The organism is Methylobacterium marchantiae, assembly GCF_042679825.1.
Classification (GTDB): domain Bacteria; phylum Pseudomonadota; class Alphaproteobacteria; order Rhizobiales; family Beijerinckiaceae; genus Methylobacterium; species Methylobacterium marchantiae.
In genome coordinates this window covers 1-57,671 of the sequence record NZ_JBHTND010000009.1, presented here as the reverse complement: position 1 = coordinate 57,671, position 57,671 = coordinate 1, and the positions used below count along the sequence as shown (strand labels likewise).

Here is a 57,671-nt window from a genome sequence, read left to right as displayed (position 1 = left end):
CTGGCCGACGCCCCACTCGCTCCGCAGGGCGGCGTCCCCCTCTCCCGGCTCGGGGCCGAAGGCGCCGGTATCGACGCCGTTGCCGACATTGAGGGCGGCGAGCCCGTAATCCCGTGTGAGGGCGCCCTGCCACAGGCTGCTGACGCAGAGGAGCGCGGTGGCATCGAAGATCGCCCTATCGTGCCAATAGGCGAGCTGCGGATCGGAGAAGAGGTCGACATGATGGACCGTGCGCACGAAGCCGGGGATCAGGCGTCGGCGCGTCAGGGTGGCGAGGGCGTTGCCGCTGATCGCGTCCTGGGCATGGAAGACGTCGTAATCGCAGGCCGCCGGCGACGCGAAATGGCGCAGGTAATCCTCGATCCGGGTGCGGACAAGGTCCACCGTCGACCCGGAGACCGGTCGCGCGGCCACCGAGATCACCGGGCAGGATGCCTTGCGGAAGAAGCCGGTTCCCGAAGGGTCCGGCGCATGGATCACGGCCCTGTGGCCGAGGGCGGCGAGCGCCTCGCCCAAGGCCAGGGCATGGACCACGCCGCCGCGCGGATTGGTGGAATGCGCGAGGATCGCGATGCGGAGAGACCCGGCCATGTCCGTCATTCCCCTTGCCCGCAGCCGATGAGGGGGCTCGCGGCGAAGTCCCAGATCACGGCCTCCTCCGACCCGTCGGACAGAGTGGCGACGCGGCTCGCATCGATGCCGCCGATGACGGCAGCGGCGATTCCGCGATCCGTGAAGCGCCGCAAGACCGGCTGGACATGCTCTGGAGAGACGCTGAGGAGGTAGCCGAAGCTCGGGAAGGCGGTGAGCCAGCGGGCGACCTCGATCCCCTCGGGGCGCGGAATCCGGTCGAGCCGGATCGCCGCGCCGACGCGGGAGCATTCGAGCAGCATCAGGGCGGTGCCGACGAGGCCGGCCATGCTGATGTCCTTGGCGGCCTTGGCGAGACCGTCCTCGGCGATGCCGGCGAGAATCGCGATGTCGCCACGCAGGCGCGCCGCCGGAGCGCCCGTGGCGGCGTCCCAATAGGGGTGCGGATCGCGGAAGCGCCCGCGCAGGTCGATCGCCGCCACGAGGCTGTCGCCCGGCATCGCGTCGAAGCTGGTGAGCAGGCGTTTCGCCCGGCCGAGGATGGCGACGGCCAGATGCTCGCCCTCGCTGCGGGTATTGGTATGTCCCCCGACCACCGGCACGCCGAAGGTCTCGGCCCCGGCTCTCAGGCCGGTCAGGACCGGATCGGCATGGGACTGGTCCCGGCTCCACAGGGCGTCGACCACCGCGATCGACCGTCCGCCCATGGCGGCGATGTCGCTGACATTGACCATCACCCCGCAGAAGCCGGCGAAATACGGATCGGCGGCGACGAATCCGTCCATGAACCCTTCGATGGCGAAGAGAAGGTAGCCGTCGCCGTCGGGGATGGCGGCGCAATCGTCGCCGAGCGGAACGGCGTCCGCGCGCCCGCCGAGGCCGAGCCGGCCGATCACCGCGTCGATGTCGCGCTTGTGGGCGAGGCCGCGCCCGTTGCGGATGCCATGCGCCATCTCGGCGAGGGAGGGCAGCAGGGTCATGGTCAGGCCGCCCGCCGCAGGAGGGTGACGAGGCCGCGCTCGGGATCGGCCAGGGGCGGGTAATGCGCGAGATCGGCCTGCATCAGGTGATGGGGACGGCCGTGCAGGTCGATCTCGGCGAGGCTGGTCCAGTGCAGCGATTGGAACAGGGCCGCATTGGCGCTCTGCACATGGGCGAGGAATCGGGTGCAGCCCCGCGCATGGGCCGAGGCCACCGCCACGTGGATCAGGCCGGCGCCCAAAGCCCCGACCCGGCGGTAGTCGCGGGCCACCGCGAGGCGCGAGCCCCACCATTCGCCGGGCTGATCGGCACTCTCGTGGATGCGCACGGTGCCGACCACGGCATCCGGTGCGCCGCCCAGCGTCGACAGGGCGCAGATCGGGATCGCCGCCGCGTCGATCGGATCACGGTCGTCGCCCTCGAAGATCGCCTGTTCGGCGCAGAACACCTGCCGGCGCAGGGCTGCGGTCCCGGCCCGCTCCCAGGACGCGGTGGCGAACTTGATGCGGAAATGGCTCGATCGATAGGCGGGGACGGGCTCGAACATCGCGTCGCCTCAGCGCTCGTAGGTGGAGAGCGCCGAGCAGGCGCCGCAGCGGCCGCATCCGGCCTTGATGTCGGTGGAACGCAGCCCCGCCCCCGCCAGCATCGCCGCGAGCGGTGCCAGCACGGAATGCATGAAATCCGGCGAGGGGGCGGGATGGTCCTCCAGCGGCGTGCCGGAGATCGGCACGAACGGCACCACGAAGGGATAGACGCCCATGGCGATGAGGCGCTCGGCCATCGTCAGGATGGCCCCCGCCGTGTCGCCGAGGCCGGCGAGGATGTAGGTCGAGACCTGGCCCTTGCCGAAGACAGGCACGGCGGCCGCGAAGGCGTCATAGTAGCGCTCCAGCGGCACGCTCGCTTTGCCGGGCATGATTGCGGCGCGCACCTCCGGGGTCACCGCCTCGAGATGCATGCCCAGTGCGTCGACGCCCGAGGCTTTCAGCCGGGCGAACCAGCGGTCGTCGTCCGGCGGTTCGCACTGGGCCTGGATCGGCAGGTCCACGGCCGCCTTCACCGCGAAGGCGCTCTCGCAGAGCACGGCCGCCCCCCGGTCGGTGGCGTTGGGCGTGCCCGTGGTCATCACCATATGCTTGACGCCGTCGAGGAGGACGGCGGCGCGCGCCACCTCGGCCAGTTGCTGCGGCGTCTTGTGGGCGACGGTGCGTCCCGCCGCGAGGGACTGCCCGATGGAGCAGAACCGGCAGGTCCTGGTGCGGCTCTGGTAGCGGATGCAGGTCTGGAGCACCGTGGTGGCGAGCACGTCGCGGCCGTGCAGCACGGCGATCTTCGAATAGGGCACCCCGTCGAGGGTCTGCAGCCCGTAGAAGCGTGGCTTGCCCGGAAACGTCACCCGGCCGATCACCGTGCCCTCGTGCTCGATCAGGCTCGACCCGTCGGCATCCGGTCGGCGCACGAGATAGGGCGAGTCGAAGGCGCTCGCGGTATGGACCGGCACCATGACCGTGCGGCCGGCGATGGTCATCGCCTTGTGGTCGGACGGGCCGGCCCCGCCCCGGCGGCTGGCGACCCCGGCGCGGGTGTCAGCCAGCCTGACTCCGTAGGATTGGAGCGCGTTGATCAGGTGCTCGGTCGGCATCCCCTGGTAGACCGGGGACGGCACCGGCAGCGAGGCGGCCGGGGAGGTCAGCAGCGGAGAGTCGCTCATGGTCGGTGCTCCGGGGATGCGGGGTGTCCGATGCGTGCGTGGTGACCACGGTGCGGGCGGGACGCGCGTCGTGATTGAGGCTGAGGAGTTCGGGACGGGCGTAATGGCCGACGGAATCCATCATCCGCTTGCGCTTGGTGACGAGGGCCATGTCCATGTCGGCGACGATGATGCCCTCGCCTTCGGTCATCGGCGGGACGAGGTGCTTGCCTTCCGGCGAGACGATGGCGGTGCAATTGCCGCCGCGCAGCGCGCCGCGCATCCGCTCGTCGGGGGAGATCGTGGCGATCTGCGCCTCGGTGAGCCAGCCGGTGGCGTTGACCACGAAACAGGCGGCCTCCAGCGCGTGATGCCGGATCGTGACTTCCATCTGGTCGGCGAAGATCTGGCCGACCATCGAGCCGGGGAACTGGGCCGCGTGGATCTCCTCGTGCTGCGCCATCAGGGCGTAGCGGGCGAGCGGGTTGTAATGCTCCCAGCAGGCCAGCGCCCCGACCCGGCCGACGGCGGTCTCCACCACCTTGAGCCCGGCGCCGTCGCCCTGCCCCCAGATCATGCGCTCGTGATAGGTCGGCGTGATCTTGCGGCGCTTGAGCAGGAGCGTCCCGTCCGCGTCGAAGATCAGCTGCGCGTTGTAGAGCGAGCCGTGGTCGCGCTCGTTGATGCCGAGCACGATCACCGCGTCGTGCTGGCGCGCGGCGGCCGAGACCGCCTGCGTCACCGGCCCCGGCACCGTCACCGCGCCCTCGTAGAGTCGCAGATGCTCCGGCCCCTGCGCCGCGGGCGGGGCGATGAAGGAGAAGTACGGGTAATACGGCACGAAGGTCTCGGGGAACACGATGAACCGTGCGCCCTTGCCCGCCGCTTCGTCGGTCGCGGCGAGCACTCTTTCCAGCGTCCCGCCCGGCCGCTCCAGATCGGGTGAAATCTGAACGGCGGCGGCGCGCACGATGCGTGACTCGGACAAGCGTGACTCGGACATGGGTCCGTTCCCTGTTCGCTGGGTGCCACGACGGCACCGGTCTCGTCTCGCACAGGCCCTTTCCCGGACGCCCGCAGCGTCAGCGGAGGGTGATCCGGGATCCAGCCGGCAGAACGAGACGCGTCGGCGTCGCCGCCTCAATCGGGCGCCGATCCCGACGCTACGCGGCTCGCCTTGCTGGCCCCCGGATCGGGTTCCGCTGCGCTCCACCCGTCCGGGGAAGGGACGCTCAGCGGAAGCCTCGCGCCTCACACCGTCCAGGTGTCGATCACCACGGCGTTGTCGCGCTTGTGCAGGAGGACGAGATCGAGGACGTCGGTGGGGGCGATGGGGCGGATGCCCTCGATCAGCGAGGGCTCGCCATGGCCGTAGAGGGCCTGGAGCGCGAACCGGCAGGCATAGACCTTGCCGCCCTCGGAGAGGAACTTCACGATCTGGTTGTTCATGTTCATGTGGCCGGGAAAGGCCTCGTCGCCCAGCGTCGGGAAGCCGCGCTGGACGCCGAGCGTCACACCCGGCCCGTAGAGCAGCACTGAGGTCTCGAAGCCCTTGCGCAGCAGGCGCGTCGCCTGGAGCAGGTTCACGAAACCGATCGAGCCCTCGAAGGCCACGGTGTGGAAGGTGACGAGCGCCTTCTGGCCCGGCTCGGCCTTCACGTCCTCGAAGACCTTCTCTTCGTAATCGACGAAGTAATCGCCCTTCTTATGGTGCTCGGCACTGACGGCTGGCATCGGAAACACTCCCTGATATCTCGATGTCCGCCGCGATCATTGCCGGCGACGGCCGATCGGGAAATGGCAATCCGCGTGCCAGCTTCGACGCTATTGCGATGCAGCCAATTTCACGCTGGTGAATACATACAATCCTGCGGTCAATCCGCGTCGTGGTATGCCTTCCCGCCCACCCGCCATCACGCCTAAAAACCGAGCATGCGATGCATAGATGCTCGACATATGCACCGTTATACTGGCAACTTATTTGACTGTATTGACCGGAAATTTCCCGGCATCCTCGGGCGACGATCACCGGCACGACGATTGCTATCCATACAATTCGAGATGGATTGGCAATTGACTGGGTCTGCGATGATCACCGGACAACGATCGAGGAAGCTCGGCTCTCGCGCCGCGTCGTCGACGCTCCCATCTCCTCTGCCGGACGGGTGGACACCGGATCTCGGGCGCTGGGGCAAGCCGCATTACCTCGCCCTCGCCGAGGCCATCGCCGACGATATCCGCACCGGGCGACTCTCCGTCGCCGAGCGCCTGCCGCCCCAGCGCGTCCTCGCCGAGCGGCTGGACCTCAACTTCACCACGGTGGCGCGCGGCTACGTGGAGGCGCAGCGCCGCGGCCTGGTGGAGGCGCGGGTCGGCCAGGGCACCTTCGTGGCAGGGCCTGCGACGCCCACGCCCCATCCGAGGACCATGGCGCCGCGCCGTCACGGCCCCGTCGATTTCACCATGAACCTGCCGCCGGAACCCGACGATCCCGTCCTGCTCGGACGGATGCAGGCCGGCCTCGCGGCAGTCTCGGAGGATCTGCCGAACCTGCTGCGCTACCAGGGCTTCGGCGGGACGCACGAGGACAAGGAGGCGGCGATCGAATGGCTTCGCCGCCGCGGCCTCGAAGCATCGCGCGACCGCCTGCTGATCTGCCCCGGCGCCCATGCCGCCCTCGGCGCCGTCATGAGCCTGGTGGCGCAGCCCGGCGACACGATCTGCTGCGAGGCGCTGACCTATCCCGGCGCGCGGGCCCTCGCGGCTCATCTCGGCCTGCGCCTCGTCGGGTTGCCCATGGATGCGGAAGGGATCGACGCCGCCGGCTTTGCGGCGATCTGCACCCGGCACGCTCCGAAGGCGCTCTATCTCAACCCGACCCTGCAGAACCCGACCACGGTCACCATCTCGGCGGCGCGCCGCGCGGCCATCGTCACGGTGGCGCGGCGCTACAACGTGGCGATCATCGAGGACGATGCCTACGGTTTCGTGCCGGTGACGCCACCGGTGCCGTTCTACCAGCTAGCGCCGGAGATCACCTATCACGTCGCGGGTCTGGCCAAATGCCTCGGCGCGGGCCTGCGGCTCGCCTACATGCTGGCGCCCAGCGCGCGGGCGGCGCTCCAGCTGACGGCGGCCCTGCGCGCCTCAACGGTGATGGCCTCGCCGATCACCACGGCGCTCGCCACGCGCTGGATCGGCGACGGCACCGCCGAAGCGATCGTCGCCTTCGTCCGTTCGGAATCGCGGGCGCGACAGGCCATCGCCGCCGAACTTCTGGGGCAGAAGGGCGTGACCGCCGACCCGGCCGGCTTCCATCTCTGGCTATCACTGCCCCAGGGCTGGACCCGCTCGGCCTTCGCCAGCCAAGCCCGCGCGGCGGGGATCGGCGCGGTGGCGAGCGACGCCTTCCTCGCGGCAGGAGAAGCACCGGAAGCCGTGCGAATCTGCCTCGGCGGCCTCGCCAGCCGCGCGGAGATCGCGCAATCGCTGGAAATCCTGGCCCATGTCCTGTCGCACTCACCCGCGCTGGCTTCGGCCTATATCTGACGGATCACATCCGGCGCTTCCTGCCCGCAGGGATTGTGGATCATCGGTCAAATGCGGCGGGGCAACATCGGGAATCGTGCTGCATCGGCCGACGAGCCACTCGGGACATCGCCAATACCAAGCCTCGATGAGTATGACCCATCAAGGCTTACCCGCGCGACCGCGCGGCGGCGGTCGTCCGCCGGGCTTCGGTGACCACGACCTATGGGTCGGTGTCACTGACACTTGGTACAAGCCGTGACTTGCCTCAAGCTCAAGGAATGGCGGGTTCCGCATCCCTCGGGATCGCAAAGAGCCGTATGGCATCCGAATGCCCGCGGATCGTGTGAAGACCCCGGTCGGTGAACCGTCTCACCGTCCTGTCGCTTCCCTCGCGCTCCATTCGTTCGACCACGGCGTCCGTGATCAGGATCGAGGCATTCGCGGCCCGGCAATGGTTCTCGACGCGGCTCGCGACATTGACGGTATCGCCCAGAACCGTCAGTTCGAGCCGGCTTTCACATCCGACATCGCCGAGCACGACATCGCCGTAATGAATGCCGACGGCGACGGCGACGGCGTCCTGCCCCATCGCCGCACGTGTCTCGTTCCACGCTTGAAGCCTCTCCTGCATCGTCAGTGCACACCGAACGGCATTCGTCGCATTCAACGGGCTGGAGACGGGAGTGCCGAAGACGGCGATCAGACCGTCGCCCGTGAACTTGTCGACGGTGCCGTGGTGATCGAAGACGCTGTCACTCAACATGCAGAGCAATTCGCGCAGCATGGCGATCACGTCCTGCGGCCGGAGAACGCTGCAGAACTTCGTGAACCCGATCATGTCGACGAAGAGGACTGCGGCAGGCTCGTACCGTGTCGTCGAAAACGCGATGTCGTTCTTCGCGATCTGCTCGACGATGGCCGGCGAGAAGAACCGGGCGAGATTGTCCTTTTCCTTCCCCAGCGCGATCAGCCGTTCACGGGTCGCGATGTTCAACACGGCCAGTTTCGTGGTGATGGCGATGGCGGCGAGGCTGATCAGCGTACGGGCCAGGGCGCTGCCGTCCAGATCCGAGCCATGCGTGATGACGAAGCTCAGGCAGGTCAGCGACGCGCAGAGCGCCGCGGTCCTGACAGTGCCGAGTCGCTTGAACCACAGCGTCGCGAGAACGATGACGACGCTATAGAGCACAGCGACGGCGAAATGCAGCGGGCTCCATGTGTCGAATAAAAATATCGCAGTCGCGGAAAGCACCACATAGCCGAGAGAGGCGCGGCCCTTGAAAAGATCGATGATCCTCACCTGTACGCCTGCGATCGCGACCGGCAGCGAAGACACATCATATCCCACCGAAAACCCTCCCCCGAGCCGATCGAATGGTCTATTCCAAATTCCGGGATTTGCCTTTACTTGATTTTTTTAAGTCACGGGCCTCGGCGAAGCAAGCGCCTGCCCTTGCCTCGGCCGGTCGAGGCCGCGCACCATCGGCCTGCAGGGAACGGGAGGCCGGCCCTGCCGTCGCGGCCGGTCTCGGCTTTCAGGAAATACGCATCCGTAGGAGAAGCCGCGCATTCCGGACGGAAAGCGACAGAGGGCTCGCCTAGACCGTCCCGGCTTCCCGGCGTCGCCACCGGCGACGACCTCGCGCCCGAGAGGAGGCGGCTCGTCCAGACCGATTGCGGCACGGCGGCGTAGAAGACGCGCGAAGCCACAGAGATCGGCCAGGCCATTCCGCACCATCCGGTGCTGCTCTCGTTCACGGCATTCGCGAACCGCCGCCGCAGAGTCTTGGCGAACCCGCTGCAAGTCGAACCCAAGATGTTTCAGCAAAGCAGCCCGACACTACCGGCGGAATGTACGAAACAAGACCAATTCATCTCGGCGAAGGCCCGTGGCGAATCCGCCCTCGTCTTGGCTGATCTCGGGCAATCCTGTGGATAGCGACGTCCTGTCCCTGCGCGGCGCGGAACATCCCCGGCAGCGATCGGTTGGCCATGTCCCTCGCGGGGTGGCCGCCTCCTGGCGCCGCTCCGCACCCGACCGACGATATTCCGGAGCCCCATGCTGTTTCCCACCGACGATGCCGCCCATCCGCTCGCGCAGGAGTTCCACGCCTTCATCAAGGACCAACCTTTCCCCTGCGTCGGCGCGAAATCGGCCCTCGCCAAGGGGCAGCTGAAGGTCCTGGTCGCGCGCGACGTCGCCTCGGGCTGGGACGATACGCGGATCTATCCGGCGCTCCTCGCCTTCATCTGCCGTTACCGGGCGAATCCGAAGCTGTTCCAGAGCTTCGCCGTCGTGTTCGAGAAGGCGTCCCTCCTGTCCGAGGAGCGGTTCGAGCGGCACCTGTGGGACCGGGTGCAGTCCCTGTCGGACAAGGACGCCTTCCTCGGCCAGCGTTACGACAAGCGGGTGCAGGCGGACCCGAACGACCCGCATTTCGCCCTCTCCTTCGGCGGCGAGGCGTTCTTCATGGTAGGAATGCATCCCGGCGCGAGCCGGCCGGCCCGGCGCTTCTCGCATCCCGTCCTCGTCTTCAACCTGCGCGCCCAGTTCGAGCAGCTGCGCGAGGAAGGCCGCTACGAGGGGCTGCGCTCGGCGATCCTCGCCCGCGACGAGGCGCTGGCCGGCTCGATCAACCCCATGCTGGCCCGGCACGGCGATGCGTCGGAGGCTCGCCAGTACAGCGGTCGCGCCGTCGGCGGCGACTGGGTCTGTCCGTTCCGGGGGCGGGCGACGAGCGCGAACGATCGCGTCAGGGAGGATGGCCGCGATGCAGCCTGAGACCGCCCTGCCCCCGATCCGACGCCACGAGATCGCGCCCCGCAGCGGCGTCGCCTTCGAGCTCGCCAAGGGCGATCGCCTCACGGTCATCGACCCGAAGGGCGAGCAGGTGGCCGATCTCCTCGCCTTCTCGCGGGCGGACCGCGACGAAGTGATCTCGTCCGGCCGGACCCTCGATTACGCCAGCCGCATCTACCTGACGACGGGCGACCCGATCTATTCCAATCGCTCCAACATCCTCCTGCGCATCGTCGAGGACACGGTGGGCCGGCACGATTTCCTCCTCACGCCCTGCTCCGCCGACACGTTCCGGATCATCTACGGCGACGCGCATCCGCACAGGGGCTGCTTCGGCAACCTCGCGGCGGCCCTCGCGCCCTATGGCATCGGGCCGGACCGCATCCCGGTCGCCTTCAACGTGTTCATGAACGTCGTGGTGAATGGCGAGACCGGGGAACTGAAGGTCGAGCCGCCCCTGAGCCGGGCCGGCGACCACGTGACCTTCGAGGCCGAGATCGATCTCATCGTCGGGCTCACCGCCTGTTCGGCCCTGCAATCGAACAACAATGCCTTCAAGCCGATCCAGTACGAAATCCGGCCCGCCGATGCGCCGCTGCGATCGCCCTGACCGTGCGGCTCGTGCTAGGGGCCCCGCTGCCCTGCACACGAGACCAGCGTCATGACGACCACGAAGCCCGCCCTCGCCCGAGCCGTCGTCTATGCCGATGGCGGCTGCGATCCCAATCCCGGCCCGGGCGGCTGGGGCGTGGTGATCGAGGGACCGGAGGGCAAGGTCGAGCTCTGCGGCGGAGACCGCGCCACCACCAACAACCGCATGGAACTGACCGCCGCGATCAAGGCCCTGTCCCACTTCCCCGCCGGCTCCGCCATCGAGATGCGCTGCGACAGCCAGTACGTCATCAAGTCGGTGACCGAATGGATGCGCGGCTGGAAGGCCAAGGGCTGGCGCACCAGCACCGGGCCGGTGAAGAACGTCGAGCTGATGCAGGAACTCGACGCCCTCAACGCCGCCCGCGACGTGAAATGGACCTGGGTGCGGGGCCATACCGGCAATGTCGGCAACGAGCGCGCCGACCGGCTGGCCGCACAGGGACGACGCGAAGCGCTCGGCCTGGCACCGAAGCAGGAGCCGGTCCAGGCTCCCGCCGTCCCGGCCGTCGTGCCGACGCCGGACGCGGTGGCGGCGCCCGTCGCTCCGTCTCCGCGCACGACGCAGGTGGCCATCGATCTCGGGCTCGGCCTCGACGTGTCGCGGGCGGCCAAGCTCGCGGGGCTGACGCCTCAGGCCTATGTCGAGCGGGCGATCCGGGTGGCGCTGAAGCTCGGCCCGGCGGGCATCGCTCGGACGCTCGAGGGCGGTCCCGGCGGCCAGTGACCCTCGATCAGTGACCCTCGATGCGGAATTCTATGCGCGGCCGGCATCGATCGTCGCCGCCGACCTGATCGGCTGCCGCCTGCTGGTCTCCGGCATCGGCGGCATGATCGTCGAGACCGAGGCCTATGATCGGACCGACCCGGCCTCCCATAGTTTCGGCGGCCCGACGCGGCGCAATGCCAGCATGTTCGGGCCGGCGGGCCATGCCTATGTCTATCGCTCCTACGGCATCCACTGGTGCCTGAACGTGGTCTGCGAGCCGGGCAGCGCGGTCCTGATCCGGGCGATCGAACCGGAGATCGGGATCGACGCCATGCGCGACCGCCGCGGCCTCGACGCGCCCCGCCTCCTCTGCGCCGGGCCGGGCCGGCTGTGCCAGGCGCTCGCCGTCACCGTGCTCCACGATGGTCTACCCCTCGACCAGCCCCCCTTCGCCGTCACGCCCCGAACGAGCGTACCGGCGATCCTGGCGGACCGCCGCATCGGGATCACCAAGGGCGCGGAGATTCCGTGGCGGTTCCTGCTGGCCGGGTCGCGGTCCGTGAGCCGGCCGGGATCGCGCCATGCCGTGCCTTTCAGCGCGGCGGGTTAGGCCCCCCGGTCGAATGCGCCCACGCCCGTCAGGGATCGAGCGCCGATGGTCGGATCACGGTCTTCGAAGCGGCGTCGAAGGAGGGGCGAAGCGAGCGACCGGCGTCGGGTGCCGGGTCGATTGTCTCGCTGCGGAGACGGCGGCCAAGTAAAGCGTAGTCAGGATGTGACGCGCGACCGGCTCACACCAAATCGGCGATCCTATCCGCATCGGAGGACCATGCGGATGTCGCAGGGTTCATGGGATGCAGCACCACGGTGTGACGATGCCCATACACGCGCGACAGCGATGAGAAGCACACGCGCGCGTTCATATGAAGGAACTGGTTCATTGTCGCGGGCATCATTTCCACGACACGGAGTCCGGGTTTCGCAAAGACGAGATGCGATAAACCGGCACCGTGAGCCCCGATCACGACCTCTGCGTTCTGGAACAGATTGATCTTCTCGAGCAATCCCAATTGGCTCAGCACCACAGGCGTGAACCCGCGTTCCGCGATCCTGGCCTCGAACTCGGCTTCGTTCGTCATGGAACGCCGAAGGGAGTCGCGTCTCGAAATATAGAGGCGCTTGGGCGTATCCCCACGATTCTGGAGCGCCGCACAGTGCTTCAGTCTACCATAGGAATCCGCGTAGGCGTTCGTCCGCCCGAGCGCCGACATGGCGGGCGTTCCGACATAGAGCCGCTCGCAGAATACCGTTCCGGTCATTGCGACGATCTCATCCTCGCCAATCCCCAAGGGAGCCAGGGTGCTGGCGGTAAGATCGTGGAGTTCCTTCCGCATCAGAATGGTGCATTTTGGAGTTTCTGGACTGAGGCACCAGCTCAAGGCCGGGATATAATTGATCAGCCACGTGAAATAGCCCTTGCTTCCACGAACACAGCTGAATGCCGATTTTACATGCGGGACGTCGTCGGAACTGATCGGCTTCGGCATGGGCCGATCTGCAGAACTGACAAAGTATCCTGCCGGCGACCAGATTTGCCCGAATTTGTTGACAAAGACGTCGTTATATTCTCGGATATAAGGGATAGGGTCGCCCAAAAGCGTTTCGTCGAAAGTCGCCCATAAAGCGTGAACTTTCTTCTCGATGCCCGCTGAAACACCCGGCAAGCGCACGATGTTCAAGTTTCCCGTCGAGGGACCCGGCGGACCGACGTCGCCGGGGAAGCGATGCTCGACTGGCGTGGGAGCGCCTGCCACGACCCTGATATCGGAGCCGATGACACCGTACACGGCTTTATGGAGCGCCTCGTCTTCCGTCGAATTCACGATCCGTCGCGCGACTTTTAAAAACCTGCCATCGATATCGACCGCGGATACCGATTCCAATAACGTCCATGCATGAAGAGGTTCGTTGCCGCTCGCCAATAAAGAGGCGAACTTGATACGGATCTTCGGATTTTCGATCGATAAGGACGCGTTCGTGAAAATCGCGATCTGGCTTTTATCGCCGAGCTCGATCGCGGCGCGAACGCGTTCGATCAACAGGTCGGGATGATCGCCGCCTGCCTCGATGTCCGGCAGCGTCAGCAACAGTTTGCGCCACCGACCTGCAGCGGCAAGTTTCCGGGCCAACCGGAGAGCATGTTTGACCTGTGGCGTCCGGTGAGGATCGGCCGCCTCGACGGTCGCGGTCTCTTCTTCAACCGGCTGCATCCAGTTACCTTTCAAGTCCAAAAGCTCGCCGCGTCGGAGCCTGTTTGATCGAATTCATCCGCAGGTTCTCATGCAAGAGTCGATCATCCCATCAGACCACCTCAGAATGAGGTCATGCCTTGGAAAAACAACTCGAACAGGCTCCGAGGCGTCGACAGCAAAGACGGCCCTATCACCAGTCCTCCGCCGGCGCCGCATCTTACCACGTGAAGGGCGAGCAAAAACCCGTTTGACCGAAGCCGCATGGGCTTGGCCCGAATAACCTCGCTGAAATTCAAAGCTGATATCCGAAGTTTTCGGCATAGATATAAAAATTTGGTATGACGATCAATGTAAAGATGAACGTCTATAATTTATCATAATTCAATATAAAATTTATCTTTCTATGTTTATTACGATATATCGAATATTTATTTTAGCAATCTAATTTCACTAATATTCTAATATCGCGATCCGATGCATAATGCTAAACATAGAATTTAGTCTTTGACCTTCCACTTTGAGCATTGTGTTGCCAAATTGCAACCACAATTAATGAATCCTGTACTATATGGAGAAATTATTGCGGCACCCATTTTGGTGGAAAAAATGACCGTCAAAATTATTGCTACAGATGTTGATGCCAACGGTGAAACTTATTACGCTGGAATATTTGATTATACGCTAGGCTCAAAGTATAATTCTGAAAAATGGTGGTCAAAGGGTTCTGTCGAAGCGTTTGCAGATGGCAATTTTTCAAGTAAAACTGTCATCAAAAAAATTTACGAATACAATAAAGAAGGAATTAAAAGTGGATTCCATTGGACTCTCGATCAGTCTTGGAATTACGCGACAAAAGATTTGTATGCTTCTCCAGAACTAAAATTACGTTACGATGCAGTCCGTTTCTTCGGTGCTATTCACAGCGAAACATCGCACGATCCGAGACCGGTCGAAGCCCCAAGTCCTTCCGGAGACTTGCTCAAAATATTATTTGCTCAGGATTATAACTATATTGGCTCTGCAGCAAACGACACCTTCCAGCCGTACGGGGGTAGAGCAGGCGCCGAGGGTTTTCGAAACGGCGGAGTGGCGCACGGTGGCCGCGGCAACGATACATTCACTGGATGGGAAGGCCGGGACCTTCTTTATGGAGACAGTGGCAACGACCGGCTGACAGGCAGCGAGGGTGACACACTCGATGGTGGATCCGGTGATGACTATGTCGTTGGCGCTGTCGGCACCACGATGATCGGCGGCACCGGAAACGATACACTCGAACTCAACCTGAGCAGTATCAAGACGGCGGTCACTTTTCGACCAATCGATCAGGCAACGGCGACGGTGACACTGGCACCAAACACCACGATCCAGGGCTTCGAACATTTCTTTGTAACGCTGGGTTCCGGCAAGGATACGATCGACCTCCGCGGCTTTAGCCTGTCCAACACCTTCACGGCGGGGGATGCGAGCCAATCTTCTCAGTCGTTCCTCGACGGCGGAGCCGGCAACAACAAACTCGTCGTTGACGCGGCCTCGCGGGGCACGGTGGAGTTAGCTAGGGTGCAGACGCTCGAAGCCGACCTGTCGGCTTTGACGACCGCTGCCGATATCAGCTCCGATTACGTCCATTTCGACGGTTTTCGGGCTTCCGGCCCCAACTACCATAACAGTTTTACAGCCATGGTCGTCACTGGCGGATCGGCCAACGACATAATCTCTGGAGGAGTGGGCATTGATACGCTTCGCGGGCGAGGCGGCAACGACCGGCTGACAGGCAGCGAGGGTGACACGCTCGACGGTGGATCCGGTGATGACTATGTCGTTGGCGCTGTCGGCGCCACGATGATCGGCGGCACCGGAAACGATACACTCGAACTCAACCTGAGCAGTATCAAGACGGCGGTCACTTTTCGACCAATCGATCAGGCAACGGCGACGGTGACGCTGGCGCCAAACACCGCGATCCAGGGCTTCGAACATTTCTTTGTAACGCTGGGCTCCGGCAAGGATACGATCGACCTCCGCGGCTTTAGTCTGTCCAACACCTTCACGGCGGGGGATGCGAGCCAATCTTCTCAGTCGTTCCTCGACGGCGGAGCCGGCAACAACAAACTCGTCGTTGACGCGGCCTCGCGGGGCACGGTGGAGGTATATCGCGTGCAGAAGCTCGAAGCCGACCTGTCGGCTTTGACGACCGCTGCGGATATCAGTTCCAATCATATCTACTTCGACGGTTTTCAGGCTTCCGGTCTCAGTTCCAATAACAGTTTTACAGCCATGGTCGTCACTGGCGGATCGGTCAACGACACGATTTCGGGTTCCAATGGTGCAGACTATCTCAATGGCGGAGCCGGTTCCGATGTGCTGACAGGTGACCTTGGCCGTGACATTTTTGCTTTCACCACTGCGCTGGGCGCAAGCAACATCGACCATATTACAGACTTTACTAAAAAATCTGACAAAATCAATTTGTCAAATACCATTTTTAAAACATTACCCGCTGGCATTCTAAGTGAAGATGCTTTTAAGAATATTGAATTATTTCCAGGCAAGCTTGATGAGACCGATCGAATTCTGTACAATCACAAAACCGGTGTCTTGTCTTATGATGCAGACGGAAATGGAAAGCTTGCAGCTATAAATTTTCTAGTAATAGATAATAACCTCAAAAATCTTTCTTTTAACGATATTTTGATTGTATAAGATTTTTCTGCATAATATTTATAAATAACAAATGCAATCGCAATAGGTGTCGTGGTATCTACAGAAAGTTCGACAATCGAATTTTTGGCGGCATCTGAGGGCATCCGATCGCCGACCCGAAATTCCCCCATCGTATCAAAACCTTAAAATGATCCGGGTTAAGAACCCTTAAACCCGCCGTATTTACCGTGCGGAACCGGAGCCTCTCGAATCGCGAGGGCTTACGGGTTCAGACGGAACGCATGGCGAACGGACGCAAGGGTGGCGGGCGGGAGGAGCCGAATTTCGACGTGCCCGAAGGGCGCATCGGAGGGCGTGGCGATCTCAACCTGCGGCTCAGCGGCGACGATCGCGCCGGAGGCGGTGTGGGCAAGCGCACGACCAGCAGCAACGGCCAGGGCGACGCGCCGCGGCGCGCCCCTTCACGGGTAAAGGCGCCCGCCCGCAAGGCGCGCCGGCGCTCGTTCTTCGGCGGCCTCGTCTACGGTACCCTCGTCCTCGGCTTGTGGGGCGTCATCGCCATCGCGGGGCTCGTCGCCTATCACGCCTCGCAACTGCCGCCGATCGACCAGCTCGCGGTGCCCAAGCGCCCGCCCAACATCGCGATCCTCGCCAGCGACGGCTCGCTCCTCGCCAATCGCGGCGAGACCGGCGGCCGGGTGGTCGGCATCACCGAATTGCCGCCCTACCTGCCGCGCGCCTTCGTGGCGATCGAGGACCGGCGGTTCTACAGCCATTTCGGCGTCGATCCCGTCGGCATCGCCCGCGCCATCGGCCAGAACATCACCCGGCGCGGCGTCTCGCAGGGCGGCTCGACCCTGACGCAGCAACTCGCCAAGAACCTGTTCCTGACGCCCGAACGCTCTGCCTCGCGAAAGATCCAGGAGGCGATCCTCGCCCTGTGGCTGGAGCACCGCTACACCAAGGACGAGATCCTCGAACTCTACCTGAACCGGGTCTATTTCGGCGCCGGCGCCTACGGCGTCGAAGCGGCCGCCCAGCGCTATTTCGGCAAGCCCGCCAAGGCGGTGACGCTGGCGGAGGCCGCCATGCTCGGCGGCCTCGTCCAGGCGCCCTCGCGGCTCGCGCCCAACCGCAATTTGCCCGCCGCCCAGGCGCGCGCGGCGCAGGTTCTGGCCGCCATGGAGGAGCTGGGCTTCGCCAAGCCCGCCGACGTGAAGCTGGCGCTCGCCACCCCCGCCCGGCCGGCGAGCAGCCGCGGCGGCGGCTCGGCGAGCTACGTCGCCGACCTCGTCATGGACGTGCTCGACGATTTCCTGCCGAAATTCGACACCGACATCGTCGTCACCACCACGGTCGACACCCGCCTCCAGGGCGCGGCCGAGAAGGCCCTCGTCGACGAGTTGAACCAGAAGGGCGTGCGCTACAACGTGGCCCAGGGCGCCGTGGTCTCGATGAAGCCGGACGGGGCGATCCGCGCCCTCATCGGCGGGCGCGACTACGCCCAGAGCCAGTTCAACCGGGCCACCACCGCCAAGCGCCAGCCCGGCTCCTCGTTCAAGCCCTTCGTCTACCTCGCCGCCGTGGAGCGCGGGCTGACCCCGGACACCGTGCGCGACGACGCGCCGATCAGCATCAAGGGCTGGAACCCCGAGAACTATTCTCGGGACTATCGTGGTCCGGTGACCCTGCGCGAGGCCCTGGCGCTCTCCCTCAACACCGTGGCGGTGCGCCTCGGCCAGGAGGTCGGCCCCAAGGCCGTGGTGCAGGCGGCCCAGCGCCTCGGCATCTCCTCGCCGCTCCAGGCCAACGGCTCGTTGGCGCTCGGCACCTCCGAGGTGACGCCGCTGGAGATGGTGGGCGCCTACGCCGCCTTCGCCAATGGCGGCACGGGGGTGATCCCCTACGTCATCGCCAACGTGAAGGGCGCGTCCGGCAAGGTGCTCTACCAGCGCAAGGACACCAATCTCGGCCGGGTGATGAGCGTCGAGACCGACTCGATGATGAACGCGATGATGCACGAGACCTTCGTCTCCGGCACCGCCCGGAAGGCCGAAGTTCCGGGCTGGGACCTCGCCGGCAAGACCGGCACCAGCCAGGATTTCCGCGATGCCTGGTTCATCGGCTACTCGTCGACCCTGGTGACCGGGGTCTGGCTCGGCAACGACGACGGAGAATCCACCAAGAAGGTCTCGGGCGGCAATCTGCCCGGCGAGATCTGGAAGGCCTACATGACCGTGGCCCTCAAGGGCCAGACGCCGAGCATGCTGCCGGGCTCCAACCATTGGCGCAACCGCGGCCCGGCCGACGTTCCCGCCACCACCGGCACCACGCCGGGAGGCCTGATCGGGGCGCTGCTCGGCGAAACCCAGTCCGCCGCGCCGCCGCCCCGCGTCGCCGCCAACCAGCGCGCCCGCGGTCCGGGTCAGGGTCCGAGCCAGGACGACCGAAATTTTCTGGAGAAGCTGTTCGGGGTGGGGGAGTAGGCAGGACCACCCACTCCCCCAAGAAAATTAAACCGTTTTTGGTACGATCTTGTTTCTGAAGAACGAGAACCGCGTCGTAACAGGATCAGAATTCCCACCCACATCGGGAGCACCAGGCCGACGAACCAATGGTCCGAAACCGTTGTTGGGGTTGTTAGGAACATTTGGTGCGTTGGTAACATCTACCTTAGTGATTGACGCATTACTTGCGCCAATAATGATATTTTCACTCACGTTTGCAAATCCGCGCAGATCGTCATCTGAATAACCAATGCCCACGGGACAGTTTTTGATGATATTGCCGACAACCGAAGCTGCAACTGCATTCTGATCTCGAACCGTTCCAGTTTCTGAGTTGTAAGAACCTGAAACAGTCAAAGCAATTCCCGAAAATCCGCAGCTTTCTGCAAGATTACCAGAAATAACGGCGTCACTACTTGCAGTTATACCATTTCCACCCGTTGTAATGGCATACCGAGTCGCTGGGTCTCGCGAGGGCGAAGCCCATTGATCAAATGTCTTTTGTGAAATATTTTTTAGTACGTTATTCGAGATCGTTGAGCGACGGCTTCCAAGATTCGCGTTAACGACCTTGATACCCTCGCCTGCATCGAAAATCGCATTGCCTACGACTACAACTCCCTCATAAGGCGCAGCGCTATCGTCTGGGGCTTCAACGAAAATAGCCGTTTCCCTTGTCGAACTGATTTGATTGTTCGAAATAATGGCATTAGAACTTTGGCTGTATCGCAACGCTGAATAGTTGCATCCAATAATATTGTTGTTTGACGAAGTTACATTGTTGCTCTGATAAACGAAAATAGCATTGCCAAATTCTCCCGATCCTCCCGTATTATTTTGAATGCCATAAATTCTATTTCCTTGAATAATTGTTCCATCAGATGCCTGCTCTGATCGCCAGACCATAATACCATTATCTTTGCTATCGCGAATATAATTTTGTGATACGATCAAGCCAGACGACTTATTCGAATAAATTGCTGTTCTGCAGTCATAAAATTCGTTACTATCAATTATTCCAGCCGACTGAATAAGATCTATACCAGATCGATCTGAGCGACTGATAAAGCAGTCCCGAATTGTTAATCGATCAACGTTAACGCAACGTAGTAGGCCGGGCCGCGTAACAGCACTTGCAAAAGGCTTGTTTTCACCATCAAAAATGATTCCTTCAATAGTAACGTCTGAAATCCGCACTCCAGACATTCCAGATTGGACCGTAAGGAAGAAACTGTTTGTATCCGCAGAAGAAATTGTCACGGACCCTTTTGTGGCAAATATTTTTAACTTATCGCTAATTCTTAAGTTTGCAACACTGTAGCTGCCTGCAGCGACGTATAATGGTTTTTGCACCGCTGCCGCTTGGTTTATAGCCGCTTGAAATGTGTCGCTTCCTGCAGCATTCGAATAAATAACCACATCGCTTCCGATTTCGATTTTAGGCATAGATATCCCCTTACTTCAGATCGGAAATTTAATTGTTTTCCAATCCTTCAGAAGGACTACCCTAAAATAGGTTTTTTGTCAACATTAATAGGAAAACATGCTGATCCGGTCCGTGGGAGAGCCGCACCGTTTTTTATCGGGCAGGCGCCTCGGCATGCCGGAGGGTGTGAGAGTTTCTCTGAGTAATATTCCGGCAAGCCACGAACATGAGCAGACAACGCCCTTCTTCATAAGAGGGAGAGGAAATGTAACACACGGTTTAGATCTGCGGGCGTATTTGCTTTATACAAGGCGAGGATGCGCTGCGCCAACTCGAGCGGTCTTAAGATTTGCTTAGGAATGTAGGCAAATGCCCCCCAGACACCTCATCGGCATCGATCTCATCCGCTTCTCGGCTGCGGCCTTCGTGTTGCTGTTCCATCTGGGAGCGTGGCTTTGGCTCGTACCGGGCGTGCTCTCCTCTTCCATAGTGCCCCTGGACTTTAACGAGTTGCTCCCGATCGCTCGCAATGGCTGGATCGGGGTCGAGATCTTCTTCGTCGTGTCCGGGTTCGTCATCGCCTATTCGGCGAGTGAGGCGACATCCCACGGCTTCGCCCGCAGCCGTTTCCTCAGGCTCGTCCCAGCCGCCTGGATCTGCGCCAGCCTCACGCTTGTTGCATCGTGGGTCGGCGGATCGAAGCCGTTGATCGAACTCCTGCCGCTCTACGCGAAGGCCGTGATGTTCTGGCCGGGCGGCCCCTGGATCGATGGCGTCTACTGGACCCTCGGAATCGAGATCGCCTTCTATGCCGTCGTCTTCGGTCTTCTGGCGTGTCGCGTCTGGCGCTTCATGCCGCAGATCGTTGGCGCCATCGGTCTTACGAGCACCGCCTTCCAGATCGCGGCTTGGTTTCTTCCTTCGCTCGCCGCACTCACGGAGAAGAGGGCGATTCAGCTCGCACTGGTGAATGACGGCTGCCTGTTCGCGCTCGGAACTTATCTCTGGTTGACGCTGACCGTCAGAGCGACACGGGTCCGTCTTGTCATGGTGGCGATTTTGTCAGCCGGAGCGGTTCTCGAGATCATCGGCCACAACGATCATTTCATGCGTGTGATGGGTATTTCCGGGGGGGCCGGCCCCGCACTGGCTCTCTTCGTCGGATCGGTCACCCTGCTGGTGGTGTCTGTGCTTTTCAACGATAGGCTTGCGGACGCCCTGGGACCGCGATGGGTAACCGCGGTTCGAACGGCGGGACTGGCAACCTATCCCCTCTATCTCGTGCACAACGTGTGCGGCGCGGTGATCCTGATGGCCTGCGTCGCAATCGGATATTCTCCCTATCAGGCCCTGCTCATTGCCATTCTGGGCGTGCTGATCCTGGCTTTGACGGTAACGCTCGGCGCCGAGCCCCGTCTTCGCAGTTTGCTGGCACGCCTCATCCCACGGCGGGCGGCGGCTCGGGAGGTTCTCAGCTGAGAGAGGCGTCCGTCAGATCCCCGCGACGCCCTTCAGCGCGGCGTTGATGCGGTCCTGCCAGCCGGGGCCGTCCTTCTGAAAATGCTCCAGCACGGCGCGGTCGATGCGCAGGGATACCATTTCGCGGGCGCCGGGCGGGGCAAGCGGCGCGGAGGGCGCGCGTTCCGCGGTCCTCGGAGCGTCGGGCTTGGACGCTTCGGGCGCCTTGGTGGTGGCGGCCTTGAAGGCGGCTTCCGCCGCCTGGCGGGGGTCGCTGGCGCGACGGGTCCGATCGAATGCCATGGCTCGAATGTCCCGGATCAGCTCGCGGAGCGCTTGCGCTTGGGTGCCGGCGCAGGGGCGGCGGCCTTCGCCTCCGCATCGGCGGCTTCCTTGGCCAGCCGAAGGGCGCGCAACTTGACGGTACGCTCATCGATGGCCTTCACGGCCTGGAGATGCTCCGCCATCGCCTGCGCGCCTTCCTTGGCCATCCGCTCGGCGCGCTCTGCGCGCTCCTCGGATCTGGTCCTGGCGTCGGTTTCGTCGCTCATCGTCGTCCTTCCTCACTACCCTCCGCCTCGCTCCCCTCTCATCGATCGTGTCGTCCGGCCCTGGCTGAACGGCAAAGGCGGAAAATCCGCTCGTGCCCGCTCGCGCGGCGCGTGATGTCGACGATCGAGATGGATGCCGGCGGGCATGCGAACCCGCGATCGGCGGCAAGTGGAGGGTGATCCACACACCCTTCGCACGGGACCGGCTTCGGGCGGGATCGTCGGGGCATAGCACGTCCGAAGATCAAAAAGCGAACCCCGCCAAGGACTCGCAGCGATGTTGCCGGAGAATCGTGGTGGATTTCCCCGTCAAAACGCCGCGATGAGGACGATTCCAGCCACCATCAGCACGGCTCCGGCGAGTCGCTCCTTGCCCGCGCGGTGCTCGGGCATGCCGAGCCAGCCGAAATGGTCGATGGCCAGCGAGGTCAGGAGGTTGGCGGTGATGAGCATCCCGTTGAACGCGCCGGCGCCGACCTTGTCGACGAAGAGCAGGCCGCCGAACACCGCCACAGCCCCCGCGATTCCGCCCAGCGGCGCCCTCCACGGCATCCCGGCGAGATCGTCTCGGGTCGGCAGCGGCACGGGCCGGATCGCGAGCATCGCCACGAAGACGAAGACGATGGGCAGGAACGAGACCGCCGCCGCGAGCCAGGGATTGACCAGGGCACCGCGAAGGGCCGCGTTCATGGTGACGCCGAAAGCCTGAAGCGCGCCGGCGACGAGGATGAAGGGATAGAACAGAGGGCCGGCCATGAATTTGGGATCTCCCGTCGATGCGTTGCCGGCCGAGGTCAGAAGCGGGCGATGAGGACGATGCCGGCCACCATCAGGCCGCCGCCGAGGAGATGCAGGAGGCCTTGCGGGTTCGCCTGCATGCCGAGCCAGCCGAAATGATCGATGGCGAGCGAGGTCAGGATGTTGGCGGTGATGAGCAGGCCGTTGAAGGGGCCGGCACCGACCTTGTCGACGAAGGCGAGGCCCCCGAACACCGCTACCGCACCGGCGAGGCCGCCGAGGGGCGCCCACCATGTCATGCCGCCGAGCTGTTCGAGGGTCGGCAGCGGCGTCGGCATCACCAGGAACAGCGTCACGAAGACGAAGACGATGAGCGAGAACGAGACGGAGGCCGCCAGCCACGGATTGACGAGGGCCACGCGCAGGCGCGCGTTCATGGAATTGCCCGCCGCCTGGAGCGCGCCGGCGACCAGGATGAAGGGATAGAGCAAGGCCGCGTTCATGTCGGGTCGTCCTCGGAATGGCGGTGGGATTCAGGATGGAAGGGGATCAGGGCAGAAGGAGCAGGCCGGCCAGGGCGAGGATCAGGGCCGGCGGCATCACCAGCAGGCCGAGCTTGAGGAACCGCCAGAAACTCACATCCTCGCCTTCGCGACGGATGGCGGTGAGCCAGAGGATCGTCGCCAGCGAGCCGGTCACGGACAAGTTGGGGCCAAGATCGATGCCGATGAGGATGGCGCCGGCGACCTTCTCGGAGACGTCGGCCTGCTGCACGGCGGCACCCGCGATCAGGCCGGCCGGCAGGTTGTTCACGAGGTTGGACAGGATGGCCACCAAAGTGCCGCCACCCCAGGCCGCGGCCTGGGGTGAGGCCTGCGCCGCCTGCTTCAGGTGGTCGGCGATCAGGGTTAGGACGCCGGTTTTCTCCAGAGCCTCGACCAACACGAACAGGCCTGCCACCAGTGGCAGTACGCCCCAGGATACGTCCTTGACCACCTCCATCGCCCCGCCGCGCTTGATCGCGAGGACGAGAAGCGTGGTCGCGAGTCCGGCGATGAAAGTCGGCAGGCCGAGTTCGAGGTCATAGGCCGAGGCCGCGATGAGCGCCCCGGCGGTGGCGACAATGCCGAGACCAGCGACCTTTCCGGTGCCCGAGAGCGGCGTTGCCTCGACATCCCTCGCCAGCAATTGCTGCCGCAGGACGGAATTCTGAGTTAGGCGCAGGACGATATAGGTCGTGACGATCGCCAGGACCGAGGGCAGCGCGAACCGCGCGAGCCATTCCGTCAGGGGCGGCATGTGCGCAGCGTAGACGACGAGGTTGGCCGGGTTGGAGATCGGCAGCACGAAGCTCGCCGCATTGGCGATGAAGGCACAGATGAAAAGGTAGGGCAGCGGCTCCGCCTCGGCCGCCTTGGCCGCGGCATAGACCGCCGGCGTCAGAACCACCGCGCAGGCATCGTTGGAGAGGAAGACCGTGACCAGGGTGCCGACGATGTAGACCAGCAGGAACAACCGCGTCGCGGACCCCTTCGCCTGACGCACGGCGATGCCGGCAAGCCAATCGAAGAGGCCCTCCTTCCTGGCGATCTCGGCCAGCAACATCATGCCGATGAGGAAGAGGTAGACGTCCGTTCCCTTGCGCACGCCGTCCCAGGCGGCTTCCGGCGTGATGAGGCCGAGGGCGAGAAGGGCACCGGCACCGAGCACCGCCCAGATCGCCTCCGGCCAGGAGAATGGCCTCGTGATCACCCCGATCGTGGCCAATCCGGCGATGATCCACGTCGCGAGTTGCGGCGTCATGGCGAGTGCGAACATGGGCGGGTGGATTCCTGTCTGGGGCGGGGCGGCAGCGAGACGGCTACCAGCTTCGGCCATGGCGGTTGGGGCCGAGCTGTGTCCCGAGAAGTCCCTTCTCAGGCCAGGCGCCGATGGCATCCGCATCGCTGCCGATGCCTTTGGATACCGGCCGCTGTGATGGGTCCGTGGCGGGCTCTACGACGTCCTGCCCAATGCCTCCCGCCGCGTCGGAAGCCCGGACGGTGAGGCGGGTGGAGGCTGTGTTCCAAGGGATGAATGCGCGGTAGCGCCTGTCTCCATCAGCCCGGCTCATCGGGTGCCAAGGTCCACCGTCGACGCTCGCCTCGCAGGACTTGACCGGCGCGGCCCCGAGAACGATGGCGCGCACTTCGACCATATCGCGCACCGTATGCGCATCGTCATGGGCGAGACGCCGGTCGGCGGGTGCGGTGACGAGGACGAAGGGCCAGGGCTGAGCCATTTCCTTGAAGCGCCAGCTCACCACGCCGCGATCGATGGCGGCGATGGCATAGCCGACGGGCCCTTCCTCGATCTGTCCGGTAGAGCGAGTGGCGGCGAAGATGGTACGGCCGTCATTGGCCAGCTCGTTGTAATGGGTGTGCCCCATCTCCACGAGGCGCACGCGCGATTGAGAGACGAGATGGCCGACCCGAGAGGCCTCGCCGTCGCCCTTCAGGTCGGCGGGGTAGCTGTGCATGAACAGGGCGCAATCGAGGCCGTCGCTCTCGGCCACCTGGATCTCTCCCTCCAGCCAGGCGAGTTGCGCATCTCCGAGACGGAAATCCAGGCCGCCAGCACCGGGCCCACACATGTCGAGGAAGAGGCAGCGGATACCGGATATGTCGACCGCGTAGGGAAGTCGCCGCCCACCGAGGCTGGAATAGAAGGCGTCTAGGCTGCCGCGCTCCATGTCGTGATCGCCGGTGATCACGTGGACGGGAAACGGCAATCCCGCGAGGCCGTCGCGCACGAGGGCATATTGCTCGGGCAGCCCGTTATCGGCATTGTCGCCGGGCAGATACACGAAATCGAGGCCTTCGACCTCGCAGAGTTGCGAGACGATGGCGCGAAAGTCGCAGGCATTCTCGAGATGCCCTTCGGTGAGATGAAGGTCGCCGATATGGGCGAAGGCGAGAATGTCGTCCTGGCCGCTCATGGCGGAACTCCCCTCGACGGTCATGGCATATCTCCAGCGTCGCCCGGCATCCTGCCAGCGGTGGTTCAGATGGCCCCGGATTTCTCAGAAAGCGCTGTGACCTGCGGCAGCGACGGCTTCAGGCGGCGGCGACCACCGGTTCGGACCCACCAGCGTGCGGTGGCTTCGACGCCGGGGTCGGCGGTTCGAAGCCGTAGGTTTCCGGCATGGCCACGAGGTAGAGAACGAATCCCACGGCGGCGATGCCGGCGAGGACGAGGAACGCCGTCGAGTAACCGGCCGAGACGATGATCAGGCCAGCCAGGGTCGCCGAGAACGAAGCTCCGAGCCCCTGGGTCGTGGCGACCGCACCCTGCGAAACGTTGAATCGCCCGGTGCCGCGGGTCAGATCGGCGACGACGATGGGGAACAGCGCGCCGTAGATGCCGGCTCCGATCCCATCGAGGAGTTGCACGGCGACGAGGTAGAAAGGGTTATCCGAAAAGGTGTAGAGCACGCCTCGGATCGCGAGGACCCCGAAGGCCACGAGGAAGATCGGCTTGCGCCCGATCGCATCGGCCCTGGCTCCGACGAAGACCGCCACCGGCACCATCACGAACTGCGCCGCGACTATGCAGACCGAGATGAGCGAGGTCGCGCTTTCTTTGCCGGCGAGCTTGGTCAGCAACTGGCCCACCGACGTCAGCATCGCGGCGTTCGAAAGGTGAAAGATCGCGGCGAGAAGAGCGAACAGCATCAGGGTACGGTTCTGCAACAGGGCAGTGACTCCGGAGGGCTCCTCGCCCTCCTGCCCAGCCTTCTCGTCGAGGCCCCTTGCGAGATCGTCGTCGATGTCCTTGGCCGGTACCATAAGCATGGCTCCGACGCTCAGGACCGCCAGAATAGCCATCAGCCAGAACACCACGACGGGTCCGAAGAAATAAGCGGTCGACCCGGCGATGGCCGCCGAGACCGCGTTGCCCGCGTGGTTGAAGCCTTCGTTGCGGCCGATGCGCTTCGAGAACATCTTCGGCCCGACGACGCCCAGCGTGATGGCGGCGAGCGCCGGTGGGAAGACCGCACCGGCAATGCCGGCGACCGATTGGGTCGCGGCAACCAGGTAGAAATTCGTGACGAAGGGCAAGAGTAGACAGCTCGCCGTGACCGCGAGGGCGCCTGCAATGACGATGGCACGCTTATGGTCTGTCCGGTCGATGAGGGCCCCGGCGGGCGTTTGAGCGATCAGGCCTGCAATGCCGGCGATGGTCATGATCATGCCGGTCGTGGCCTCGTTCCAACCCTGGTCGGGCCCGCGCACAGCAATGAGATAGATGGCGAGGTAGGGTCCCAAACCATCGCGGACGTCAGCAAGGAAGAAATTGAGAGCGTCGAGCCCGCGCAGCGTTCGTTGCGATGGGGCGCGAACCTGATCCTGGCCGGCAACGGTGACGCTGGTCATCCGATCGATCCTTCGGAGCTTGTCATGAATGGGACCGATCGGCGCGCGTTACCGGCAGGGAAAGCCAGGGCTTCGCATCGATCGGAGCGGCAAACCCCGGCCCGAAATGAAGGTTCCTCGGTGGGGATTAAATTCTGCGTGAGCCGCGAAGCACTGGCGCGGCCAGATAAACAGAGACGTGTATTCCTGATACGGAATTTTGAATTTCTAAGCCGTAAGCCGCTTCTCCCTCCGGATGCAGCCATCGTCATGCACATGGACTTCGAAGGCCGCGCCATCCCGGATACCGCGGATCTGGAAATGCTTGGGCTTGCGTATTGGCAAACCCTCCACACGGTAGCCCGCATCCCGAACGAGGCGTAGGGCCGCATCCGTATCGGCCGGGCCATGTCCCTGGTCTGGCCGCACGATGGTGCGGACCGTGCCGTCGGCGAGGATGAGGCGAGACACCTTGATCTCGCAGGGTTTGCGCTCGCCGTCGACGGTGACGATGTCTCCGACAGTTGGCAGAGCTCCGGTCGTCGCTTTCGGACCGAGATCCGCAAGGATCTTCGTGGTGGCGCAATCCAGCGCAAGGCGATGGCCGAACACGGCCCAGACGGTGCCGGTAGCGGAAACTGTCGTTGGCATTGTCGTTGATCCCGATGATGGAGCAGGCCGGAAGCCCTCCCCCGGTGGTCCGGAGGAGGAAACCTCCATGATCAGAAAGTTCGCTTCTCGCGGATGTCGCCGTCGAACCCGACGTGAAGCTGCCGCTCGCGCCCGTCTTGACCCTTGGCCGCCACTTCGAGATGGCGCGGTCCACGGCCGATGACCCGGACATCGGAATAGCCGGCTGCCTCGACCTTCGCGGTCAGTGCAGGAGCATCGATGGTGGGGCCGAGGCCGACCCTGTCCTTCGCCCAGTCAATGCCTCCCGGCTTCGGTCCGCGTGCCGGGCCAAGGACCACGGTCTTTCCATCGGCCCGGGTAAGGAGGATGGCGTGGAGAAATCCGTTCTCAAAGCGACCCTGCACCGTTACCGCCTCGCCCTTACTGACGAGGCCGCCGTCCTCGCCCCGTTTGCCGGTCTCGACCAGAGCGCGGCCAGAACCGTCCTGAACGATGAACTTGTTGCCGAAGATCTCGGCGACCTCGCCCTTGGCTGCGATGGCGGCAGAGGGAGTGAGCTGAGCGATGGATGTCGGAGCGACGGGTGTGAGCGTCATGCCCGAATTCTGCGCTAGCGAGAGGCCGACGGCCCCGAAGGCCAGGGGCGCGGCGATGGCGCCGACGATCCAGCCGCGGCGTGAACGGCGCAGCGCAGCGGAGGTGGGGCGCGACATCTCGGTGGCGGTTCCGTCGATCGTCTTCTCGGTCGTCATGGTGTCGATGTCCTTGAAACAGGTCCCCTTTCGGGTTGACGCCGTTTTAGGGTCACGCCTCCAACCCGGTCTGAACCGTGCGGTTCAGCTCCGGTTAAAGCCCGGTGCGTAGCGCCTTTAACTCGCTCACGCCGCCTATCGGCGCTCAAGGATCGCCCCTGATGAAGCTTCTACTGATCGAGGACGATGCAGCGCTCGCTGCCGAGATCGCCAAGGCCCTGCGGGCCGAGAACTTCGCTCTCGACCATGCGATCAATGGGGAGGATGGCCAGCATCTCGGCGAGACCGAGACCTACGACGCGGTCGTGCTCGACCTCGGGCTGCCCGAGCGCGACGGCGTCTCCGTTCTCCAGGCTTGGCGCGCCGCCGGCCGGACCCTGCCGGTGCTGATCCTCACTGCACGGGATGGATGGAGCGACAAGGTCGCTGGCTTCAAGGCGGGCGCGGACGACTATCTCGTCAAACCGTTCCGGGTGGAGGAACTCGTCATCCGCCTGCGCGCGCTGGTGCGACGAGCCTCGGCTCACGGCGCCAACCGCATCGCTTGCGGGCCCCTCGCCTACGATGCCGGGCTCGGGACGTTCGAGCGGGACGGGCTACCGCTGAAGCTCACTGGCCTCGAATGGCGGGTGCTCTCGTGCCTGATCTTGCGCAAGGACGGCATCGTGCCCCGCGGCCAGCTGATCGAGCGAGTCTATGAAGGCGATGCCGAGGTCGATTCGAACTCGGTCGAGGTCATCATCACGCGACTCCGCCGCAAGATCGTGCCGGCCAGGATCGAGAGCGTGCGCGGCATTGGCTATCAGCTTCTGCCGGGAGAGGCATCGTGAAGGCGTCGTCTCCTCGACCGAAACCTCTGCATGGCCCGGCACGACCGCATTCCGGCTCGCTGCAGCGGCGCCTGATCGTCGCCGCCCTCGTCCTCGTGACGATCGCCCTGGTCGTGGCGGGCATCGCCATCGGCTTCATCCTGCACCGCTTCGTCCGCGGCCAGCTTGACAGCCGCCTCGATAGCCAGATCGTCGCCATCGCCTCCAGCCTGGAACGCGGACGGGACGGCCGGCTCGCCCTCCGGCGAAACCTCGACGGGCCGCCCTTCGACCGCGAGCGGTCCGGCTGGTCCTGGCAAATCAGGCAGGGTGATGCGACCCTCCGCTCCAGTTCGCTGGAGGGGCACGACCTGCCCGCTCCAGCGGAACACCGACAGGACAGCAGGACCCCGCATCCCGACCATCCCCAGCCGGCGGACGGCGTCGATCCCTGGGGAAATACGGTGATCCTGCGCATCCTCACCCTGCCGGACGAAGCCGGTGCCGGCAATGCGACGATCGTCGCCTCGGCACCGATGGCTGCCCTGAGTGGTCCAGTTCGGGAAGCGGGTCTGACCCTCGCACTGATCCTGAGTATACTCGGGCTATGCCTCGTCGTCGGGCTCGTGGCGCAGGTACGCCTCGGCCTGAGGCCACTGGAACGTCTGCGGCGGGACCTCGGCGAGATTCGTGCAGGAAAACGCGCACAGGTACCAGAGAAGCAGCCGGCGGAGATCAGGCCTCTGGTCCGCGAGGTGAACGCGTTGCTGAGCCAGAACGCGGTGAATCTGGAACGGGCGCGGACCCATGTGGCCAATCTCGCCCATGGTCTGAAGACGCCCCTCGCCACACTGACCATGGCGCTCGGTGACGCGGGAAAAGATCCCGACGGCCGGCTCTCAGCCCTGGTATCGGGCATGGATGCGCAGATCCGTCATCATCTGCGCCGCGCCCGCACCGCGGCCCTCGGCGGCGCGACCCGCGAACGGACGGACCTTGCAGTGTCGGCCGCCGGCCTTCGTACCACCTTCGCCCGGCTCTACGCGGACAAGGGTATTGCCTTTACGGTGGAGGTTTCGGACGGCATCGCCGTCGCCTGCGACGGGCAGGATGTCGACGAGATGCTCGGCAACCTCATCGACAATGCCTGCCGTTGGTGCCGGGCGCAGGTTTGGATCGCTGCCGCCTTCTCTGGACAGGGCGTCACGATCACGGTGGAGGATGACGGGCCGGGCCTCGACGAGGATGCGGCGGCTCGGGTCCTCGGACGCGGACGAAGACTCGATGAGACCGTACCGGGTCATGGTTTCGGCCTGTCGATCACCACGGAGCTCGCCGAACTCTACGGCGGCTCCCTCCATCTCGACCGCGGAACCCTGCATGGGCTACGCGCACGGCTCGAATTGCCGGCCTGAAGACACTGAATTCTTAAGCCCGACATGCTCCTTGAACGGGACAGAAAGACGGCATGTCACCTGCAACGGACGATCGACCCGCTCCAAATCCGCACCGGCTCCGTACCATGAGGAGACGACGAGGGGCTGGCGTTCCATAATGGCATGGTCGGGGGAAAGTCCGTATGTCTGAGATCCATCACGACGTTATCGTCATCGGTGCCGGTCTCGCAGGGACCACCGCCACCATCGCGCTGGCCAAGGCAGGTTACAACACGGCGATCATCGACACCCATGCGGTCTACCCGCCCGATTTCCGGGCGGAGAAGCTCGGCGTGCCGCAGATGGACCTTTTCGAGAAGCTCGGCTTCGGCGAGCTTGCCCGTGCCGTGACGACGCCCGTGGACGAAGTCTGCGTCTCTCGGTTCGGGCATCTCTTCTCGCGCCATCGAGTGCGGGAGTATGGCGTCCATTACACCGCCCTGATCAACGACCTGCGCAAGGCGCTGCCCGCCTCCTCGCCCCTAGTGGTCGGCCGCGTGGCGGAGATCGAGACCGGGCCCGAGCGTCAGACGGTCACCCTCGCCGACGGCAGCGTGCGGACGGCGCGCTTGGTCCTGCTGGCCACGGGTCTCGGCGATGTCCTGCGCCGCAAGGTCGGAATTGGCAGGACCATGGTGAGCGAAAAGCACTCGCTGTCCTTCGGTTTCGATATGGCCGCCCCGCCTTCGTCCTTCGGCTTCGAATCCCTGACCTATTACGGTGAGGGTAAGGGCAGCGCCGTTGCCTATGTTACGCTATTCCCAATCGGGGCGACGATGCGGGCCAATCTCTTCGTGTACCGGAAACTCACTGATCCATGGGTGAAGGAGTTCCGAAAGTCGCCCGAGGCGCTCATGCGCCAAGCCATGCCCGGACTAGCCCGGCTCTGCCCCGATCTCGCCGTCGCGGGGCCGGTGGAAATGCGGCCCATCGACGTCATCCAGGCGGCCGAGCCGGAGCGCGATGGGATCATCCTCCTCGGCGACGCCTTTCTGACGCCGTGCCCGATTCCAGGCACCGGGATCGGCAAGGTGCTCACCGACGTCGACCGCCTCTGCTCGGAACACCTGCCGCGCTGGTTTGCGACCCCCGGAATGGGCAAGGACAAGATCGCGCAGTTCTACGCCGATCCGGTCAAGCACGGCTCCGACGAACAATGTCTGCGAGCGAGCCTCTACGCCCGCGAGATCACGATCGGAAGCGGTGCCACCTGGATCGCGCGACGCCTGCGAAACCGCGTCGGCCGCTATGGCCTCCACGCCCTTCACGTCCTGCGGTCGACCCTCTCCAAGCCGCGCCGGCCGGTTATTGGGCCGACCAAGACCGTCTGATGAGGGTTATCGTCTCCTCCGCCAGCGGGGAGAGCGAGCGGAGCCGTCGATGAACTCGAATGCCGAGGCGCGGTTGAGGGTGTGGAGACGGGTGCCAGGAAAGAGCGGGCCCGACCGTAGGATGGTCTCGACGGTCTGGGCGTAGCCTTCGTCGTCGAGGCGGTCGATCCGGGCGAGCGCCAGCGCTTCCCCGTAGCCCAGTCGGCAATCCTGGACCGGACGGATCAGGACCCCGTCCCGTTCCACGATGCGCCCGGCCGGCCTTGCCGAAGCGATATCGATGAGGACCGGATTGCCCGCATGCGGCGTCCAAGGACCACGGAAATCCGACGCCGACCAGAGGTGCAGGCTGTCGTGATAGGAGCCGAGAATCGGGCCGCCTCCGACATCGGCCGGCTGGTCCCGCACAGTGGCGAACATCCACCAGCGGCCGTCCCGTTCCAGCAGGGTCGAATCGCTCGCGGTCACACCTCGCAGCAGCGTCGCTTCCTTGACCCAGCCGCCTGGAAAGGCGGTGGCCCGATAGAGATCGACGGTGTCGTTGGCACAGCTCTCCGGGATCATCCAGAACGATCCCTCACGCTCGAACACGAACGGATAGGAGAGATGATGCGGCTCCTCGAGGACCGGGACCGGCGTTCCGATTGGGCCATTCATATCGAAGGTCACCGCCGAGATCAGCGCCTTGCCTGTCGCATGCGGAAAATCCTCGACGAAGAGCACAGTGCGCCCTTCATGTTCGATGCCGAACGGGTCGGCATAGAAGCGGCGCCCATCATCAGGCAGATCTTTCCAGCCTGATGATGGATGCGTCCGCAAGTCGACGAGGTCAGGACCAGTCAACCGGCGCCAACCAACGCGCCAATGCGGAGCGCGATAGCACAGGTAGTAGAGGCGCCGGATGATGAGCCGAGCTGCCATCTTAGCGGTCCGGGCGCCGATCGTCCTCACAGTCAGGACAGGGGCATCGGGCGATACCGAGGCGCTTTGCTGGAGAAGCGGACGCGCGCCGGACAGGGCGCCGACGATGAGTGTTATGCTGCGGATCAGCCCATCTTCGAAGGCGGTGAGCATGGTACCGCGGTCCTCAGCACCGAAGCGTCCGGAGGCGATGATCCTGCCATTCGTGGAAAGAGCCGCCACGGGTGATCGGCCGGCGAGAAGCGATGCGAGGAGAGCACCCTCGCCAGCGATGCCGTCGAAGCTCAAGCGCCAGATCGGCAGTTTCGGGCCGCCGGATGCATCGCCGCACAAATCGAGGATGCAGGACGCCGCCGCGGACGATTCTGGATAGCCGGCGAGCGTGCTCGCCGGCGCAGGCGAGGAGAGCCCGTCGAGGGACAGGCGTTTGAGAAGAGCTTCGAGGCGGAACAGCAACGCAGCCTTGTCCGGCAGGCCTCCTGGGCCCGGCGAACGATCGACCTCCACCTCGAGTCCTGGAAGCGCCGTGATCCGTTCCAAGAGGCAGATATGCCAGCGGCGGAGGGCACGTCCGTCCAGCCTCAATCGCAGCCGCATCGTAGTCGGTCCCCGAACAATCGAACGCCGAGGTCGAACGCCATCGGCAGATTGGGATAGGTCCAGCGACGGGACGTCTCCTTCATCTCCTGTGGTTACCGCATCTCGATTGAGAAACCCTTCACCGCAATCCGGCCTTAAGCCCCTGCTCTACCCGTCCTTTACGATGGATTAACCATGATCCACCTGACGGGTATCGGGACCGGGGAAGTGTCCGGATGTTGGTGAATCGTCAGTGAATTCGGATCATGCCTATGATTGAAGGACGGGCCGTATCCCGGCCACGGCCCGAGCATCCGATGGCACAGATCGACAGACACATCGCGGCGGCGGATTGGATCGGTCGACCCGGCATCGACCGGACGACTTCCTCCGAACCCGACAAGAGCGCAGAAATCGGCGATCTCTGGCGCATTCTCTATGTGCGCCGCGCGTGGGTGCTCGGAACTGCGGCCCTGCTCACCTTCATCGCGGTGGCTTACGGTTTCCTGGCGCCTCCGCTCTATGCGGCTACCGCCCAGATCCTCATCGATCCACGCGACAGGCAGATCGTCACGAACGACGTCAATCCGGTTGCCATGGCGCCTGATGGTGGCGTGATCCAGGTCGAGAGTCAGGCTCGCGTCATCGAATCCGATTCCGTCCTGACCCGCGCCGCCCACGATGCCGGATTGCTCGACGACCCGGATTTTGGCGGCCTCGGTAACGGCTTCCTCAGCTGGACCCTGCGCACCATTCAGGGCGACGGTGCGGCTTCAAGCAGCAATGCGGCGGCTGAAGCTCGGGCCGTCCGTGCCCTTCGGCGCAAACTCGCGGTGAAGCGTGCCGACAAGGTCTTCGTGGTGGACGTCGTCATCACCGCGAACAACCCTGATAAAGCCGCCCGGATCGTCAACGCCATCGCCAGCGCCTATCTCAAAGACCAGACTGCCGCGCGTGCCGATGCGGCCGCGCGCGCCTCGGCCGAGTTGGGCTCACGCCTCGACGATCTACGCAAGCGCGTCAACGTCGCCGAGAACAAGGTCGAGACGTTCAAGGCCGAGAACGGATTGATCTCGGCGAGCGGTCGCTTGATCAGCGATCAGCAATTGGCGGAGAGCAACAACCGGATCGTGGCTGCACGCGCCCGCACCGCGGAGGCTCGCACCAAACTTCAGCAGATCAAGGACGCGCGCGGAACCGCGTTCGGACCGGACTCGGCGCCGGAAGCGATCCAGTCCGCTGTGATCGAGCGGCTGCGCAGCCAATATGCGGAACTCGCGAGCAAGGAAGCGGACCTCCGCACGCAACTCGGCAACCGTCATCCCTATATCGAGGCGGTTCGGACCCAGATGCAGGACGTCAAGCGCCTCACCGAGGTAGAACTGAACCGCATCTCCCGCTCGGCAGAAACCGATTACCAGCGTGCGGCTGCCAACGAGAAGGCGTTGACGGCGAGCCTTGATGAGTTGAAGCGAGGCACTATCGTCACGGGTGAGGCCTCCGTGCGTCTGCGCGAACTCGAGCGTGAGGTGGATACAAGCCGTGCCGTCTACGGCAATTTCCTCAGCCGTTCCCGCGAGATTCAGGAACAGACCGGCATCGACACCACCAATGCCCGCGTCATTAGCTGGGCCCGGCCGCCCACCGAGCGGAGCTGGCCGCTACGCCTCCTGCTCTTCGTCGGCGGCCTCATCAGCGGCCTCGGCCTCGGAGCTGGGTTGGCCTTCGTCCGCGAGTATCTCGACCCGACCGTCCTGTCTCGACGTCAGATGGAGCGGCTCTCGCATACGTCCGTCGTCGCCACCTATCCGGAGTTCAAGGCAGGGAGCGAACGCCCGGCCAGCGTCGCTGCGAGTCTCACTCTAGACCGACTGTCCAGCGTCCGCGGGCAGATCCAACCGCCTGGGCAGGCATTGAGCGTCCTCGTGACCTCAGCGGCTTCGGACAGTGCGGACCGACGTTCAGCGATACACCTCCTCGCCGCGGTGGCAACGGCGCGCGGCGAGCGCGTGCTCTTTGTCGAGGCCGACCTCGATGCGGCGCCACAGGCGGGAACGACCGGGCCAGGCCTGATCGAGGTGCTGAGCGGAGAGGCCGGAATGGCAACTGCGGCGAAGGCCGATTCCGAAAGCGGCGCAGCCCGGATCGGCATCGGCGATACCGCCAAGGCGTCGCGCGAGGCGCTGAGCCGCCGCAACATCGAACAGTTCCTCGCCGCCGCCAAGTCGAGCTTCGATCTGATTCTGGTGGATGGCGGAGTACTCACCGGCAATCTGCGGATCGGACCACTCGCCTCCGCCAGCGATCGGCTGTTGATCGTGGCAAAGAACGGCGCCACGCGGCAGCGCGATCTCCTCGATCTTCTCGACATTTCGGAGGTGCTGGGTCGTCCAGTGTCCGGCAGTCTCTTCGTCGATCGCCATGCGGCGGCGGCATGACGGGCGGACCATGAGGCTCGCGATCCATCCGTCAGCTGCAGGCGGCCCGGCAAGAGCCGCGTCTCGAAGCCCGATGCCGCTCGGCCTTATCTTCCTGACGGTGCTGATTCTCGGCGTTTCTGGCGGTATGCTCTGGAACGTCGGCATCAATTACGACGGGCTCACCGGCGCCGCGCCACAGAAGATCCATCCTTCGACCTATCTCGTCATCGTCCTATTCTGCTGGGCGGCTTTGAGGTCCGGCAATCCGGCGGGCTACCTCGTCTATGCAGTGCAGGTGCGGCCTGCAGGGGCGCTGCTCGCCGCGTGCAGTATCGGATTGTTCCTGCACATCGTAATGCGCAGCGGACCGGGAATGGCTGGGGCGCTGGACACTTTCTTGCTGCCCGGCCTCTTCGTCGTCCTGCTCGCCGACCGCGACGCTCTGACCTGGAGACGCCTCGAGCTGACCGTACACGCGGTGATGCTCATCAACGCGTTGCTCGGCCTGACCGAATTCGCGACCAAGACTCTGTTCTTTCCTTATCGGCTCGACGGACAGGTCTTCGCCACGGATACGCGCTCGGCCGCCCTCCAGGGTCATCCCCTCGGCAATGCCACTCTCACAGCCTGCTACGTGCTCGCCCTCATCGGCGGCGGTGGGCGCATGACGGTGCCGCTCCGCCTTGCAATGATCGGCCTGCAGCTTGCCGCCCTCGTGACCTTCGGTGGACGTTCCGCCACCGTGGTGACGCTGATCTTCGGCGGTGCCTACGGTCTCTTCGCCTTGCACAAGGTCTTGAGCGCAGGCCGCATCCCGCTTCTGGCGGCGGCGGTGGGGATATTCCTGTTTACGCTCGCGCCACTTGCCATCGGTGCTCTGGCCGTCGGAGGATTCTTCGACGCACTGCTCAGTCGGTTCATTGCCGACGGCGGCAGCGCCAATGCACGCGTGGAGATGCTCGACCTTATCGCCAGCATCCCGTTCCGCGAATTGCTGGTCGGCCCGGATATGACCCTCGTCGACTCTCTGCGGCGCGTGAGCGGGCTCGAATGGGGCATCGAGAACCCGATCGTCCGGACCCTGGTCTATCAGGGCGTGATCATGACGGTTCTGCTGACCGTCGCCGTGACGCTCTACATGATCGAGTTGGTTCGCCAATGCCGCAGCGGGACGTTTCTTCCGGTCCTCGCCTTCGTTATTCTGGTGAACACCTTCGAGGGTCTCGGAGCCAAGACCACACTGTTGGCCAAGTTCGCCATCCTGCTCCTCGGATTGTTCCACAAGGTCAGGGATCGTCCGCGCGTGCGCGCAACCCCAGGGCCGTGACGATCGCCCGGTCGAAGCGCCGGGTGGCATCGTCCATCATCCCCATCCCGTCGAACAGATTCCAGAACGCCCAGGGGAAGCCCTCCGCCTCCGCTGCTTCTCGCACGTCTTGGACGTAGCGGACCCTGTCCTCGGCATGAGAAGCCACGTAGCGTGCGTCGCTGCGCAGGGCACCAAACTCTCCGAGCAGAATTTGCCGCGGGGATATGCCGTACCGGCGCCCCCATTCGCCCACCATCGCGAGATGCCGTGCGAGGTAGCGCTTGTCGGGCTGCGCCGCGAAATACTCGGCGAGCTTGGCTTCCGTCACCGCATAGGCCTCGCGCTTCGCTTCTGCCGACAGGGTGGCATCGCTGGCCATCCTTTTCCGAACGGCGGCGAGGGTCGTCTCCAGCTTGCCGACGTAGGCCGGCCAGGGAACTGCATTGAGGGCACGATAGACCGGTTCCCGCATCCAAGGGGCCCCCTGATGGCTAAACAGGTAGGGCTCGTAATAATGGAAGGTGAAGAGAAGCGGCGCGAAGCGGGAAAGTGAGGTAGGATCGAGGGCGGTGAGCCCTGTGATCATGCCGCCGCAGGCGCCGCAGGCAACGAGGGTCAGCCGTGGCGCAACGCGCCGGGCCTCCGTGAGGAGATCGTCCTGGATGGTCAGCCATGATTGCGAGCCGCATCCCTGCGGCGGCTCGTTGACCGGCTCTAGGGCCAATCGATCCGGAGCGATGCTCTCCAGCATGCGCGCGAGATCGGAGACGAACCCACGATAGGCGGGAAATAGCGGCGCGCCCGGATCGCCATAGAAATTCTGGGGGTTCCAGTGATGAGTCGCGCCATTGGCCTGCACGTTGACCACTACGGAAAGGTCGGCGCGCAACGCCGCCTCCAAAGCAGCCTTAAGATTTTGCATGAGGCGCGCCCGCTCTACCGCTAGGGCAGCGACGAACGGGCCAGGATCGACGGGAATCCGGAGAAAATCGAACCCGGCTTGTCGCAGCCGAGCCAGGTCTCGGCCCGTCGGCACAGGCCGGCCGTCCTGAAACGGCGGCGCTCCGTAATCCGTTCGCGGCGCCGGAAACTCGCGCGTCAGCGAGAACCATGGCCAAGTATTGACGCCACGAGAAAGACGCAGGGGCACGGCTTCCGCACTAGCCGGTACGATGCCCGTCACCAGTGATGCAGCGGCGAGGACGGCCCTTCGTGTCGGCGGTCGCGTCACGATGCGCGGTCCTGGCTCCGTCCTCCGATTGCCATCGAGATGTTCGCCGAGGTGTTGACGGGTTGTTTCATTTCACGACCGACGGGAATCGTGAAGCCTCCCAGCGTCCGTGCTTCCGCCTCGTACTGCTTCAGGATAGTCGACCATTCGAACCGCTCCGATGCACGGTCGAGGGAAGCGAGGCCGGCTTTCTTCACTACGAGATCGTTTGCGACCAAGGCTTCGATGTGTCGCTCGCAGGCATCGGGATCGCTAAAATAGAATTGCTCGTCACCCGCCGTTCCACGATTGAACGCGTTGTCGTGAGCAATCACTGCATTCCCCGCCCATAACGCTTCTACGAGGGACGGGTTGGTGCCGCCGACGGTATGCCCATGAAGATAGGCACGGGCATGGAAGCGTAGCGATCTGATCGTCTCTGAATCATAGATAGCGCCTGGGAATAGAACCTCATCGCTGGCCGCCTCCCTCACCGCACGATGATAGGGATTGTTCTCCGAGAGCGTGCCCAGGACAACGAGCCGCACGCCTCTCAGCTTGCGCGAGAATGCCTCGACCATCGTGAGGATGTTGTTATCGGGTTCGATGCGCGCGATCGAGGTCATGTACCGGCCCGGCTTCAAACCGAGAGCCTCAATGGGTGCCGTCGGGGCAGCAGGGATCGGATCCCCGCCATAGGCGATGGTGGCTATGGCAGATCTCGGGCGCCGAGTGGCGACATGATCGGCGATGGCGGGATGGTCGGCCACAAGGCGATGGGAGGCCCATGCGGCGATCCACTCGTTGGTCCAGAACCAAGCCCGCACTGCCATCGACCATTTCGGGCGCTTCCATTCGATGCCGTCCATGTTCGTGATGATCTTGGAACCGGCTAGGCGCAGGTACGGCAGGAAAATAGCGCCATTGTATCCAAGGACGAGGCTGACGCCGTGCCGTTTGGCGGCATCCCGCACGCAATGCCAGTCGAAATCGAGTGTCGCCCTCGGTCCGGTGGACGATACGGCGACGTGGATCAGTTCCACGCCTTTCCAGGTCGTGGTGCGGAAGCGCTCCGTGACCGACTCGACCTCGTCCTGGCAATAGACCGCAACGTGCCAGCCGCGCTTCACGAGAAAGAGGGCGAGCTTCTCTGCAAAGGTTTCGAACCCGCCGTGGGATGCCGGGATGCCACGCGTTCCCAGGATAAGCAGCGAGGGCTTGTGCAATGACACCAGAGTCTCCTTTCGCCCTCAAAGTGTCCCGTGATGGGACACCAGAAACACCTTCAGGCAACCATCAGCAATGATTACACCCGGTGAAGTTCTTGCTCGGTAACGATTGCAAACAGGCCGGCATGTCATCTTGGGGCAGTTGGGATCGAGATTGAGGTTGAGTCGGCATGCACATCACATGCGTCCATCAGGGATACGAACTCTACGGATCTGATCGCAGCTTCGTTGAGAGCGTGCGTATCATTCGCGCCGCCTATCCGGATGCCGTCATCGACGTCGTGCTGCCGCGCGGCGGTCCGATCGTGGCCGCCGTCGAACCGGTGGCATCCCGGATCATCTTCGAGCCGCTCTGGATTCTGCGACGCCGCGATCTGCCGCGTCTCGCGACCCTTGGATTTCTGACGTTACCGCTGGCGATGATGCGGGCCTGGCGACGGCTGCGCGCGAGCAACCTCGTCTACATCAACACGTCCGTCGTGGCGGACTATCTCCTCGCTTCTCGGCTGTGTCCCGGCCGCGCCATCGTACATGTCCACGAGATTCCGCAGGGTGCCACCCTCAAGCTGCTTCGAGGACTGATCGGCTGGAGCGGGGCGGATATCGTCTTCAATTCGCGGGCCACCGCCAAGGCGTTCTCGCTGACCTCCAAGGTAGCCATGCGAGTGGTCTATAATGGGATCGCGGGACCTGACGTGCCGCCGCCTTCCACCTATGACGCCACGCGCCCGCTGCGCCTGCTGATGCTGGGCCGCATCAGTCGCATCAAGGGCCAGGAGATCCTGGTCGAGGCGATCCGGTCCCTGCCACCGGAGGTGCGAGCGCGGCTCGACGTGCGCATCGTCGGAAGCGCGTTCGAGGATACCGCGCGCGAGGCGGCGCTCGACCGCCAGATTACGGATGCAGGTCTGGGATCCGTAATCTGCCTCTCGCCCTTCGTCGACGATCCTTCCGATCTGTATAGGTGGGCGGATGTAGTGACGGTGCCTTCGCGCCTCCCAGAATCCCTCGGCCGGGTCGCAATCGAGGCGATGGCCTATGGTCGTCCCCCTATCGTGTCCCGCATCGGCGGGCTGACGGAAGTGGTCGAAGAAGGAACGAGCGGTTGGGTCGTCGCGCCCGATGACCCGCGCAGCCTCGCCTCGACGCTGGAACGGATCGTCACCGATCCGACATCTTGGCGTGGCTTCCCGACTGCCGCCCGCGCCCGCTATGCAGCGCTGTTCGGTGAGGCCGCCGCCGCGGAAGGGTTGATCACCATGATCCGTACCCGCATCGGTGGTCGTCCGATCACAATTGCCGCAAAAACCGTAGCGCTGGGTTGATCGTCATGAACGGCCTCAGCCGCCTCGCACGACGCTTCGTCCTCATGTTGGGAGGCGAGATCACTCAGAGCGCCTTCCACTTCGGAATCAACATCGTCCTCGCGCGTAGCCTGAGCCCGCACGATTACGGACGGTTCGCCATTCTCTTTCTCGTCGGTGGATTGGCACTGACCTATATCCGTTCGCTGGCCGGCGTACCCGCGACTATCACCATTCCAGCTCATGCTGGGCGACGCGCCGCGCGCGGATTCGACGTGACTTTCGGCTCGGTGGCCGTTGTCCTCTCGGCGGCGATCGCAGCCGGAGTCTGCGGCACGCTCATGGCCACGTCGGACATTAACGCCGTGGCCGGCAGCCTCTTCGTGGGCTTGTGGTCGCTGCGCAGCTACCTGCGCCTCGCGCTCTTCGCCAAGCATCGGCCTGCGATCTCCGGGCTTGGAGACATAGTGTTCGCCTTGTCCGGCACCGCCCTTACCTTAGGGATGATCCATTTTCAGGGGGCGCCGAGCCTCGACGAGACACTGTTCTGCCTGGCCTTCGCCAATGGGCTCGGCATCGTCGCATCGCTGGCGCTCCTGAGGGAACCCGTCCGCCTCAGTCTCGGCCGGTCGGTACGCCGTCGCTACGGAGCGCTGATCCCGACGCTGTCATGGTCGCTGATCAACGTCACAACCGCGAATGTTCAGGGCCAAGGCCAGAGTCTTCTTGTGGCCGCAATCGCCGGTCCCGCCGCCTATGCCCCGATGGCTGCTACCTTCGTGCTGTTCTCACCCCTGCGGCTTTCGGCCTCGGCCCTGATCAACATGGTCCAGCCGGAGGTGGCCGGACATCTCGCCCGCGGCAATTTCCGGCTCGCCCGCCGCTTCGCCCTCATCTGCTCTGGCCTTCTGGGCCTCGGTTGCATCGCCTACGGCGCCATCATCCTTTCGACCCTCGAACTCATCGAACACCGGCTCTTCGCCGGCCAGTTCGTCGGCGCTCCAATGATGCTCATCGCCGTGGCGGCTTGGGCCATCGTCACGGTCTCGCTGATCCACGCACCGATGCGCGTGCTGATGGAAACGATGCAGGAGTTCAGGCCCCTTGCGATCCTTGCCGGTGTGAGCGTTGGAGTCGGCGCGGTGACGGTGGTCGGACTGCTCTTGATTGCGCAGCCCGCTTGGTCGTTGTTCGGCGTCCTGATCTCGGAGGTCGTCGTCCTTGTAGGCTGCCTCTGGATGCTCAAACCCTGGCGATCCTTCCGACCCTTGATGCCGATTGACCACCCGCGTGACGTCGAGGTTGGCATGAGCCGATGAGCGACCTTTCCCATCTCCTCGCCTACGACGATTTTTTCGACACTTTTGCGGCTTGCGCGATCCGTCATCGCTGCGCTGCGATACCAGGAATGACCCGGCCATGAGCGTGACAGCGACTTCCGCCCTGCCGACGCGGGCGGCCATGGCCGGCGGCTACAGTGCCCGGCTCCACACAGACTTGGCGACAGTGTCCCGCCTCTGGATCCGGCTCGAATCCGACGGGACTGCCACCGCCTACCAGCGGCTCGACTGGGTGACGGCCATCGTCGAACGCCTGAGCGCGGCCTCCAAGGCCGAGCCGGTAATCGTGGAGTTGGCCGACGCCTCGGGGCGCCCGGTCATGCTGGTGCCACTGGCGCGTCTCCGACACCGCGGCTACCGGGTGATCACTTGGCTCGATCTGGGCGTCTGCGACTACGCGGCTCCGATCCTGGCGCCCGGCATCGATCTGACCGCCGATGACATGGTCTTGGCCTGGACCGCAATACGAAAGGTCCTGCCGCGAGCGGACCTGATCCAGATCAGCCGCATCCCGGACGACGTCCACGGTCGCCCCAATCCGATCGCTACCCTGCCTGGATGCCGCCGGATGGACATGCAGGCGTCCGGCGTCGACATCGACGGCGACGCAGAGACGCTACTATCGCGCCTGTGCCGACCCAGCACCCTTAAAGACATGGCCAAGCTGCGCCGCAGGCTGGAGCGGATCGGTGAGGTGACCTTCGTCGAAGCAAGACACGCCGGTGAGATCGACTGCATCTTCGATGCCCTGGTCGATCAGCGCCGTACACGCTTCGCCGAGATCGGACGATTCAATCTTCTCTCTCGCCCCGATGTCGAGGCGTTCTATCGCGAGGCCGCCCATCAGGGTCTGATCGGCGGCCCGGTCCGCCTGTTCGGATTGGCCGTGAACGGGGAATGGATCGCCGCCGCTTTCGGATTGGTCCATGCCGGCACCTTCCACGGTATCCTGCTGACGATGGCGGGTGAGGCTTGGCGCAACACCTCACCCGGCCTGCATATCGTCGCCGAAACCCTGCGCTGGGCTCGCGCAGAAGGCTTGAATTATTTCGACTTCACTGTCGGCGTGATGCCCTACAAGTCCGATTTCGGCGTCCAGACTCGTGACTTGAGCGAACTTGCGGAGGTGGCGACCCTGCGCGGGTACCTCGTCAAGCAGTCTTTGCACGGAGCGGAAGCGGCCAAGCTCTGGTTGCGCAATCATCCAGAATGGTACACTCGCGCTCAGAATGCGCGCCGATGGCTGCGGCGAAAGATCGGCTGAAGCTGGACAGCCAATCCGGCCACTGGCGCCGTTCCTGCTCATTTCACGTCAGGAACAGCGCCACGTTCTCGTAGCTGCACCCGACATGACATCGTGCACCGGCATCCACGTCATCGAAGAGCGTTCAGGAGCGAGAAAGACCCGATCGCACCAGTTGGCCTATCTGCCCGTTGATGCTAGGTGAGCCCTCGGTGAGTCTCCGTAGCTCAGCTGGACAGAGCACAGGTTTCCTAAACTTCAATTGGGCGTCGCGGTGGGAAACTGCGCGGCGGATCCGCTCAAATTCGGGGAACGCTCAAGGCCCGCAGGCATGCTGGCCCAGCCGATCCCGAGCCAAGCCCCGGCCTCTCTGGGGAAGGTGTAGAGACTAGACGGGCGGCGCCTAAAGATCGCGACGGGTCATTCCCGGTGGATCCACGGCGAAGGGATAGTCCAGACCACGAACGCTCCTCTACGGAGCGGCGGCGGAAGCCGAAGTGGGATGAAACCTGGGGTCGCAGGTTCGAGACCTGCCGGGGACGCCACCATACTTCAAGCCCTTGTCCGGGCCGAAATTCCTCCGCGATCAATGCCGTATGCGCGGCCGGTCATACAATCGGGCGATACGATCGCGGTGGCTTTGATGTCGCACCTCATTCGTGACAGGCTCGGCACGTACTGCCTCCGTCGGGCCATCCCGGAAGACTTGATGCTCTTTGACCTGGCCTCTTGTTTTCCCCCGTTCATAACCACAGTCCGCTCTGGTGTGGTCCCGTCGGGACTGGATTGCAGAGGCGTTCGGGATGAGCCCGCCCAAGCTCGTGTAAGGTTGGCAGGTTGCGTTCTCTGCCCGCCAGGCCTCAATGATGCTCCGTGCCGCCGGCAGGCTCCGGAACAGAGATCAGAGCCTTGTCCATAAAATTGGACTCGTGTGTTGTGTCTGGTTGCGATCGCTGAATTCCCTTCTGCGCTTAGTTGGATCATGGGCGCATGCTACTCCTTGGATCTGCGCGAGCGGGTGACCCGCTTCGTCGAGCCGCTGGGCTCACTGTGGTCGGCTGCGCGGCAGTTGCGCAATCAAGCTCCTGCTGCGGCAAGCTCGGACCGGGTCTCCAGCGACATCGCGGCATTGTCGTCCGACGGGCAATGGCAAGTTGGTAAACCGTCCCGTATTTCCATGAGGCCGTGCGTAGGTTATTGATCCCGTGTCGGAATTTCGACTCAACAGTTGGACCCGTCGAGGAATCGACCAGCGCTTCTCAACGAACCGTTAACCGGCCACGCCGGACTTTGTACCGAATATGACGGACGCGCAGTTTTTTTGGGTTGGGTTGATTAGGCGAACGTGAAAGAAACAGCGACCGAAGAAATGGGAGCATTGCCGCCCTGCCAAATGGCAACGTTTGCGACGACGCTCTAGAGACTGCACGGGATCGTACATGGCTGGGCAGAAAACAGATGCGCGCGATGTCCATGTCGGCAGGCGCATCGCCGAGCAGCGGAAAAAATCGTCCCTGACCCAAAAGCGCGTGGCCCAGAGTTTCGGCATGTCGGCGGCGCAATTGCAGAAATACGAGAAAGGCATCAACCGCATCAGCGCGATCCATCTCGAAATCCTCAGTCGTATGACGGGCATGCCGATCGACTATTTCTTCGACGGTATGAATCGGAGCGACGACATTCCCTTGCAGGGTTTCAGTGAACCGCCTCAACAGGCCTTCGCCGAGCAGAGCAGATCGCAGAATTCCTGGATCGGTCTCGTCGATGTCGTCGCCAAGCATGTGACGGAAAACTTCTCGGAAAAGGGCCGTCGCGAATTCGCCGCTGCAGTACAGGCCTTGGATGAGAAGCTGAGCGGTTGACGTATCGTATGTTTCGTTCTTTCTAGCGGATACGTTCGATTTGTCATCTTGACCGTCTCAGGCCAGGGTGCGAGAAACGCTGCGTTCCGAAGACCGGGTCGAACGCTGTCGAGGCGAACCCGAAACCGGGGGTGCCCTAGATGCCGCGTTCGAACTATCTCTTCACCAGCGAGTCGGTCTCCGAAGGCCATCCGGACAAGGTCTGCGACCGTATCTCGGACACCATCGTCGACGCTTACATCGCGGCGGAGCCTGAAGCGCGGCTTGGAGTCGAGACGCTCGCCACCACCAATCGCATCGTCATCGCAGGCGAGGTACGCGGACCGGATTCAGTCACCTTCGAGCATCTGGAAAACCTCACCCGCGAGGCCGTGAAGGATATTGGCTACGAGCAGTCGGGCTTCCATTGGAAGAACAACGACATCGCAATCCATCTTCACGCTCAGTCAGCCGACATCGCGCAAGGCGTCGACTCGTCCGGTAACAAGGATGAGGGTGCCGGCGACCAGGGCATCATGTTCGGTTACGCCTCAGACGAGACGCCCGAGCTGATGCCGGCGCCAATCTTTTATGCGCACAAGATTCTCAAGGACCTCGCCGACGCCCGCAAAGCGAAGCAGGGTGACGCCGCCAAGCTCGGGCCTGACGCTAAGAGTCAGGTGACGGTGCGCTACGAGAACGGCCGCCCCGTCGGCGTCACTCAGATCGTACTTTCCACGCAGCATATAGACGAGGCTCTCGACTCGGCTGACGTGCGCGCCATCGTAGAGCCCTACATCCTCGCGGCCTTGCCGCAAGGTTGGGTTGGCGAGGAAACCGTCTGGCACGTCAACCCCACCGGCAAGTTCGTCATCGGCGGTCCCGATGGTGATGCCGGCCTAACCGGCCGCAAGATCATCGTCGATACTTATGGTGGTGCGGCTCCCCATGGCGGCGGCGCATTCTCGGGCAAGGATCCGACCAAAGTCGATCGCTCGGCCGCCTATGCCGCCCGATATCTCGCCAAGAACGTCGTCGCCGCGGGCCTGGCGACTCGTGCGACGATCCAATTGGCCTACGCCATAGGCGTGGCGAAGCCGCTCTCGATCTACGTGGACCTGCACGGCACCGGAAACGTGGATGAGGCCAAGCTCGAAACCGTCCTGATGGATGCCCTTGATCTCTCGCCCCGCGGCATTCGATTAGCGCTCGGCCTGAACAAGCCGATCTACGCCCGAACCTCCGCCTACGGTCATTTCGGTCGGAAGCCTGAGGATGATGGCGGCTTCTCGTGGGAGCGCATCGACCTCGCCGACAAGCTCAAATCGGCACTGTCCTGACCCGTGGAAGCCGGGCGGGACGATCTCCCGCCCTATGATGGCGGGGCGGTAGTGGAGGGCATAGATCGCGCCTTCTATGGACGGCGCAAAGGTAAACGGTTGCGGGCCGGCCAGGAACACCGACTCGCCGAACTGTTACCGCACCTGCGCGTTTCGCTGCCAGTCGCCGGCGAGTATATCGATCCTCCATCGCTGTTTCCGCATCAGACAGACGAGGTCTGGCTCGAGATCGGCTTCGGCGGCGGCGAGCATCTCGCGGCGCAAGCTACGCAGAATCCGAATGTCGGGATTATCGGTGCTGAGCCCTTCGTCAACGGCGTCGCTAAGATTCTCCGCGCCGTAGATGATGCCGAGTTGCGAAATGTCCGGATCTGGGACGAGGATGCCACCGTACTTCTCGCCGCGATTCCCGATGCGAGCCTGACGCGGGTATATCTGCTCTATCCCGATCCTTGGCCGAAGCGTCGACAGCGCAAGCGCAGATTCGTCTCGGATGAGACGCTCGCTGAGATTGCTCGTGTACTGAAACCCGGCGGCGTGTTCCGCTTTGCCAGCGACATCGACGATTACGCCGGCTGGACCCTGGTTCGAGCGGCACGTTGCGAAGCCCTTACGTGGACCGCAGCATTAGCGGTAGACTGGAATCAGGCCTTCTTGGGATGGCCAGGCACCCGTTACGAAGCAAAGGCAATCGCAGCAGGCCGAGCTCCTACCTACTTGGAGTTCCGCCGGGCCGGCTGATCTTGCTGGCGAAACCGTCGATACCGTGCCGCCCATGGTTCTCCCGAAGAAACTTTACCGGCCGACGTCCGGTGTTCTGCGGCACAGCTTTTTCGTCGCAAGCTCTTGCACTGCACGATGTTGCGACCTCAGATGATGATGGAATGAACATCCGGGTCCACCGGAGCAAGCGATGATGCCTCCCGCAACGTAGGGGCATTGCCGAGCGAGGTTGCGGAGTGGGCAGCGGAACGGACCGAGGATCGCCTCTTCTTGGGGATTCATACCCCCCAACTGACCTCTATCGGCGCGGTTTCGATGAGGCCGGCGTTGGACTTCTCATTCTCGACGCTGTCTCGGGGCATATTCTCGACGCCAATAGGGCCCTTTGCGACCTTCTCGGGCATCCCCGCGGCGGCCTGACCGGCAGTTCAGCGGCATTGCTCGGGGACGATCCCGCTTTGCTTTTCGCCGGAATCCGGCGCTGGACTACGAAGGACGGCAGCCTCATCGACGTCCGCGTCAGGACATCGCCGACGTCCCGGCCCGATGCATGCCGCACATTCGTTGTTGAGCGGGTCGATGCTGACGAGATCGTCCGCTCTGAGGAAAACCGTGCGGCCCTCACCGCGGCCGGCCTCGGCGAGTGGCGGCTCGATCTCGCAGACGGTTTCCTGAGATTATCGCGGCGGGCAGCGCATATCCTAGGCTCATCTCCCGGCATGTCGCTGACATGGGCGCAAGTCCAGGATCTGATGGACGAGTCCGAGGCAGCGAGGATGAAGGATACGGTCCGCGCGGCGATCATAGAAGATGCCCCCTTCGCTATCGAGGCACGTCTGCGCCGCGCGAGCGACGGCATCGAGATCCGGATCAGCGCAAGAGGGCAGGCCATCGGTGCCATAGGCGCTCGACCCGCCATCGTTGTTGGTGTCTTGCAGGACGTAACCAAGCGCGTGGAGGCGCGCGATGCCCAACGCGAGAGCGAGGAGAGACTGCGCATCGCCACGTCGCTGGCCGAACTCGGTATCTTCGAATGGCATATGCTTGACGATCAGGCCGTTTGGGAAAACGAACGCATGTTCGCGATCTTCGGTCGCGCGCCCGAGGAAGGCGCACTCGGCAAGCGCGAGTTCCTGAGCACCGTCCTCCATCCAGATGATCGCGCGGCGTTTCGCTCGGCGATTTCGACGGCTCTGCGGGAAGACTCCACCCTCCAGGCTAGCGGCCGCATCCGCCGTGCCCAGGATGGCGGATGGCGGATCATCGACATGGCCGGCCGCTTCGAAAGCGATGCACGCGGTCGCCTTCCCAGGCGCCTTATCGGCGTGGTCGCCGATGTGACCGAACGCAGGGTCGCCGAGGAGCGCCAGGCGCTGTTGATCCGCGAATTGCATCACCGGGTGAAGAACACTCTGGCTACGGTCCAGGCTATCGTAGGCTCCACTGCACGCACGGCTTCCAGCATCGAAAGCTTCTACGAGGCCTTCGTCGGACGGATCATGTCGCTCGCCCATACGCATTCGGTTCTCACCGAGGATACCTGGCAGACCGCCTCTCTGAGGAAGCTGATCGAGAACGAACTCCGCCCGTATGGCGACGCTGGGCAGGATGTGCCCGGCACAGGGCGAGTCACTCTCGACGGGCCACCAGTGGATCTCGCCTCCGAGATCGCGGTCCCTATCGGCATGGCCATCCACGAACTGACCACCAACGCAGCGAAGCACGGCGCTCTCTCGACGCAGGAAGGCCGGGTCGCGATCTCCTGGAGACTTTCCGAAGATTCGACAGGAATGATGCTGCACCTCGATTGGTCAGAATTTGATGGGCCGCCCGTGCGACCGCCCACCCGTCAGGGTTTCGGCTCACGCCTGCTGCAGCGCGTGCTCACCGCGCAGGTCCGTGCCGAGATTGCGGCGAGCTATCCGACCGAAGGATTCCGCATGACGATGACGGCGCCGCTGCCCGCCCGCACCGAGGGTCTAAACCCATTGTCCTGACCGGGCGTTTCCGCCCTCGTCAGGCGGCCCCGCGGGCGCCGCCTTCCTCGCCGCCAGCTTCTACGAAAGCCTTAAGCTCGTCCAGAGAATCAAAGGTGAACTGGCCGCGCGGCGTATCAGCTTCGATGGATCCGTTCGAGTACATGACATAGGTGTTGCCGCCGGACGCGTAGGTTCCCACCACTTGGAGGCTCCCCTTGGCGGTCAGCTCAGGAGTCTCGGGCTCGCGGGGTTCGAGCGGCTCGGCCGAACTCGGCGCACGGTCCGGCACGTCTGTCAGCGAAGGTCGCAGGCCCAGAGGCTCCTCCGGCTCGACCCTCTGCGGGCCCGACGGCGGCAAAACCGGAGGGGCGGTGGTCGTTTCCGTGACCGTGGATATCCCGACGTTGGCTTCCGGTGCCGGGATAACCGTGTCGACCATCGGTGTCGGCCTGACCGGCCTCGGCGGTTTGTTCGGCTTGATCCGGCGCGGCGGCACGGTGCCGGGTTCCGGTAAGGCCGAAGAAATCGGGCTTTGCCGCGTTTCCTTGATGGCAGGAGGAGGCGGTTCAGGCAGGAGATCGGACAGCAACGGAGAAGCCGGGTCACTGCCCAATGGTGTGAGGGACATAGTATCGACGGCAGATTGCGGATGTGAGGCTGGTCTCGGTTCAGTCAATCCGACGATGCTCGGACGTTGCTTTCCGGGCGCTGCCGACTCCTCCTCGGAAGTTTCAATCACTAGCCCTGGAGGCTCGATCCGGTTCGTCTCCTCCGGTGACATGCTAGGCGCATCTGCACCGCGCCCGTTTCCCTGCTCCATCAACACTCGCTCAAGGCGCTTGAGGTAGGTGGCCACGACGGCAAGACCGAGGAGGATGGCGCCGGACGAGGCCGTGGCGGCGCCAGCGATGGTCATTGTCCATCCGCTTTCCAGCCTGACATAGGGGAAGCCCTGGACGACGGAAGCAATGCCGCCGACGATCATGACGATGGCGAGCGCGAACAGCGCGAGGATCATGGAACTCTCTGATGACGCCTGCACCTGGAAGTGCGGTGCACACAGTAAGGCCCGGCCTGGGTTTTGCAAAATCTATCCGCTGGGAAAGTGCGTCCGACGTTCGATCTCCGACGCCCGTTGCCCTTGGCCGGGGACCGACTTAGGTACGAGCGCGTTGGCCAAGTAGACGGCGCGACCCTCGCATCCCTTCGAGCGAGCCTCACCACCTTGCGCCACCAGACCCGGGAGACCTGCCGATGACCTTCACCCTGCCCGAACTGCCTTACGCCTACGATGCGCTCGGCCCCTACATGTCGAAGGAGACCCTCGAGTTCCACCACGACAAGCACCACAAGGCCTATGTCGACACGGGCAACAAGCTGCTCGAAGGCACAGGTCTCGAAGGCAAGACCGTCGAGGAGATCGTCACGGCGTCCTATGGCAACAATCAGCCGTTGTTCAACAATGCTGGCCAGCACTTCAACCACCTTCACTTCTGGAACTGGATGAAGCCCAACGGTGGTGGCTCGGCTCCTGCTTCGCTGGCCGCAAAGATCGACGAGGATCTCGGTGGCTTCGACAAGTTCAAGGCGGACTTCATTCAGGCTGGTGTTAGCCAGTTCGGTTCGGGCTGGGCCTGGCTCGCCGTCAAGGACGGCAAACTCGCCATCCTCAAGACCCCCAACGGCGAAAATCCTTTGGTGCATGGGGCTAAGCCGATTCTTGGCGTCGATGTTTGGGAGCACTCCTACTACATCGATTACCGCAATCGCCGTCCCGACTACATCAAGGCTTTCATTGAGAACCTGGTGAACTGGGAGTACGTCGAGAAGCTTTACGGCGAAGCCTCGAAGTAAGCTTCGCTGCGGTCGTCGCGCCGCGGATCTTCGGATCCGCGGCGTTATCGTGTCGACTCTCTTGAGATGGCAGGGAAAGCGCGCTCTTGAATGCGCCCGATCTGCCAATGCCGGCACCATTGAAGCCGGGGTCATCTTCGCTTCAGTCGATGTACTGCGCGCATTTGGAATTCTAGATCTACGCCTCGTTCGATAGGACGTTGCCCGTGTGTGACATCCTATCCTCTCGTCGCTCCCCGCCACGACCCTCATGCTGAGGTGCCGCATAGCAGCTTCGAGGGCGCCCTTCAGGCCGCTCGGCGCGGACTTGAGCGCCCATTCGAAACCGGCCACGCGATCGTCTCGGAATGAGGTTGCGGTTGGGCTAGATATTGGGCCGACGACCCCCTCGCTCCATAGACCGAAAGCGCTCGTCCCTCATGATCCGCAGCATCCTCTCCGTTGGCGGCTGGACGCTGGTTTCACGCGTCACAGGATTTGTCCGCGATGTGGTGATGGCCGCGGTGCTCGGAGCCGGGCCGGTCGCGGACGCCTTCGTCGTCGCCTTCCGGTTGCCCAACCACTTCCGTGCGATCTTCGGCGAGGGCGCGTTCAACACAGCCTTCGTCCCTGCCTATGCCGGCCTGTCCGAGACGGCCGAAGACGGCGGGGCCCGACGTTTCGCCACTCGCATCTTCACTCTGATGCTGCTGACACAGATCGTGCTCCTGGCCATCGCTCTGCCGGCGATGCCGTGGGTCGTACGCACCCTGGCGCCGGGCTTCTCGGAGGATCCCGAGCGCTTCGGCCTCGCCATCGCACTGACGCGTATCACCTTCCCCTATCTTCTATTCATGACCCTGGTGACGCTGCTGTCGGGCATCCTCAGCGCCCATCGACGCTTCGCCGTGGCGGCGGGTGCACCGGTTCTCCTCAACCTCTCGATGCTGGCGGCCCTAGCTCTGGCCGGGTTTTTTCCCAACGCCGCCTACGCCGCCGCCTGGGGCGTATCGGTCTCCGGCGTACTGCAGTTCGGCTTGGTTTGGCTCGCCTGCCGACGAGCGGGATTCGCCCCAGGCCTGAGCGCGCCGACCCTGCGCGATCCAACCATGATGCGGTTCTTCAAGGTGCTCGGCCCGGCGGTGATCGGCGCGGCCGGTTTCCAGATCGCCACTTTCGCCGACACCATCATCGCGAGCTTCCTGCCCATCGGTGCAGTCTCAGCACTCTATTACGCAGACCGGCTCTATCAACTGCCCTTCGGCGTCATAGCCATCGCCGCTGGCACCGTGCTGCTACCTGAAATGAGCCGCCGGATCGCCAAGGGCGACGTTGCCGGCGCGCATACGGCCCAGAACCGCGCCGCCGGCTTCTCGCTCGCGCTGTCGGCCCCCTTCACCATCGCTTTCCTCACGCTACCCGGCCTGATGATGACGGCCCTGTTCCAGCGCGGCGCCTTCACCGCCGAGGATGCCGACCGCGCCGCCTCGGTGCTCGCAGCCTATGGCCTCGCTCTCCCCGCCGTGGTGCTGGTGCGAAGCGCTGTGGCGAGCTTTTATTCCCGCCAGGACACGATGACGCCGCTCATTGCATCGCTGGCCTCCATCGCCCTCAACGTCGCACTGAAGATCGTCCTCACCGGACCCTACGGCGTAACGGGCTTGGCTCTCGCCACAGCCATCAGTCAGTGGCTGAACCTCACCCTCCTCTTCGGACTGGCGTGGCGAAAGGGTTGGACGGCCCCGAGCCGAGGCTTGGGTGCCACCATCGCCGGGGTCGTCATCGCCTGCACCGCGCTTGCCGCCACGGCGGTTTACGGACTGCCGCTGCTGGAGAGATGGATCCCAGCCCTACCGCATTTCCGCGAGATCATAGTTCTGGCTCTCCTCGGCCTCGCCGGAACGCTGGTCTACGCCACACTGTTACTAGGGACCCTGCGGGCGTTCGGCCTGCGTCTGCGCAGAGCCTGATCCACCATGACCGATGGCGCATTGTTTGCCGGCAAGAGCTTCCTTACCGGCAAGACCTTGGCGGTCTTCGATGCCTACGGCACCCTCCTCGACGTGAACTCCGCCGTGGTCCGCTACGCCCGGGACATAGGCGGTGATGCAGACGCTTTCTCCGGCTTATGGCGAACGAAGCAGCTCGAATATTCCTGGGTGACGGGATTGATGGGACGCTACGCCAGCTTCTGGTTGCTGACCGAGCACGCACTGGACTACGCTCTCGAACGCTATCCCGACATCGACCGTGCCCTGCGCGCAGCCCTGCTCGACGCCTATCGCAGCCTCGACGCCTATCCGGATGCGACAGACACACTGCACACTCTGCGCCGGCGTGGAGTCAGGACGGCGATCCTTTCCAACGGTGACGCCTCGATGTTGGCGGCGTCCGTGTCGGCGGCGGGCCTCGCGGAGGGCCTTGACGCCATCCTCTCGGTCGATCCGGCCGGAATCTTCAAGACTGCTCCAGCCGCCTACGAGATCGTCCTTCGCCATTTCAGAGCTATCGCTTCGGAGGTCGTATTCTTCTCCTCGAACCGCTGGGACATCGCCGGTGCGACGTCGTTCGGTTTCGATTCGGTATGGGTGAATCGCTCAGACCTACCGGATGAGTATGCCGACTTGGCTCCAGTGGAGGTCATCGCATCCCTCAGCCAAATCGCCTGAACCCGAGTTGGTCGCAATTTTTTCGATGCCTTGGTCTTCGCCACCGCCGGCCCCAATCTCTCCCCCGGCAAGTGCGTCAGCACGCCCGACAGATCCCATTCAATATACGATCTATGCGCTGTAGGCGCTCGGTCCGCTCATCAGGGTCGACAACCAGCGCATCAGCCGCTCCGAGAGGAAGGGTCTCACCGGTCGATGATGTCTGCGGTGCAGTCACCGTCGTCTCTGGACCACCCCCGTACCCGTCACCGCGGCCAACGCCTCATCAATTCCGGCAAGGCACGACCAACAGAGCACTGTGGCAAGACCGATATTGCCTTTACCAAGACGCCACGCACTCACACGATGGTCGACGATACTTCAGCTTTTCGCCTCGCAGGCAGTCTTCGAAAAACAGTATTGAGATTTCATTTCTCATGACTTCGATACGTCGAACCCGTGTTGGACGAATGATGTTTCCAAATAAAAACAATCAGCAATGGGATTGTTTCGGACCGACGCACACCTTCGCGAGCAATGCCCCCACTGACAAGCGGCGCGGGTGATAGCGTTACCGTTCTGCCCGGCCCCGCATCGAAGCAGGTTGTCCGGGCAGGCCGAGCCTGAACCCCGTGTCGCGAACCGCATCCCCTTCGATCCGATAGACGCCGATGTTCCTGTCGACGTAGTTGCCGACATAGACATACGCACCCGATGGACTGAACGCGACGCCTTGCGTCACATCCCCCGCCTCGGCCTCACCCGTCTGCCGGACCATGCCCGACGCATCAATGGTGAGCAGGGCGAGCGTCCCGGTCGGTGTAAAGCCGGGGCCCGTCGTCGGAGCACTCGATCCCCGGACCACGGCCACCGCTGCATGCCGGCCATCGGGCGACATCGCGAGGGTCTCCGGCGTATCGCCGATGCCGAGATGGTCGATCACAACCGGCCGCGCCACGTCGGCCCGGATCACGCTGATGCTATCGGCGTGACCGTCGCTCGGCTCGGGTCCAGTATTGGCGGCGAGAGCGAGACGTCCATCCGGGGTGAACTCCAGACCGTAGATGCCAGGGCCGACGGGAAGATCGAGGGCAGCATCGTAGGTCGCGCGGGTACCGTCGAGGGTGAGAACGCCGACCTTCGCTGCCTTGTTCTTGGCGACGAAGGCACGTCGTCCATCCGGAGCGATCGCTACCGCCGCCGCCTCGTCACCCACATCCACCGTCATGACGACACGCACGCTCGTCCCGGCAATGGAGAGGACGGTTACGCTGCGGCCTTCACGGTTGGCGACGAGGGCGAAATCGCCCGTCCGAGCGATGGCGAGGCCCGATGGCTGGCGTCCGACGCGGATCGTCTCCACGAGCCGAGGGGGATCGGCGAGAAGATCGATTACATGGAGGCGGTCGTCGGCCTGCGCATACCAAGCCTCGCTGTCCTGCCGCATCAGCACGGAGCTTGCCGCTAGGCCGAGCCGCCCGTCCGGGGTGATCTGAAGATTGGTAGGCGGTCCGTAGACGGAGTTATCGAGGGGGAGAACATGGGCGAGTCGGGGACGGGCCTCGTCGCTGACGTCGATTACAGCCACCGCATCGTGACCGTTGGAACCGTTCGTGCCGCCATCGGGCAGGAAGAAGGTTTTTCCGTCAAGCCCCACCAGCAGGAAGGCGGGCGCCTCGGCGGCGAAGGCGGGCGCCTCGGCGGCGAAGGCGGGCGCCTCGGCGGCGAAGGCGGGAGCGAGGCCAAGCAGCCCTGCCATAAGGCATCCGACGAAGCGCATCGTTCCCACTCCCGGCCGGCGGGCGAGGAAGGCCGCGCCATGGCACCTGCCGATTCCGATAAGCTCGTCTTATCAGAAACAGCATGTCGGAAGAGCTTGTGACGGATCAGGCACCCGCTGTCATGCGGCCCGGATCGTCGCGATGAACCGCGACATCGCTATGTCTAGGGTGTTGAATTGCTGAGACAATTCAGAGGCAGAGGCAAAGACCTGGGCAGAGGCGGCGCCCGTCTTCTCGGCAGCGGCAGCCACGGCGTTCACGTTGTGGGTGACTTCGTTGGTTCCGGCGGAGGCTTCGCTGACGTTACGGACGATCTCCTGGGTCGCCGCGCCCTGCTCTTCTACCGCGGCAGCGATAGACGCCGAGACGTCGTCGATCTCGCGGATGCGCTGGGTGATTCCGGCGATGGCGGTGACTGCCAAGTCTGTGGAGGCCTGGATCCTCGCGATCTGGCCTGTGATCTCCTCGGTGGCCTTGGCGGTCTGGCTCGCCAGAGCCTTCACCTCGGAGGCGACCACGGCGAACCCTCTCCCAGCCTCACCTGCGCGGGCCGCCTCGATGGTCGCGTTGAGGGCGAGCAAGTTGGTCTGGCCGGCGATGGTCGAGATCAGCGACACCACATCGCCGATGCGGGTCGTGGATTCGCTGAGGTCGCGGACGAGGTTCGCCGTCTCGGCCGCTTCGCCGACAGCGCGCTGCGACAGGCTGGCCGAACCCTGCATCTGGCGACCGATCTCCTGAACCGACGAGCCGAGTTCTTCGGCCGCCGAGGCCACAGTCGTGACGTTGGACGAGGCCGTATCCGCCGCGGTCGCGGCATTGGTCGAGCTTTGGGCGGTCATCGTTGCCGTAGCGCTCATGCTGCCCGCGGTCGCCTGCAACTCGGTGGCAGCGGCGCTGACCTGGGTAACGATGCCACCGACCGCGGCCTCGAACTGATTTGCCATGTCGATCATCACCGCCCTGCGCTGGGCTTCGGCGCCGGCGCGCGCAACCTCGGTCTCCGCCTCCAGGATGCGGGTGCGAACGATGTTATTCTTGAACACGATGACGGATTTTGCCATCGCTCCGACCTCGTCCGCACGATCGACGCCTGGCACTTCGATGTCGGTATCCCCCTGAGCGAGAAGACCCATCGCCGAGGCCATACGGCGCAAGGGTCGGCTCACGCTAAGGGCGAGCAGGATGGCGGCACCCGCGGCCAACAGTGCGGCGATAGCGACGAGCACGATGGTGGAGATCACTGCGCCGTCATAGGTTGCCTGTGCATGAGCACCGCTCTCGCGGGCGACACGCGCCTCGTAGTCGACGAGCTTCTGAAGCTCGGCCAAGACCGCACTGATCTCCATTGACATGGTGGTGTTGTAGGTGCGCTGGGCCTGGGCAAGGTTTCCGGCCTGGGCTTCTGCAGCGATTCCGTCCTGCAATGCCGAGTAGGCGGCCCACTGGGTCTCGAACGCCTTGTACAGCGCCTTCTCCTCGGCCGTGTCGAGACGAGGTATGTAGGCTGCTTGGACGTCGCGCATCTGATCGGCGCGCGACTTGAGCGTGGCGGCGACGCTGGCGCGCAGGTCAGGTGTGTCCGCGGTGATCAAGCGCCCGCCGTTGACCCGCTGTCGCAGGACGAGAACCTGAATCTTGCCAAGCATCTCGGTGTTCGGCAGATGATCGTCCCGCATTTCCCGCGCAACATCGTTCACGGCGCGAAGAAAAAACAATGACGATCCGCCAAGCGCAACCGCAAGTAGAAAAACCAGTCCGAAGCTAGCTATAAGCTTTGTTTGCACAGACAGCGACTTGATGAACATCGGAGCGACCACCTCGAGGTATATTTGAGGTAGCTATCAATTTTATTAACATACTGTAACGCCAACCATAGCTTCAGTTGCGCGCTCAGCAGCATTGGTGTGATCTCGCTCCAACCGAGAGAGTTGACGGCAGGTATGGGCGCCACAAGCGCATGCAGAGGAATCGCATTTGAGGATTTGATGTAGCGCCGGTTTGGGAATTGGGCTTCTGCGAGGCTTTTGGAGGGCATCGCATGCGGAGCCTGATCACGATCCT

Annotated in this window: 47 protein-coding genes and 1 pseudogene (1 of these 48 running past the window's edge); 23 read left to right on the top strand and 25 right to left on the bottom strand. The window is 63.6% G+C overall.

The window, feature by feature from the left end; all coding sequences use genetic code 11:
• The 6 genes from ACFQ4G_RS08600 to ACFQ4G_RS08575 all read right to left on the bottom strand — a co-directional run.
• Positions 1-591: the 5' portion of an MSMEG_0565 family glycosyltransferase gene (locus ACFQ4G_RS08600; RefSeq protein ID WP_238208849.1), read on the bottom strand. The gene continues 588 nt to the left of window position 1, outside the view; only the first 591 of its 1,179 coding nucleotides appear in the window; it begins with the start codon at positions 589-591; its stop codon lies beyond the left edge, outside the window.
• A gap of 5 nt (positions 592-596) precedes the next feature.
• Positions 597-1,571: a sll0787 family AIR synthase-like protein gene (locus tag ACFQ4G_RS08595; RefSeq protein WP_238208848.1), complete on the bottom strand. Its 975-nt coding sequence runs from the start codon at positions 1,569-1,571 to the stop codon at positions 597-599.
• Positions 1,572-1,573: 2 nt separating this feature from the next.
• Positions 1,574-2,119, bottom strand: coding sequence for an MSMEG_0567/Sll0786 family nitrogen starvation N-acetyltransferase (locus ACFQ4G_RS08590; protein WP_238208847.1), 546 nt, complete (start codon positions 2,117-2,119; stop codon positions 1,574-1,576).
• A 9-nt stretch (positions 2,120-2,128) separates the two neighbouring features.
• Positions 2,129-3,217, bottom strand: a complete 1,089-nt coding sequence (locus ACFQ4G_RS08585; RefSeq protein WP_238208860.1) for an MSMEG_0568 family radical SAM protein — start codon at positions 3,215-3,217, stop codon at positions 2,129-2,131.
• Positions 3,162-4,253 carry a Nit6803 family nitrilase gene (locus ACFQ4G_RS08580; RefSeq protein ID WP_238208859.1) on the bottom strand — a complete coding sequence of 364 codons (1,092 nt, stop codon included), beginning with the start codon at positions 4,251-4,253 and terminating at the stop codon, positions 3,162-3,164. Before ACFQ4G_RS08580 ends, ACFQ4G_RS08585 begins: the two co-directional genes overlap by 56 nt.
• Before the next feature lie 263 nt (positions 4,254-4,516).
• The gene (locus ACFQ4G_RS08575) at positions 4,517-4,999 is read right to left on the bottom strand and encodes an MSMEG_0572/Sll0783 family nitrogen starvation response protein (protein WP_018041839.1); all 483 of its coding nucleotides are present in this window, start codon (positions 4,997-4,999) and stop codon (positions 4,517-4,519) included.
• 354 nt (positions 5,000-5,353) lie between these two features.
• Here ACFQ4G_RS08575 and ACFQ4G_RS08570 point away from each other — a divergent pair, with 354 nt between their 5' ends.
• Positions 5,354-6,814, top strand: a complete 1,461-nt coding sequence (locus ACFQ4G_RS08570; RefSeq protein WP_379040086.1) for an aminotransferase-like domain-containing protein — start codon at positions 5,354-5,356, stop codon at positions 6,812-6,814.
• Between the two features lie 253 nt (positions 6,815-7,067).
• Here ACFQ4G_RS08570 and ACFQ4G_RS08565 read toward each other — a convergent pair whose 3' ends face one another.
• Complete coding sequence (locus ACFQ4G_RS08565) at positions 7,068-8,132, bottom strand: adenylate/guanylate cyclase domain-containing protein (RefSeq protein WP_238208846.1); 1,065 nt, start codon at positions 8,130-8,132, stop codon at positions 7,068-7,070.
• A gap of 723 nt (positions 8,133-8,855) precedes the next feature.
• Here ACFQ4G_RS08565 and gntA point away from each other — a divergent pair.
• From gntA to ACFQ4G_RS08545, 4 genes are read left to right on the top strand one after another with little or no spacing between them, the layout of a single operon-like run.
• A complete protein-coding gene (gene gntA, locus ACFQ4G_RS08560; protein ID WP_238208845.1) occupies positions 8,856-9,578 on the top strand; it encodes a guanitoxin biosynthesis heme-dependent pre-guanitoxin N-hydroxylase GntA in 723 nt (240 codons plus the stop codon).
• Positions 9,559-10,206, top strand: coding sequence for a DUF1989 domain-containing protein (locus ACFQ4G_RS08555; protein WP_238208844.1), 648 nt, complete (start codon positions 9,559-9,561; stop codon positions 10,204-10,206). Before gntA ends, ACFQ4G_RS08555 begins: the two co-directional genes overlap by 20 nt.
• A gap of 51 nt (positions 10,207-10,257) precedes the next feature.
• A complete protein-coding gene (gene rnhA / locus ACFQ4G_RS08550) occupies positions 10,258-10,974 on the top strand; it encodes a ribonuclease HI (RefSeq protein ID WP_238208843.1) in 717 nt (238 codons plus the stop codon).
• Between the two features lie 10 nt (positions 10,975-10,984).
• Positions 10,985-11,566 (top strand): DNA-3-methyladenine glycosylase, encoded by a 582-nt coding sequence (locus ACFQ4G_RS08545; RefSeq protein ID WP_238208842.1) that lies wholly within the window; start codon positions 10,985-10,987, stop codon positions 11,564-11,566.
• Positions 11,567-11,747: 181 nt separating this feature from the next.
• Here ACFQ4G_RS08545 and ACFQ4G_RS08540 read toward each other — a convergent pair whose 3' ends face one another.
• Entirely contained in the window at positions 11,748-13,241 is a 1,494-nt protein-coding gene (locus ACFQ4G_RS08540) for a glycosyltransferase family 61 protein (protein WP_238208841.1), read from the bottom strand.
• 471 nt (positions 13,242-13,712) lie between these two features.
• Between ACFQ4G_RS08540 and ACFQ4G_RS08535 the strand changes: the two genes are divergently transcribed.
• Together ACFQ4G_RS08535 and ACFQ4G_RS08530 are read left to right on the top strand one after the other, a co-directional pair.
• On the top strand, positions 13,713-15,911 hold the full coding sequence (locus ACFQ4G_RS08535) for a hypothetical protein (RefSeq protein ID WP_238208840.1): 2,199 nt from the start codon (positions 13,713-13,715) through the stop codon (positions 15,909-15,911).
• A gap of 242 nt (positions 15,912-16,153) precedes the next feature.
• Positions 16,154-18,358 carry a transglycosylase domain-containing protein gene (locus ACFQ4G_RS08530; protein ID WP_238208839.1) on the top strand — a complete coding sequence of 735 codons (2,205 nt, stop codon included), beginning with the start codon at positions 16,154-16,156 and terminating at the stop codon, positions 18,356-18,358.
• Between the two features lie 27 nt (positions 18,359-18,385).
• Here ACFQ4G_RS08530 and ACFQ4G_RS08525 read toward each other — a convergent pair whose 3' ends face one another.
• Positions 18,386-19,825 carry a TIGR03808 family TAT-translocated repetitive protein gene (locus tag ACFQ4G_RS08525; protein ID WP_238208838.1) on the bottom strand — a complete coding sequence of 480 codons (1,440 nt, stop codon included), beginning with the start codon at positions 19,823-19,825 and terminating at the stop codon, positions 18,386-18,388.
• A 349-nt stretch (positions 19,826-20,174) separates the two neighbouring features.
• Between ACFQ4G_RS08525 and ACFQ4G_RS08520 the strand changes: the two genes are divergently transcribed.
• A complete protein-coding gene (locus ACFQ4G_RS08520) occupies positions 20,175-21,284 on the top strand; it encodes an acyltransferase family protein (protein ID WP_379040082.1) in 1,110 nt (369 codons plus the stop codon).
• A gap of 12 nt (positions 21,285-21,296) precedes the next feature.
• On the opposite strand, the gene ACFQ4G_RS08515 is transcribed toward ACFQ4G_RS08520, so the two are convergent.
• The 9 genes from ACFQ4G_RS08515 to ACFQ4G_RS08480 all read right to left on the bottom strand — a co-directional run bounded on the left by ACFQ4G_RS08515 (position 21,297) and on the right by ACFQ4G_RS08480 (position 28,331).
• Entirely contained in the window at positions 21,297-21,566 is a 270-nt protein-coding gene (locus tag ACFQ4G_RS08515) for a BrnA antitoxin family protein (protein ID WP_238208836.1), read from the bottom strand.
• Between the two features lie 17 nt (positions 21,567-21,583).
• Complete coding sequence (locus ACFQ4G_RS08510) at positions 21,584-21,814, bottom strand: hypothetical protein (protein ID WP_238208835.1); 231 nt, start codon at positions 21,812-21,814, stop codon at positions 21,584-21,586.
• 309 nt (positions 21,815-22,123) lie between these two features.
• On the bottom strand, positions 22,124-22,570 hold the full coding sequence (locus ACFQ4G_RS22035; protein ID WP_238208834.1) for a DMT family transporter: 447 nt from the start codon (positions 22,568-22,570) through the stop codon (positions 22,124-22,126).
• 38 nt (positions 22,571-22,608) lie between these two features.
• Positions 22,609-23,055, bottom strand: a complete 447-nt coding sequence (locus ACFQ4G_RS22030) for a DMT family transporter (RefSeq protein WP_238208833.1) — start codon at positions 23,053-23,055, stop codon at positions 22,609-22,611.
• 46 nt (positions 23,056-23,101) lie between these two features.
• On the bottom strand, positions 23,102-24,370 hold the full coding sequence (locus ACFQ4G_RS08500; protein WP_238208832.1) for an arsenic transporter: 1,269 nt from the start codon (positions 24,368-24,370) through the stop codon (positions 23,102-23,104).
• Positions 24,371-24,413: 43 nt separating this feature from the next.
• On the bottom strand, positions 24,414-25,553 hold the full coding sequence (locus tag ACFQ4G_RS08495; protein WP_238208831.1) for a metallophosphoesterase family protein: 1,140 nt from the start codon (positions 25,551-25,553) through the stop codon (positions 24,414-24,416).
• Between the two features lie 94 nt (positions 25,554-25,647).
• The gene (locus ACFQ4G_RS08490; protein WP_238208830.1) at positions 25,648-26,967 is read right to left on the bottom strand and encodes an MFS transporter; all 1,320 of its coding nucleotides are present in this window, start codon (positions 26,965-26,967) and stop codon (positions 25,648-25,650) included.
• Positions 26,968-27,174: 207 nt separating this feature from the next.
• A complete protein-coding gene (locus ACFQ4G_RS08485; RefSeq protein ID WP_238208829.1) occupies positions 27,175-27,597 on the bottom strand; it encodes a hypothetical protein in 423 nt (140 codons plus the stop codon).
• Between the two features lie 71 nt (positions 27,598-27,668).
• Positions 27,669-28,331 (bottom strand): DNA-binding protein, encoded by a 663-nt coding sequence (locus ACFQ4G_RS08480; protein WP_238208828.1) that lies wholly within the window; start codon positions 28,329-28,331, stop codon positions 27,669-27,671.
• Positions 28,332-28,492: 161 nt separating this feature from the next.
• On the opposite strand from ACFQ4G_RS08480, the gene ACFQ4G_RS08475 reads away from it, so the two are divergent.
• The 3 genes from ACFQ4G_RS08475 to ACFQ4G_RS08465 all read left to right on the top strand — a co-directional run bounded on the left by ACFQ4G_RS08475 (position 28,493) and on the right by ACFQ4G_RS08465 (position 31,907).
• A complete protein-coding gene (locus ACFQ4G_RS08475) occupies positions 28,493-29,161 on the top strand; it encodes a response regulator (protein WP_238208827.1) in 669 nt (222 codons plus the stop codon).
• Positions 29,158-30,555 carry an ATP-binding protein gene (locus ACFQ4G_RS08470; RefSeq protein WP_238208826.1) on the top strand — a complete coding sequence of 466 codons (1,398 nt, stop codon included), beginning with the start codon at positions 29,158-29,160 and terminating at the stop codon, positions 30,553-30,555. The genes ACFQ4G_RS08475 and ACFQ4G_RS08470 overlap by 4 nt, the downstream gene beginning before the upstream one ends.
• A 164-nt stretch (positions 30,556-30,719) precedes the next feature.
• Positions 30,720-31,907 (top strand): FAD-dependent oxidoreductase, encoded by a 1,188-nt coding sequence (locus tag ACFQ4G_RS08465; RefSeq protein WP_238208825.1) that lies wholly within the window; start codon positions 30,720-30,722, stop codon positions 31,905-31,907.
• A gap of 6 nt (positions 31,908-31,913) precedes the next feature.
• On the opposite strand, the gene ACFQ4G_RS08460 is transcribed toward ACFQ4G_RS08465, so the two are convergent.
• Positions 31,914-33,425, bottom strand: a complete 1,512-nt coding sequence (locus ACFQ4G_RS08460; protein WP_238208824.1) for a glucosamine inositolphosphorylceramide transferase family protein — start codon at positions 33,423-33,425, stop codon at positions 31,914-31,916.
• A 299-nt stretch (positions 33,426-33,724) separates the two neighbouring features.
• On the opposite strand from ACFQ4G_RS08460, the gene ACFQ4G_RS08455 reads away from it, so the two are divergent.
• Together ACFQ4G_RS08455 and ACFQ4G_RS08450 are read left to right on the top strand one after the other, a co-directional pair.
• A complete protein-coding gene (locus ACFQ4G_RS08455) occupies positions 33,725-35,845 on the top strand; it encodes a GumC family protein (RefSeq protein ID WP_238208823.1) in 2,121 nt (706 codons plus the stop codon).
• Positions 35,846-35,918: 73 nt separating this feature from the next.
• Positions 35,919-37,154, top strand: a complete 1,236-nt coding sequence (locus ACFQ4G_RS08450; RefSeq protein WP_238208822.1) for a VpsF family polysaccharide biosynthesis protein — start codon at positions 35,919-35,921, stop codon at positions 37,152-37,154.
• Here ACFQ4G_RS08450 and ACFQ4G_RS08445 read toward each other — a convergent pair.
• Entirely contained in the window at positions 37,114-38,172 is a 1,059-nt protein-coding gene (locus ACFQ4G_RS08445) for a glycoside hydrolase family 5 protein (protein WP_238208821.1), read from the bottom strand. The genes ACFQ4G_RS08450 and ACFQ4G_RS08445 overlap by 41 nt on opposite strands.
• Before the next feature lie 191 nt (positions 38,173-38,363).
• Positions 38,364-39,578: a DUF1972 domain-containing protein gene (locus ACFQ4G_RS08440; protein ID WP_238208820.1), complete on the bottom strand. Its 1,215-nt coding sequence runs from the start codon at positions 39,576-39,578 to the stop codon at positions 38,364-38,366.
• A gap of 167 nt (positions 39,579-39,745) precedes the next feature.
• Here ACFQ4G_RS08440 and ACFQ4G_RS08435 point away from each other — a divergent pair, with 167 nt between their 5' ends.
• The 3 genes from ACFQ4G_RS08435 to ACFQ4G_RS08425 all read left to right on the top strand — a co-directional run bounded on the left by ACFQ4G_RS08435 (position 39,746) and on the right by ACFQ4G_RS08425 (position 43,483).
• Positions 39,746-40,900, top strand: coding sequence for a glycosyltransferase (locus ACFQ4G_RS08435; RefSeq protein ID WP_238208819.1), 1,155 nt, complete (start codon positions 39,746-39,748; stop codon positions 40,898-40,900).
• 5 nt (positions 40,901-40,905) lie between these two features.
• A complete protein-coding gene (locus ACFQ4G_RS08430; RefSeq protein ID WP_238208818.1) occupies positions 40,906-42,198 on the top strand; it encodes a hypothetical protein in 1,293 nt (430 codons plus the stop codon).
• A 100-nt stretch (positions 42,199-42,298) separates the two neighbouring features.
• Complete coding sequence (locus ACFQ4G_RS08425; protein ID WP_238208817.1) at positions 42,299-43,483, top strand: GNAT family N-acetyltransferase; 1,185 nt, start codon at positions 42,299-42,301, stop codon at positions 43,481-43,483.
• 722 nt (positions 43,484-44,205) lie between these two features.
• Here ACFQ4G_RS08425 and ACFQ4G_RS08420 read toward each other — a convergent pair.
• Positions 44,206-44,360, bottom strand: a pseudogene (locus tag ACFQ4G_RS08420) (IS3 family transposase); the annotation flags it as partial.
• 541 nt (positions 44,361-44,901) lie between these two features.
• On the opposite strand from ACFQ4G_RS08420, the gene ACFQ4G_RS08415 reads away from it, so the two are divergent.
• The 4 genes from ACFQ4G_RS08415 to ACFQ4G_RS08400 all read left to right on the top strand — a co-directional run bounded on the left by ACFQ4G_RS08415 (position 44,902) and on the right by ACFQ4G_RS08400 (position 49,363).
• Positions 44,902-45,324 (top strand): helix-turn-helix domain-containing protein, encoded by a 423-nt coding sequence (locus ACFQ4G_RS08415; protein WP_238208816.1) that lies wholly within the window; start codon positions 44,902-44,904, stop codon positions 45,322-45,324.
• 140 nt (positions 45,325-45,464) lie between these two features.
• Positions 45,465-46,643 (top strand): methionine adenosyltransferase, encoded by a 1,179-nt coding sequence (gene metK, locus ACFQ4G_RS08410; protein WP_238208815.1) that lies wholly within the window; start codon positions 45,465-45,467, stop codon positions 46,641-46,643.
• 3 nt (positions 46,644-46,646) lie between these two features.
• Positions 46,647-47,384 carry a tRNA (guanosine(46)-N7)-methyltransferase TrmB gene (gene trmB, locus ACFQ4G_RS08405; protein WP_238208814.1) on the top strand — a complete coding sequence of 246 codons (738 nt, stop codon included), beginning with the start codon at positions 46,647-46,649 and terminating at the stop codon, positions 47,382-47,384.
• A 218-nt stretch (positions 47,385-47,602) separates the two neighbouring features.
• Positions 47,603-49,363: a sensor histidine kinase gene (locus ACFQ4G_RS08400; protein ID WP_238208813.1), complete on the top strand. Its 1,761-nt coding sequence runs from the start codon at positions 47,603-47,605 to the stop codon at positions 49,361-49,363.
• Between the two features lie 19 nt (positions 49,364-49,382).
• Here ACFQ4G_RS08400 and ACFQ4G_RS08395 read toward each other — a convergent pair whose 3' ends face one another.
• Positions 49,383-50,363: a hypothetical protein gene (locus ACFQ4G_RS08395; RefSeq protein ID WP_238208812.1), complete on the bottom strand. Its 981-nt coding sequence runs from the start codon at positions 50,361-50,363 to the stop codon at positions 49,383-49,385.
• A gap of 236 nt (positions 50,364-50,599) precedes the next feature.
• Here ACFQ4G_RS08395 and ACFQ4G_RS08390 point away from each other — a divergent pair, with 236 nt between their 5' ends.
• The 3 genes from ACFQ4G_RS08390 to ACFQ4G_RS08380 all read left to right on the top strand — a co-directional run bounded on the left by ACFQ4G_RS08390 (position 50,600) and on the right by ACFQ4G_RS08380 (position 53,847).
• A complete protein-coding gene (locus ACFQ4G_RS08390; protein ID WP_238208811.1) occupies positions 50,600-51,199 on the top strand; it encodes a superoxide dismutase in 600 nt (199 codons plus the stop codon).
• A gap of 419 nt (positions 51,200-51,618) precedes the next feature.
• Positions 51,619-53,148: a murein biosynthesis integral membrane protein MurJ gene (murJ, locus tag ACFQ4G_RS08385; RefSeq protein WP_238208810.1), complete on the top strand. Its 1,530-nt coding sequence runs from the start codon at positions 51,619-51,621 to the stop codon at positions 53,146-53,148.
• A 6-nt stretch (positions 53,149-53,154) separates the two neighbouring features.
• A complete protein-coding gene (locus ACFQ4G_RS08380) occupies positions 53,155-53,847 on the top strand; it encodes a haloacid dehalogenase type II (RefSeq protein ID WP_238208809.1) in 693 nt (230 codons plus the stop codon).
• A 550-nt stretch (positions 53,848-54,397) separates the two neighbouring features.
• Here ACFQ4G_RS08380 and ACFQ4G_RS08375 read toward each other — a convergent pair.
• On the bottom strand, positions 54,398-55,585 hold the full coding sequence (locus ACFQ4G_RS08375; RefSeq protein ID WP_238208808.1) for a YncE family protein: 1,188 nt from the start codon (positions 55,583-55,585) through the stop codon (positions 54,398-54,400).
• Positions 55,586-55,726: 141 nt separating this feature from the next.
• On the bottom strand, positions 55,727-57,415 hold the full coding sequence (locus ACFQ4G_RS08370) for a methyl-accepting chemotaxis protein (RefSeq protein ID WP_238208807.1): 1,689 nt from the start codon (positions 57,413-57,415) through the stop codon (positions 55,727-55,729).
• Positions 57,416-57,671 lie beyond the last annotated feature (256 nt).

Excerpts from the sequence above, each read along its gene's own strand:
- ACFQ4G_RS08490 (WP_238208830.1), bottom strand. The coding sequence starts at position 26,967 with ATGACCAGCGTCACCGTTGCCGGCCAGGATCAGGTTCGCGCCCCATCG.
- ACFQ4G_RS08510 (WP_238208835.1), bottom strand. The coding sequence starts at position 21,814 with ATGAGCGACGAAACCGACGCCAGGACCAGATCCGAGGAGCGCGCAGAG.
- ACFQ4G_RS08525 (WP_238208838.1), bottom strand. The coding sequence starts at position 19,825 with ATGCCTAAAATCGAAATCGGAAGCGATGTGGTTATTTATTCGAATGCT.
- rnhA (WP_238208843.1), top strand. The coding sequence starts at position 10,258 with ATGACGACCACGAAGCCCGCCCTCGCCCGAGCCGTCGTCTATGCCGAT.
- murJ (WP_238208810.1), top strand. The coding sequence starts at position 51,619 with ATGATCCGCAGCATCCTCTCCGTTGGCGGCTGGACGCTGGTTTCACGC.
- ACFQ4G_RS08390 (WP_238208811.1), top strand. The coding sequence starts at position 50,600 with ATGACCTTCACCCTGCCCGAACTGCCTTACGCCTACGATGCGCTCGGC.
- ACFQ4G_RS08570 (WP_379040086.1), top strand. The coding sequence starts at position 5,354 with ATGATCACCGGACAACGATCGAGGAAGCTCGGCTCTCGCGCCGCGTCG.
- ACFQ4G_RS08495 (WP_238208831.1), bottom strand. The coding sequence starts at position 25,553 with ATGACCGTCGAGGGGAGTTCCGCCATGAGCGGCCAGGACGACATTCTC.
- ACFQ4G_RS08475 (WP_238208827.1), top strand. The coding sequence starts at position 28,493 with ATGAAGCTTCTACTGATCGAGGACGATGCAGCGCTCGCTGCCGAGATC.
- ACFQ4G_RS08530 (WP_238208839.1), top strand. The coding sequence starts at position 16,154 with ATGGCGAACGGACGCAAGGGTGGCGGGCGGGAGGAGCCGAATTTCGAC.
- ACFQ4G_RS08430 (WP_238208818.1), top strand. The coding sequence starts at position 40,906 with ATGAACGGCCTCAGCCGCCTCGCACGACGCTTCGTCCTCATGTTGGGA.
- ACFQ4G_RS08515 (WP_238208836.1), bottom strand. The coding sequence starts at position 21,566 with ATGGCATTCGATCGGACCCGTCGCGCCAGCGACCCCCGCCAGGCGGCG.
- gntA (WP_238208845.1), top strand. The coding sequence starts at position 8,856 with ATGCTGTTTCCCACCGACGATGCCGCCCATCCGCTCGCGCAGGAGTTC.
- ACFQ4G_RS08460 (WP_238208824.1), bottom strand. The coding sequence starts at position 33,425 with ATGCGGCTGCGATTGAGGCTGGACGGACGTGCCCTCCGCCGCTGGCAT.
- ACFQ4G_RS08575 (WP_018041839.1), bottom strand. The coding sequence starts at position 4,999 with ATGCCAGCCGTCAGTGCCGAGCACCATAAGAAGGGCGATTACTTCGTC.
- ACFQ4G_RS08465 (WP_238208825.1), top strand. The coding sequence starts at position 30,720 with ATGTCTGAGATCCATCACGACGTTATCGTCATCGGTGCCGGTCTCGCA.
- ACFQ4G_RS08370 (WP_238208807.1), bottom strand. The coding sequence starts at position 57,415 with ATGTTCATCAAGTCGCTGTCTGTGCAAACAAAGCTTATAGCTAGCTTC.
- ACFQ4G_RS08455 (WP_238208823.1), top strand. The coding sequence starts at position 33,725 with ATGGCACAGATCGACAGACACATCGCGGCGGCGGATTGGATCGGTCGA.
- ACFQ4G_RS08555 (WP_238208844.1), top strand. The coding sequence starts at position 9,559 with ATGGCCGCGATGCAGCCTGAGACCGCCCTGCCCCCGATCCGACGCCAC.
- ACFQ4G_RS08480 (WP_238208828.1), bottom strand. The coding sequence starts at position 28,331 with ATGACGACCGAGAAGACGATCGACGGAACCGCCACCGAGATGTCGCGC.
- ACFQ4G_RS08590 (WP_238208847.1), bottom strand. The coding sequence starts at position 2,119 with ATGTTCGAGCCCGTCCCCGCCTATCGATCGAGCCATTTCCGCATCAAG.
- ACFQ4G_RS08485 (WP_238208829.1), bottom strand. The coding sequence starts at position 27,597 with ATGCCAACGACAGTTTCCGCTACCGGCACCGTCTGGGCCGTGTTCGGC.
- ACFQ4G_RS08375 (WP_238208808.1), bottom strand. The coding sequence starts at position 55,585 with ATGGCAGGGCTGCTTGGCCTCGCTCCCGCCTTCGCCGCCGAGGCGCCC.
- ACFQ4G_RS08450 (WP_238208822.1), top strand. The coding sequence starts at position 35,919 with ATGCCGCTCGGCCTTATCTTCCTGACGGTGCTGATTCTCGGCGTTTCT.
- ACFQ4G_RS08500 (WP_238208832.1), bottom strand. The coding sequence starts at position 24,370 with ATGTTCGCACTCGCCATGACGCCGCAACTCGCGACGTGGATCATCGCC.
- ACFQ4G_RS22035 (WP_238208834.1), bottom strand. The coding sequence starts at position 22,570 with ATGGCCGGCCCTCTGTTCTATCCCTTCATCCTCGTCGCCGGCGCGCTT.
- ACFQ4G_RS08595 (WP_238208848.1), bottom strand. The coding sequence starts at position 1,571 with ATGACCCTGCTGCCCTCCCTCGCCGAGATGGCGCATGGCATCCGCAAC.
- ACFQ4G_RS08395 (WP_238208812.1), bottom strand. The coding sequence starts at position 50,363 with ATGATCCTCGCGCTGTTCGCGCTCGCCATCGTCATGATCGTCGGCGGC.
- ACFQ4G_RS08380 (WP_238208809.1), top strand. The coding sequence starts at position 53,155 with ATGACCGATGGCGCATTGTTTGCCGGCAAGAGCTTCCTTACCGGCAAG.
- ACFQ4G_RS08585 (WP_238208860.1), bottom strand. The coding sequence starts at position 3,217 with ATGCCGACCGAGCACCTGATCAACGCGCTCCAATCCTACGGAGTCAGG.
- ACFQ4G_RS08415 (WP_238208816.1), top strand. The coding sequence starts at position 44,902 with ATGGCTGGGCAGAAAACAGATGCGCGCGATGTCCATGTCGGCAGGCGC.
- ACFQ4G_RS08435 (WP_238208819.1), top strand. The coding sequence starts at position 39,746 with ATGCACATCACATGCGTCCATCAGGGATACGAACTCTACGGATCTGAT.
- ACFQ4G_RS22030 (WP_238208833.1), bottom strand. The coding sequence starts at position 23,055 with ATGAACGCGGCCTTGCTCTATCCCTTCATCCTGGTCGCCGGCGCGCTC.
- ACFQ4G_RS08425 (WP_238208817.1), top strand. The coding sequence starts at position 42,299 with ATGAGCGTGACAGCGACTTCCGCCCTGCCGACGCGGGCGGCCATGGCC.
- ACFQ4G_RS08520 (WP_379040082.1), top strand. The coding sequence starts at position 20,175 with ATGCCCCCCAGACACCTCATCGGCATCGATCTCATCCGCTTCTCGGCT.
- metK (WP_238208815.1), top strand. The coding sequence starts at position 45,465 with ATGCCGCGTTCGAACTATCTCTTCACCAGCGAGTCGGTCTCCGAAGGC.